This window comes from Roseovarius salincola, assembly GCF_026891095.1.
Lineage (GTDB): Bacteria > Pseudomonadota > Alphaproteobacteria > Rhodobacterales > Rhodobacteraceae > Roseovarius > Roseovarius salincola.
In genome coordinates this window covers 55058-108901 of record NZ_JAPTNL010000012.1, presented here as the reverse complement: position 1 = coordinate 108901, position 53844 = coordinate 55058, and the positions used below count along the sequence as shown (strand labels likewise).

General features: G+C 65.8%; 62 protein-coding genes (2 of these 62 only partly in view). 23 read left to right on the top strand and 39 right to left on the bottom strand.

Features of this window, described 5'->3' with window-relative positions; translation table 11 throughout:
• On the bottom strand, positions 1-949 hold the 5' portion of the coding sequence (locus N5A93_RS13650) for a GTP-binding protein (RefSeq protein ID WP_268955656.1). It extends 269 nt beyond the left edge of the window; only the first 949 of its 1218 coding nucleotides appear in the window; the start codon lies at positions 947-949; its stop codon lies beyond the left edge, outside the window.
• 98 nt (positions 950-1047) lie between these two features.
• A complete protein-coding gene (gene folK / locus N5A93_RS13645; RefSeq protein ID WP_268955655.1) occupies positions 1048-1614 on the bottom strand; it encodes a 2-amino-4-hydroxy-6-hydroxymethyldihydropteridine diphosphokinase in 567 nt (188 codons plus the stop codon).
• Positions 1615-1757: 143 nt separating this feature from the next.
• On the opposite strand from folK, the gene N5A93_RS13640 reads away from it, so the two are divergent.
• The 5 genes from N5A93_RS13640 to rnhA all read left to right on the top strand — a co-directional run bounded on the left by N5A93_RS13640 (position 1758) and on the right by rnhA (position 5186).
• Complete coding sequence (locus N5A93_RS13640) at positions 1758-2330, top strand: LabA-like NYN domain-containing protein (protein ID WP_268955654.1); 573 nt, start codon at positions 1758-1760, stop codon at positions 2328-2330.
• A 145-nt stretch (positions 2331-2475) separates the two neighbouring features.
• Positions 2476-3429: a 4-hydroxy-3-methylbut-2-enyl diphosphate reductase gene (gene ispH / locus N5A93_RS13635; RefSeq protein ID WP_268955653.1), complete on the top strand. Its 954-nt coding sequence runs from the start codon at positions 2476-2478 to the stop codon at positions 3427-3429.
• A 62-nt stretch (positions 3430-3491) separates the two neighbouring features.
• A complete protein-coding gene (locus N5A93_RS13630; protein WP_268955652.1) occupies positions 3492-4106 on the top strand; it encodes a LysE family translocator in 615 nt (204 codons plus the stop codon).
• A complete protein-coding gene (locus tag N5A93_RS13625; protein WP_268955651.1) occupies positions 4103-4555 on the top strand; it encodes a DUF3429 domain-containing protein in 453 nt (150 codons plus the stop codon). The genes N5A93_RS13630 and N5A93_RS13625 overlap by 4 nt, the downstream gene beginning before the upstream one ends.
• A gap of 175 nt (positions 4556-4730) precedes the next feature.
• Positions 4731-5186, top strand: coding sequence for a ribonuclease HI (gene rnhA / locus N5A93_RS13620; RefSeq protein ID WP_268955650.1), 456 nt, complete (start codon positions 4731-4733; stop codon positions 5184-5186).
• Positions 5187-5202: 16 nt separating this feature from the next.
• On the opposite strand, the gene N5A93_RS13615 is transcribed toward rnhA, so the two are convergent.
• The 6 genes from N5A93_RS13615 to N5A93_RS13590 form a co-directional block, all read right to left on the bottom strand.
• The gene (locus N5A93_RS13615; RefSeq protein WP_268955649.1) at positions 5203-5976 is read right to left on the bottom strand and encodes a LamB/YcsF family protein; all 774 of its coding nucleotides are present in this window, start codon (positions 5974-5976) and stop codon (positions 5203-5205) included.
• A 9-nt stretch (positions 5977-5985) separates the two neighbouring features.
• On the bottom strand, positions 5986-7002 hold the full coding sequence (locus N5A93_RS13610) for a 5-oxoprolinase subunit C family protein (RefSeq protein ID WP_268955648.1): 1017 nt from the start codon (positions 7000-7002) through the stop codon (positions 5986-5988).
• Positions 6999-7739 (bottom strand): 5-oxoprolinase subunit B family protein, encoded by a 741-nt coding sequence (locus N5A93_RS13605; RefSeq protein ID WP_268955647.1) that lies wholly within the window; start codon positions 7737-7739, stop codon positions 6999-7001. Before N5A93_RS13605 ends, N5A93_RS13610 begins: the two co-directional genes overlap by 4 nt.
• An 8-nt stretch (positions 7740-7747) precedes the next feature.
• On the bottom strand, positions 7748-9043 hold the full coding sequence (locus N5A93_RS13600) for a TRAP transporter large permease (protein ID WP_268955646.1): 1296 nt from the start codon (positions 9041-9043) through the stop codon (positions 7748-7750).
• A gap of 9 nt (positions 9044-9052) precedes the next feature.
• The gene (locus N5A93_RS13595; RefSeq protein WP_268955645.1) at positions 9053-9601 is read right to left on the bottom strand and encodes a TRAP transporter small permease; all 549 of its coding nucleotides are present in this window, start codon (positions 9599-9601) and stop codon (positions 9053-9055) included.
• A gap of 64 nt (positions 9602-9665) precedes the next feature.
• Positions 9666-10631, bottom strand: a complete 966-nt coding sequence (locus N5A93_RS13590) for a TRAP transporter substrate-binding protein (protein WP_268955673.1) — start codon at positions 10629-10631, stop codon at positions 9666-9668.
• Positions 10632-10830: 199 nt separating this feature from the next.
• On the opposite strand from N5A93_RS13590, the gene N5A93_RS13585 reads away from it, so the two are divergent.
• The gene (locus N5A93_RS13585) at positions 10831-11352 is read left to right on the top strand and encodes a winged helix DNA-binding protein (RefSeq protein ID WP_268955644.1); all 522 of its coding nucleotides are present in this window, start codon (positions 10831-10833) and stop codon (positions 11350-11352) included.
• Between the two features lies 1 nt (position 11353).
• Here the strand turns inward: N5A93_RS13585 and N5A93_RS13580 are convergent, their stop codons facing one another.
• From N5A93_RS13580 to def (N5A93_RS13560), 5 genes are read right to left on the bottom strand one after another with little or no spacing between them, the layout of a single operon-like run.
• On the bottom strand, positions 11354-11596 hold the full coding sequence (locus N5A93_RS13580) for a GlsB/YeaQ/YmgE family stress response membrane protein (RefSeq protein WP_268955643.1): 243 nt from the start codon (positions 11594-11596) through the stop codon (positions 11354-11356).
• 12 nt (positions 11597-11608) lie between these two features.
• On the bottom strand, positions 11609-11851 hold the full coding sequence (locus tag N5A93_RS13575; RefSeq protein ID WP_268955642.1) for a hypothetical protein: 243 nt from the start codon (positions 11849-11851) through the stop codon (positions 11609-11611).
• Positions 11852-11866: 15 nt separating this feature from the next.
• Entirely contained in the window at positions 11867-12772 is a 906-nt protein-coding gene (gene fmt, locus N5A93_RS13570; RefSeq protein ID WP_268955641.1) for a methionyl-tRNA formyltransferase, read from the bottom strand.
• Positions 12773-12785: 13 nt separating this feature from the next.
• A complete protein-coding gene (def, locus tag N5A93_RS13565) occupies positions 12786-13283 on the bottom strand; it encodes a peptide deformylase (RefSeq protein WP_268955640.1) in 498 nt (165 codons plus the stop codon).
• Positions 13284-13286: 3 nt separating this feature from the next.
• Positions 13287-13811 (bottom strand): peptide deformylase, encoded by a 525-nt coding sequence (gene def, locus N5A93_RS13560; protein ID WP_268955639.1) that lies wholly within the window; start codon positions 13809-13811, stop codon positions 13287-13289.
• A gap of 256 nt (positions 13812-14067) precedes the next feature.
• Here def (N5A93_RS13560) and N5A93_RS13555 point away from each other — a divergent pair, with 256 nt between their 5' ends.
• Together N5A93_RS13555 and N5A93_RS13550 are read left to right on the top strand one after the other, a co-directional pair.
• A complete protein-coding gene (locus N5A93_RS13555) occupies positions 14068-15240 on the top strand; it encodes a MalY/PatB family protein (RefSeq protein ID WP_268955638.1) in 1173 nt (390 codons plus the stop codon).
• A 79-nt stretch (positions 15241-15319) separates the two neighbouring features.
• The gene (locus N5A93_RS13550; protein WP_268955637.1) at positions 15320-15859 is read left to right on the top strand and encodes a DUF3833 domain-containing protein; all 540 of its coding nucleotides are present in this window, start codon (positions 15320-15322) and stop codon (positions 15857-15859) included.
• A 51-nt stretch (positions 15860-15910) separates the two neighbouring features.
• Here N5A93_RS13550 and N5A93_RS13545 read toward each other — a convergent pair whose 3' ends face one another.
• The 9 genes from N5A93_RS13545 to N5A93_RS13505 form a co-directional block, all read right to left on the bottom strand.
• Positions 15911-16525, bottom strand: a complete 615-nt coding sequence (locus N5A93_RS13545; RefSeq protein WP_268955636.1) for an AAA family ATPase — start codon at positions 16523-16525, stop codon at positions 15911-15913.
• Between the two features lie 39 nt (positions 16526-16564).
• Complete coding sequence (locus tag N5A93_RS13540) at positions 16565-16915, bottom strand: hypothetical protein (protein WP_268955635.1); 351 nt, start codon at positions 16913-16915, stop codon at positions 16565-16567.
• Positions 16916-16998: 83 nt separating this feature from the next.
• The gene (cobM, locus tag N5A93_RS13535) at positions 16999-17772 is read right to left on the bottom strand and encodes a precorrin-4 C(11)-methyltransferase (RefSeq protein ID WP_268955634.1); all 774 of its coding nucleotides are present in this window, start codon (positions 17770-17772) and stop codon (positions 16999-17001) included.
• A gap of 34 nt (positions 17773-17806) precedes the next feature.
• Positions 17807-19615 carry a precorrin-3B C(17)-methyltransferase gene (gene cobJ, locus N5A93_RS13530; protein ID WP_268955633.1) on the bottom strand — a complete coding sequence of 603 codons (1809 nt, stop codon included), beginning with the start codon at positions 19613-19615 and terminating at the stop codon, positions 17807-17809.
• Positions 19606-20307, bottom strand: a complete 702-nt coding sequence (gene cobI, locus N5A93_RS13525; RefSeq protein WP_268955672.1) for a precorrin-2 C(20)-methyltransferase — start codon at positions 20305-20307, stop codon at positions 19606-19608. Before cobI ends, cobJ begins: the two co-directional genes overlap by 10 nt.
• A 79-nt stretch (positions 20308-20386) precedes the next feature.
• Positions 20387-21589 (bottom strand): precorrin-6y C5,15-methyltransferase (decarboxylating) subunit CbiE, encoded by a 1203-nt coding sequence (gene cbiE / locus N5A93_RS13520; protein WP_268955632.1) that lies wholly within the window; start codon positions 21587-21589, stop codon positions 20387-20389.
• Between the two features lie 69 nt (positions 21590-21658).
• Complete coding sequence (locus N5A93_RS13515) at positions 21659-22297, bottom strand: precorrin-8X methylmutase (protein WP_268955631.1); 639 nt, start codon at positions 22295-22297, stop codon at positions 21659-21661.
• Between the two features lie 72 nt (positions 22298-22369).
• Positions 22370-23626 carry a sirohydrochlorin chelatase gene (locus N5A93_RS13510; RefSeq protein WP_268955630.1) on the bottom strand — a complete coding sequence of 419 codons (1257 nt, stop codon included), beginning with the start codon at positions 23624-23626 and terminating at the stop codon, positions 22370-22372.
• A gap of 2 nt (positions 23627-23628) precedes the next feature.
• Positions 23629-23859 carry a DUF6732 family protein gene (locus N5A93_RS13505; RefSeq protein ID WP_268955629.1) on the bottom strand — a complete coding sequence of 77 codons (231 nt, stop codon included), beginning with the start codon at positions 23857-23859 and terminating at the stop codon, positions 23629-23631.
• Between the two features lie 300 nt (positions 23860-24159).
• Here N5A93_RS13505 and N5A93_RS13500 point away from each other — a divergent pair, with 300 nt between their 5' ends.
• Positions 24160-25134, top strand: a complete 975-nt coding sequence (locus tag N5A93_RS13500) for a glutathione S-transferase family protein (protein WP_268955628.1) — start codon at positions 24160-24162, stop codon at positions 25132-25134.
• Between the two features lie 51 nt (positions 25135-25185).
• On the opposite strand, the gene N5A93_RS13495 is transcribed toward N5A93_RS13500, so the two are convergent.
• The 4 genes from N5A93_RS13495 to N5A93_RS13480 all read right to left on the bottom strand — a co-directional run bounded on the left by N5A93_RS13495 (position 25186) and on the right by N5A93_RS13480 (position 28226).
• On the bottom strand, positions 25186-26151 hold the full coding sequence (locus N5A93_RS13495; RefSeq protein WP_268955627.1) for a homocysteine S-methyltransferase family protein: 966 nt from the start codon (positions 26149-26151) through the stop codon (positions 25186-25188).
• Between the two features lie 248 nt (positions 26152-26399).
• On the bottom strand, positions 26400-27290 hold the full coding sequence (locus tag N5A93_RS13490) for a dihydrodipicolinate synthase family protein (protein WP_268955626.1): 891 nt from the start codon (positions 27288-27290) through the stop codon (positions 26400-26402).
• A 54-nt stretch (positions 27291-27344) separates the two neighbouring features.
• Complete coding sequence (locus N5A93_RS13485; protein WP_268955625.1) at positions 27345-27659, bottom strand: HPF/RaiA family ribosome-associated protein; 315 nt, start codon at positions 27657-27659, stop codon at positions 27345-27347.
• 159 nt (positions 27660-27818) lie between these two features.
• Positions 27819-28226, bottom strand: a complete 408-nt coding sequence (locus N5A93_RS13480) for a (R)-mandelonitrile lyase (protein ID WP_268955624.1) — start codon at positions 28224-28226, stop codon at positions 27819-27821.
• Positions 28227-28542: 316 nt separating this feature from the next.
• On the opposite strand from N5A93_RS13480, the gene rpmB reads away from it, so the two are divergent.
• The 3 genes from rpmB (at position 28543) to N5A93_RS13465 (ending at position 29775) form a co-directional block, all read left to right on the top strand.
• Positions 28543-28833, top strand: coding sequence for a 50S ribosomal protein L28 (gene rpmB, locus N5A93_RS13475; RefSeq protein ID WP_085817784.1), 291 nt, complete (start codon positions 28543-28545; stop codon positions 28831-28833).
• A 106-nt stretch (positions 28834-28939) separates the two neighbouring features.
• Entirely contained in the window at positions 28940-29290 is a 351-nt protein-coding gene (locus N5A93_RS13470) for a hypothetical protein (protein ID WP_268955623.1), read from the top strand.
• A gap of 47 nt (positions 29291-29337) precedes the next feature.
• The gene (locus N5A93_RS13465) at positions 29338-29775 is read left to right on the top strand and encodes a copper chaperone PCu(A)C (RefSeq protein WP_268955622.1); all 438 of its coding nucleotides are present in this window, start codon (positions 29338-29340) and stop codon (positions 29773-29775) included.
• Between the two features lie 53 nt (positions 29776-29828).
• Here N5A93_RS13465 and N5A93_RS13460 read toward each other — a convergent pair whose 3' ends face one another.
• On the bottom strand, positions 29829-30521 hold the full coding sequence (locus N5A93_RS13460) for an NAD-dependent deacylase (RefSeq protein ID WP_268955621.1): 693 nt from the start codon (positions 30519-30521) through the stop codon (positions 29829-29831).
• Positions 30522-30564: 43 nt separating this feature from the next.
• On the opposite strand from N5A93_RS13460, the gene N5A93_RS13455 reads away from it, so the two are divergent.
• The 3 genes from N5A93_RS13455 (at position 30565) to cuyB (ending at position 33177) form a co-directional block, all read left to right on the top strand.
• A complete protein-coding gene (locus N5A93_RS13455; protein ID WP_268955620.1) occupies positions 30565-31008 on the top strand; it encodes a low molecular weight protein-tyrosine-phosphatase in 444 nt (147 codons plus the stop codon).
• A 142-nt stretch (positions 31009-31150) separates the two neighbouring features.
• A complete protein-coding gene (gene hisD, locus N5A93_RS13450; protein WP_268955619.1) occupies positions 31151-32458 on the top strand; it encodes a histidinol dehydrogenase in 1308 nt (435 codons plus the stop codon).
• A gap of 38 nt (positions 32459-32496) precedes the next feature.
• Positions 32497-33177, top strand: a complete 681-nt coding sequence (gene cuyB, locus N5A93_RS13445; RefSeq protein WP_268955618.1) for a cysteate racemase — start codon at positions 32497-32499, stop codon at positions 33175-33177.
• Between the two features lie 3 nt (positions 33178-33180).
• Here the strand turns inward: cuyB and meaB are convergent, their stop codons facing one another.
• The gene (meaB, locus tag N5A93_RS13440; protein ID WP_268955617.1) at positions 33181-34155 is read right to left on the bottom strand and encodes a methylmalonyl Co-A mutase-associated GTPase MeaB; all 975 of its coding nucleotides are present in this window, start codon (positions 34153-34155) and stop codon (positions 33181-33183) included.
• Positions 34156-34263: 108 nt separating this feature from the next.
• Here meaB and hrpB point away from each other — a divergent pair, with 108 nt between their 5' ends.
• The 3 genes from hrpB to N5A93_RS13425 all read left to right on the top strand — a co-directional run bounded on the left by hrpB (position 34264) and on the right by N5A93_RS13425 (position 38844).
• Positions 34264-36738 (top strand): ATP-dependent helicase HrpB, encoded by a 2475-nt coding sequence (gene hrpB, locus N5A93_RS13435; RefSeq protein WP_268955616.1) that lies wholly within the window; start codon positions 34264-34266, stop codon positions 36736-36738.
• A gap of 107 nt (positions 36739-36845) precedes the next feature.
• Positions 36846-37271: an NUDIX hydrolase gene (locus tag N5A93_RS13430; protein ID WP_268955615.1), complete on the top strand. Its 426-nt coding sequence runs from the start codon at positions 36846-36848 to the stop codon at positions 37269-37271.
• Between the two features lie 91 nt (positions 37272-37362).
• Positions 37363-38844 carry an inorganic phosphate transporter gene (locus tag N5A93_RS13425; RefSeq protein ID WP_268955614.1) on the top strand — a complete coding sequence of 494 codons (1482 nt, stop codon included), beginning with the start codon at positions 37363-37365 and terminating at the stop codon, positions 38842-38844.
• Positions 38845-38856: 12 nt separating this feature from the next.
• Here the strand turns inward: N5A93_RS13425 and gnd are convergent, their stop codons facing one another.
• The 3 genes from gnd to N5A93_RS13410 form a co-directional block, all read right to left on the bottom strand.
• The gene (gene gnd / locus N5A93_RS13420) at positions 38857-40266 is read right to left on the bottom strand and encodes an NADP-dependent phosphogluconate dehydrogenase (protein WP_268955613.1); all 1410 of its coding nucleotides are present in this window, start codon (positions 40264-40266) and stop codon (positions 38857-38859) included.
• Positions 40267-40308: 42 nt separating this feature from the next.
• Positions 40309-41235 carry an ornithine carbamoyltransferase gene (gene argF / locus N5A93_RS13415; protein WP_268955612.1) on the bottom strand — a complete coding sequence of 309 codons (927 nt, stop codon included), beginning with the start codon at positions 41233-41235 and terminating at the stop codon, positions 40309-40311.
• A 93-nt stretch (positions 41236-41328) separates the two neighbouring features.
• Complete coding sequence (locus N5A93_RS13410; protein WP_268955611.1) at positions 41329-42513, bottom strand: aspartate aminotransferase family protein; 1185 nt, start codon at positions 42511-42513, stop codon at positions 41329-41331.
• 263 nt (positions 42514-42776) lie between these two features.
• Here N5A93_RS13410 and N5A93_RS13405 point away from each other — a divergent pair, with 263 nt between their 5' ends.
• The gene (locus N5A93_RS13405; protein ID WP_268955610.1) at positions 42777-43679 is read left to right on the top strand and encodes a DMT family transporter; all 903 of its coding nucleotides are present in this window, start codon (positions 42777-42779) and stop codon (positions 43677-43679) included.
• A 58-nt stretch (positions 43680-43737) separates the two neighbouring features.
• On the opposite strand, the gene N5A93_RS13400 is transcribed toward N5A93_RS13405, so the two are convergent.
• From N5A93_RS13400 to ubiA, 3 genes are all read right to left on the bottom strand, one after another.
• Positions 43738-44064 carry a hypothetical protein gene (locus tag N5A93_RS13400; RefSeq protein ID WP_268955609.1) on the bottom strand — a complete coding sequence of 109 codons (327 nt, stop codon included), beginning with the start codon at positions 44062-44064 and terminating at the stop codon, positions 43738-43740.
• Positions 44051-45967, bottom strand: a complete 1917-nt coding sequence (locus N5A93_RS13395; protein WP_268955608.1) for an OmpA family protein — start codon at positions 45965-45967, stop codon at positions 44051-44053. Before N5A93_RS13395 ends, N5A93_RS13400 begins: the two co-directional genes overlap by 14 nt.
• Before the next feature lie 63 nt (positions 45968-46030).
• On the bottom strand, positions 46031-46996 hold the full coding sequence (ubiA, locus tag N5A93_RS13390) for a 4-hydroxybenzoate octaprenyltransferase (protein ID WP_268955607.1): 966 nt from the start codon (positions 46994-46996) through the stop codon (positions 46031-46033).
• 11 nt (positions 46997-47007) lie between these two features.
• Between ubiA and N5A93_RS13385 the strand changes: the two genes are divergently transcribed.
• The 3 genes from N5A93_RS13385 to N5A93_RS13375 are packed head-to-tail and all read left to right on the top strand — an operon-like array spanning position 47008 to position 49676.
• Complete coding sequence (locus N5A93_RS13385; RefSeq protein WP_268955606.1) at positions 47008-47733, top strand: 16S rRNA (uracil(1498)-N(3))-methyltransferase; 726 nt, start codon at positions 47008-47010, stop codon at positions 47731-47733.
• Positions 47730-48254, top strand: coding sequence for a hypothetical protein (locus tag N5A93_RS13380; RefSeq protein WP_268955605.1), 525 nt, complete (start codon positions 47730-47732; stop codon positions 48252-48254). Before N5A93_RS13385 ends, N5A93_RS13380 begins: the two co-directional genes overlap by 4 nt.
• A 51-nt stretch (positions 48255-48305) precedes the next feature.
• Positions 48306-49676, top strand: a complete 1371-nt coding sequence (locus N5A93_RS13375) for a glutamate--cysteine ligase (protein WP_268955604.1) — start codon at positions 48306-48308, stop codon at positions 49674-49676.
• 94 nt (positions 49677-49770) lie between these two features.
• Here the strand turns inward: N5A93_RS13375 and plsY are convergent, their stop codons facing one another.
• Genes plsY through N5A93_RS13350 form a run of 5 tightly spaced genes read right to left on the bottom strand, consistent with a single transcriptional unit; the run spans position 49771 to position 53585 of the window.
• Entirely contained in the window at positions 49771-50376 is a 606-nt protein-coding gene (gene plsY, locus N5A93_RS13370; RefSeq protein ID WP_268955603.1) for a glycerol-3-phosphate 1-O-acyltransferase PlsY, read from the bottom strand.
• Positions 50376-51656, bottom strand: a complete 1281-nt coding sequence (gene pyrC, locus N5A93_RS13365) for a dihydroorotase (protein WP_268955602.1) — start codon at positions 51654-51656, stop codon at positions 50376-50378. Before pyrC ends, plsY begins: the two co-directional genes overlap by 1 nt.
• Positions 51653-52081, bottom strand: coding sequence for a hypothetical protein (locus tag N5A93_RS13360; RefSeq protein WP_268955601.1), 429 nt, complete (start codon positions 52079-52081; stop codon positions 51653-51655). The genes pyrC and N5A93_RS13360 overlap by 4 nt, the downstream gene beginning before the upstream one ends.
• A 20-nt stretch (positions 52082-52101) precedes the next feature.
• On the bottom strand, positions 52102-52638 hold the full coding sequence (locus N5A93_RS13355; protein WP_268955600.1) for a hypothetical protein: 537 nt from the start codon (positions 52636-52638) through the stop codon (positions 52102-52104).
• On the bottom strand, positions 52635-53585 hold the full coding sequence (locus N5A93_RS13350) for an aspartate carbamoyltransferase catalytic subunit (protein WP_268955599.1): 951 nt from the start codon (positions 53583-53585) through the stop codon (positions 52635-52637). The genes N5A93_RS13355 and N5A93_RS13350 overlap by 4 nt, the downstream gene beginning before the upstream one ends.
• Before the next feature lie 116 nt (positions 53586-53701).
• Here N5A93_RS13350 and N5A93_RS13345 point away from each other — a divergent pair, with 116 nt between their 5' ends.
• A protein-coding gene (locus N5A93_RS13345) for a uracil-DNA glycosylase (protein ID WP_268955598.1) crosses the window boundary here: on the top strand, positions 53702-53844 show its 5' end (the start). It continues 667 nt past the right edge of the window; 143 of the gene's 810 nt are visible here — the first part of the coding sequence; it begins with the start codon at positions 53702-53704; the stop codon falls past the right edge of the window.

Below are 53844 nucleotides of genomic sequence, written 5' to 3'. Positions count from 1 at the left end.
CCCGCGACAGCGCCCCCGCAAGGCTGAACTCGGCGACCCAGTCAGGCCGCGTCGCCAGCCAGAAATGCCCTTTGGCGCGGATCACACCGGGCAGCGGCCCGTTCAGCACCTTGTGCAGGCGTTCAGGGTCGAACGGACGCCGCGCGCGATAGACAAAGGAGGCGACACCGTATTCCTCGGTTTCCGGCACATGATCGGCAAAACCGTAAAGCTCCTTGGCCCAGAGCGGATGCTCATGCGCCTTGTCGAAATCGAACAGGCCGGTATCGAGTATCTCAGCGGCCACGACCTCGGCGAAGTCGGTCTCGATGATGCGCGCATCGGCATTCAGGCTGCGCACCACCTTGCGCGCAGCATCCAGCCGCTCTTGCCCGGCATCTGTCACCTTGTTGAGGACAACGACATCGGCGAACTCGATCTGATCGACCAGCAGATCGACAAGCGTGCGGTCGTCCTCTTCGCCCGCCACCTCGCCACGGTCGCTCAGGAAATCGTGGCTGGCGTAGTTTTCCAGCAGGTTCACCGCATCGACCACCGTCACCATCGTATCCAGCCGCGCCACATCCGACAGGCTCTCGCCCGCCTCGTCGCGAAACTCGAAGGTCGCCGCCACCGGCAGCGGCTCGGCAATGCCGGTTGATTCGATCAGCAGGTAGTCGAAACGCCCCTCGTCCGAGAGGCGGCGCACCTCCTGCAAAAGATCGTCGCGCAAGGTGCAGCAGATGCAGCCATTGGTCATTTCGACCAGCGTTTCCTCGGTCTGGCTCAGATCGGCACCGCCTTCGCGCACGAGGTCGGCGTCGATATTCACCTCGGACATGTCATTCACGATCACCGCCACGCGGCGCCCCTCGCGGTTGTTGAGGACATTGTTGAGCAGCGTGGTCTTGCCCGCGCCCAGAAAACCCGAAAGCACGGTGACTGGCAGGCGGCGGTCCGGTTGCGACATTGGGAACTCCTGTGGTCCGGTGAATAAAGATGTTATGTTATACTATTACATCGCTCACCTGACCGAATGCAACCCGTCCCGTCGCGCCCCTTCACCCGCTAGATCGCCACCACCTCCGCCAGCGCCTCGGCGGGCAAGGCATCGCGCATTTCCGTGACCGTCCGGCCCAGCACCGGGTGGCGCCACTCCGGCGCCACGTCCGCCAGCGGCACCAGCACGAAGGCGCGCTCGTGCATCCGCGGATGCGGCAGGATCAGACGATCCGGGGCCTGGCTTTGCTGCGCCTCCGGCGCAAGATCGCGCCAGGCCTGATAGGTGGCAAGATCCGGCAAGACCGCGTCGCCCGACGCGATCAGGTCAAGATCCAGCGTCCTCTGCCCCCAGCGCTTCGCCCTTTCGCGCCCGAAACCGGCCTCGATCCGGTGCAACAGACCCAACAACGCCTCGGGCGCACCGTCATAGGCGAGCACCGCCGCCGCATTGACGTAATCGGGGCCGGCACCTGGCGGGAAACAGGGCGTGCGATAGAACCGGCTGACCGACGCGACAGAACAACCCGAAGATGTAATGCGACTCAGCGCCGCACGTAGTGTTTCATGCGATTCACCTTGCGCAGAGGGCATGTTTCCGCCCAATGCGATGAGGTGAAATTTGTCAAAAAACATTCCCGACCTATCCTTATGGATGTGCAAACACTATTGCCTATTTCGTGATAACGCCTAGGTTTGCCAGCTATCTTTGGCCCGTTTCTACCGAGTTTTGTTGTTAATTGCAGGGTCAGAGGGGATAAACCGGAAGGATTTTGTATATGTTCTACAAAGACGAACGGCTTGCGCTGTTCATCGATGGCTCCAACCTCTACGCGGCTGCCAAGGCGCTCGGGTTCGACATCGATTATAAACTGCTGCGCGCAGAATTCATGCGTCGCGGCAAACTGTTGCGTGCCTTCTACTATACCGCGATGCTGGAGAATGACGAGTATTCACCGATCCGCCCGCTGGTCGATTGGCTGAATTACAACGGCTTTTCCATGGTGACCAAACCCGCCAAGGAATACACTGACAGTCAGGGTCGGCGAAAGGTCAAGGGAAACATGGATATCGAACTGACCGTGGACGCGATGGAACTCGCACCGCGGATCGACCATATCGTCCTGTTCTCGGGCGATGGCGATTTCCGCCCGCTGGTCGAAAGTCTGCAACGTCAGGGCGTGCGCGTGTCGGTGGTCTCGACCATCCGCAGCCAGCCGCCGATGATCGCGGACGACCTGCGCCGCCAAGCCGACAATTTCATCGAACTCGAAGATCTCAAGGACGTGATCGGCCGCCCCCCGCGCGAACCGATGACCAGCCGCGAGAACATCTACGAAGAAGAAAGCTGAGCGCGGCCAAGAGCCACAGCCACCGCCCAGGCCCTGCGATGCCCCGCATCGCGGGGTTTCCAGCGTTGTGACCCCGGCTTTCTCCCGATCGCCTCTGGACGTGCTGCGGCCATGACCTTAGGTCTGGACCAGACAGGAGACCGCCATGACCATCAAACCCCCGCTTACGCTATACCTTGCAGCGCCGCGCGGCTTTTGCGCGGGCGTGGATCGCGCCATCAAGATCGTCGAGCTGGCGATCGAGAAATGGGGCGCGCCGGTCTATGTGCGCCACGAGATCGTCCATAACAAGTTCGTCGTCGATGACCTGCGCGCCAAAGGCGCAGTCTTCGTCGAGGAGCTCGATGAATGCCCCGATGATCGTCCGGTCATATTTTCCGCCCATGGCGTGCCCAAGTCGGTTCCCGCCCAGGCCGCGAAACGGCAGATGCTTTATGTCGACGCCACCTGCCCGCTGGTTTCCAAGGTCCATATCGAGGCCGAGCGCCACCATCAGAACGGCCTTCAGATCGTGATGATCGGCCATGCCGGCCATCCCGAGACCATCGGCACGATGGGCCAGTTGCCCGAAGGCGAGGTCCTGCTGGTGGAAACCCCGTCAGATGTGCCCGCGCTCGATGTGCGCAACCCCGAGCGGCTGGCCTTCGTCACCCAGACCACCCTGTCGATCGACGACACCGCCGATATCGTCACCGCGCTGCGGGCGCGTTTCCCCTCCATCAAAGGCCCTCACAAGGAAGATATCTGCTACGCCACCACCAACCGTCAGGAGGCCGTCAAGGCGATGGCCCCCCGGGCCGATGCGATGCTGGTGGTGGGCGCGCCCAACTCGTCGAATTCCCGCCGCCTGGTCGAAGTCGGCGCCAAGGCGGGTTGCAGCTATTCGCAGCTCGTGCAGCGCGCAGGCGACATTGACTGGCGCGCACTGGACGGTATCGCCTCGATCGGCATTACCGCCGGGGCCAGCGCCCCCGAAGTCCTGGTGAACGAAGTGATCGACGCCTTTCGCGACCGCTATGACGTGACCGTCGAACAGGTGGAAACCGCGCAGGAGAACGTCGAATTCAAGGTGCCCCGCGTGATGCGCGAAACCGCCTGAGGCGACTTGACAGCCCCGCGCGGCTGTGGCCCCTCTTGAACGGTCTCACGAAAGGGGGGCGCATGAGCCTTCAGTTTCTCATCACCGCCCTCGTGGTGGTCATCGCGCCGGGAACCGGCGTGATCTACACGCTGGCCATCGGGCTCGGGCAGGGGCGGCGCGCCGCGCTCATGGCGGCGCTTGGCTGCACGCTCGGGATCGTTCCGGCGCTGCTGGCGGCCGTGCTGGGGCTGGCAACGCTGCTGCACATGTCGGCGCTGCTCTTCCAGGTCGTGAAATTCGCCGGCGTGGCCTATCTGCTCTGGCTGGCGTGGCAGGCGCTCGGATCCGACGGCGCGCTCAATCTGCGCCCCGACGCGCGCGCCGAGCCGGGCCTTGCCATCGCCCGGCGCGGTGCGCTGATCAACATCCTCAACCCCAAGCTCTCGATCTTCTTCCTGGCCCTGCTGCCGCCGTTCCTTTCCGGCAATCCCGCCACCGCCACCGCCGAAATGATGGGCCTTGGCGCAGTCTTCATGGGGCTGACATTCGCAGTCTTCGCGGTCTATGGCAGCTTCGCCGCCGCCATGCGCGACAGGGTGCTGTCGTCGGCGCGCGCGATGCGCTGGATCAATCGCGGGTTTGCGGCGATATTCGGCGCGCTGGCGGCACGCCTCGCATTGGAGAAAACCGCATGACGACCATTCCCCGCGCCCCTTTGCTGCTTGGCCTCGCCGGGCTTATCCCCTTTGTCTGGGGGGCGCTGACGGTGCTTGTTCCCGATCTCGGCATCTGGACCAGCCAGACCCTCGGCGGGCGTTTCGCGGGGCCTTATGTCATGCTGTTCTACGGCGCGGTGATCCTCAGCTTCATGTCGGGGGCGCTCTGGGGCTTTGCGACGCTGCTCAAGGGCGCGCAGGCGGCGACCGGTTACGGGCTGGCGGTCCTGCCCGCGCTCTGGGCGTTCTTCATGACGGGGGGCGGCCCGACCGGATCGGGGATCTCGCTGATGGTGGGGTTCATCGGCATTCTCGGGCTCGACTGGCTGTTCTGGTATCATGGCGCCGCACCCGAATGGTGGATGGCGCTGCGCCTGCCGCTGACGGCCGTGGTGGTGACATGCCTCGGGATCGGCGTGTTCCTCTGACACCGCCCCGCGCGTGATCCCGCGCATCGATTGACAGCCCCCCCTCCAGCCTGCATCAGGACAGCCATGACCGATCTCACGCTCTATTCCATGCCCGCCTCGGGCAACAGCTACAAGGTGCGGCTGCTGCTGGCGCTGCTGGCCGCCCTGCCGGGCCATGTGGAGCTTTTGCAGGATGGCTGAGCTTTTCGCCTATACTGACGGGGCCTGTTCGGGCAATCCGGGGCCGGGGGGCTGGGGCGCGCTGTTGCAGGCGGTCGAGGGCGACACCGTCCTGCGCGAACGCGAGCTGCAAGGCGGCGAGGCCGAGACCACCAACAACCGGATGGAACTGCTGGCCGCCATCGCCGCGCTCGAGGCCCTCTCGAAGCCCAGCAAGATCACCATCGTCACCGACAGCGCCTATGTGAAGAACGGCGTCACCGGCTGGATTCACGGCTGGAAACGCAACGGCTGGAAGACGGCGGCGAAAAAACCGGTCAAGAATGTCGAACTCTGGCAGCGCCTCGATGCGGCCCGCGCCCGCCACGAGGTGACATGGGAATGGGTCAAGGGCCATGCCGGCCACCCCGAAAACGAACGCGCCGACGCATTGGCGCGCGCCGGCATGGCGCCTTTCAAACCCGGCTGAAACCGGGGGCAGCCCCTCAGACCGGCACGCCCTCGAACCGCTTGAGGCGCACGCCGCTCTCCTTCAGGGCGCGGCGCACCTCAGTCGCGATGGAGACCGCCGTCGCCGTGTCACTATGCAGGCAGATCGTGTCGATCCGCGTCGGAATGCGCTTGCCGCTTTCGGTGATGATCGCGCCCTCGCGCACCATCTCGGCCATGCGCGCCCCGGCCCTGGCGGCATCGTGGATCACCGCGCCCGGCTGGCTGCGATCGACCAGCGTCGCATCGTCGTTATAGGCCCGGTCGGCAAAGATCTCGCAGGCCACCCGGCAGCCCAGATCGCGTACCGCATCCTGCTGCTTTGTCCCCGCCAGAACCATGATGATCACATCCGGCGCGACCGACAGCGCCGCCTCGTAACACGCCCGCGCCATGGCTTCGTCCTGCGATGTCATATTGGACAGCGCGCCATGCAGCTTCACATGCCGCACCTCGCCCCCGGCGGCGCGCGCCATCGCCTGCGCCGCGCCCACCTGGTAGCGCACAAGATTGCCAAGGCTCTCATGCGGCAGCATCATCCGGCGGCGGCCAAAGCCCTGAATGTCGGGAAAGCCGGGATGCGCCCCGATTCCCACATCGCCCGCCACCGCCATGCGCATGATCTGCGCCATCACGTCCCAATCGCCCGCATGCAGCCCGCAGGCGATATTGGCCGATGTCACGATATCCAGCAACGCCGCATCATCGCCCATCACCCAATGGCCAAAGCTCTCGCCCATATCGGCGTTCAGATCGACGGTCGGTTCCATGGTTTCTCCTCAATGCTTGTGTGTGTCTCCGGCGCTCACGCCGCTGATAAGGTCATATGATAACAGGTCCCCCATCCGCTGGGGATCGCGCAGAAGCGGGCTCAGCCGCTTGCCCATAGTCTCGACATGGCGCGCCGCCTCACGCTCCAGTTCCACCGCTTCATCCAGCGTGACAAAGGCGAACCGCAAGGGCGCGCCCGGCCCCGCCTGCACCAGCCGGGGCATGTCGCAAGGCAACACCGTGCCGATCCGCGGATAACCGCCCGTGGTCTGGCACTCGGCCAGCAGCACATAGGGCGTGCCGTCACCGGTCATCTGGATGTCGCCCGGCACCACCACATCCGAAAGCACGTTGCGCCCGCCTTCAAGGGTGAACCCCGCGCCCTCCTGTTCCAATGGCACGCCCATCCGGTTGCCGCGCGCGCCGCGCCGGAACTCGGTTGCGGTGAACCGCTCGACCTGGTCTTGCGGGAACAGCGCCGTCTGAAAGCTCTCGACCATGCGGATCGTGCCACCCCCGAACCGTTCGCCCGGATCGAGCGTCAGGCCTGTCTGATCGCCCGTCTCCGCGCCGGTATCAAGCCGTGCGCCCTGTTCCAGGGGTGCGCCCAGCCCCGCCGCCAGATGCGCGCCGCGCGCGCCCAGCCGCTTGGGCGCATCGAAACCGCCGCCCACATGCAGGTAGCCATAGCTGCCCATGCGCGCTCCGCCGATCGACAGCACCGCACCCTTCGGCATCGCGTGGCTGGCATTCCATGCCAGCGCCGCGCCATCCAGTGTCGCCTGCATCGGCGCACCGGTCAGGGCGATCCGCAGATCCGCCCCGGCGGTGAAGTCGCCACCCATCCCGGCCATCTCCAGCACCGCCAGATCGCGCCCCTGCCCCAAAAGCGCCGCGCCCTCGGCCAGTGCCAGCCGGTCCGCCGCCCCGCCGCGCGACAACCCGAACCCCAGATAGCCCGCGCGCCCCTCGTCCTGAAGGGTCACGCCCGGCCCGATCCGGCCAATGGTCAGCGCGCGGCTCATCGGATCGGCTCGCTCTCGGCCCCGCCATGCGGGTCGCGGCGCATGGATTCAAGCGTCTCCGCATCCACGGGCGTGAATTGCGCCTCGTCGCCGGGGCGCAGCAGAAAGGGCTGCTCGGCCTCAGGCTGAAACAACCGGATCGCGGTCTGGCCGACATGCTGCCAGCCGGTCGGCGTGCTCACCGAGAACAACACCATCTGGCGGATCGCCACCGCCAGCGCGCCCTCGGGAATACGCTTGGTCAGGTTGCTCTGGCGCGGGATGTCCCAAGGCGCGGGCAGCTCGCCCAGATAGGGCTGGCCGGGCGCGAAGCCGATCGCCTGCACCCTGACCCTTGCGCCCGAAAGCGACGCGATCGCCTCGGCCTCGCTCATGCCCGCGGCTTCGGCCGCCTGGCCCAGCTGCGGCGCAAGCTCGGTGCCGAACACCGTCGGAATATGCCACAGCCGCCGCCCACCGGGCAGCGCCGCAGCCCGCCAGTCGCGGCTTTCGACCAGTAATTCCAGTTTTTCGCGCAAGCCCGCGTGGCTCAGATACAGCGGATCGAACCGCACAAAGCTCGACACCAGCGACGATGACACCTCCTCGACGCCGTCCCACGCCTCGCGCTCCAGCGCCGCGCTCAAGGCCAGCGCCGCGCGGTTGGCGGGTTCGCTCAGCCTGTCGGCAAAGGACACCAGCATCCCATCCACGCCGACGCTGCGAATAATCGGGGGTTCGGCCGTTTCCTGTTCCATTGCCCCGGTCACATCCGGCCCGGAAGATAGGTCACGACACCGGGGAACATCACGATGATCACCAGCGCCAGCGCCATCAGCAGGAAGAACGGCAGCGCCGCGACCGCCACGCTCAGGATGTCGCGCCCGGTCAGCGATTGCAGCACGAACAGGTTGAACCCCACCGGCGGCGTGATCTGCGACATCTCGACCACGACCACCAGGAAGATGCCGAACCACAGCGGGTCGATCCCCGCCGCCTGCACCATCGGCATCACCACCGAGGCCGTCAGCACCACCACCGAAATCCCGTCAAGGAAACAGCCCATCACCACGAAGAACACGGTCAGCGCCGCCAGCAGCGTATAGGTCGAAAGCTCCATTCCCCCGATCCATTCGGCCAGGACGCGCGGGATGCCGGTAAAGCCCATCGCCACCGTCAGGAACGACGCGCCAGCCAGGATGAAGGCGATCATGCAGGAGGTCACCGTCGCGCCCATCAGCCCCTCGACAAAGCTCTTGCGGTTCAGCGTCCCCGTGCTCCAGGACAGGACCAGCGCCAGCACCACGCCCACGGCCGCCGCATCCGTGGGCGAGGCGAGCCCCGTGTAGATCGAGCCGATCACCCCGGCAATGAGCGCGATCACCGGCAACAGACGGCGCGAGCGGCGCAACTTTTCGCCAAACGGCACATGCAGCGCCTCGTCGGGCAGGCTCTTGCGGTTCACCAGCGCCCAAAGCGCGACATAACCCACGAAGAGCGACACCAGCAACACGCCCGGCAACACACCCGCCACGAACAGCCGCGCGATGGATTGCTCGGTCGCGACGCCATAGACGATCAGGATGATCGAGGGCGGAATGAGCAGGCCCAGCGTCGCCGATCCCGCCAGCGTGCCGATCACCATCTTCTCGGGATAACCCCGCTGCGTCAGCTCCGGGATCGACAGCTTGCCGATGGTCGCCGCCGTCGCCGCCGACGAGCCCGACACCGCCGCGAAGATCCCGCAGGCAAAGACATTCACATGCAGCAACTGCCCCGGCAGCCGGTTCATCCAGGGCGACAGCCCCGCGAACATGTCCTCCGAAAGGCGCGAGCGAAACAGGATCTCGCCCATCCAGATGAACAGCGGCAGCGCCGCCAGCGCCCATGAATTGCCGTGCCCCCAAAGCGTGGTCGCCATGACAAGGCCCAGCGGCGCCTCGGTGAACAGCGCCATCGCCGCGATCCCCACCCCCAGAAGCGAGAACGCGACCCAAAGCCCCGACCCCAGAAAGGCGAAGAGCAGCACCAGCAGAATGACGGAAAGCAGGGCGATGGACATATCCGTTTCCTATTCGTTGAGAAGGTTTTCGCCCTTCCCCGCCCAGGAGGGCCGGGAACCGCGCAAGAGGCCGTAAATCTCGTCCGCCAGCGCCAGCGTCAGGATCGCAAGACCCAGCGCCACCGGCGACTGCACCAGCCACAGCGGGACCGACACCATCCCGGAGCTGCGATCGCCGAATTCATACGATTCCCACACCAGCAGGACCATGAAGAGCGTCGCGAATGCGCTCATTGCCAGCGCGATGGACGTGACCAGGATCTCGGCCATGTGGCGCGCCCGTTCCGGCAGGCGCATCACGACCAGCGTGACCCGGATATGGCCTCCCTCGCGCAGCGTATGGGCCAGCGCCAGAAAGGCCGACGCGGCCAGGAAGAAACCCGTGAAATCCGCATAGGACGGGATCGTCAGGCCAATCCCCTTGCCGGTCAGCGCGGCGGCGATCTTGTCGGCAAGGTTCAGGCAGACCTGCGCGAAGACCAGCACCACGATGGCCACGATGAAACAGGCCGCAAGCCCGCCCGCAAACCGATAGATCGACGTCAGAACAGGCCGCATGGCATCCTTCCTCCCCTGGATCGGCCCGGACACGTCGCCGCGTCCGGGCCGGTTTTGTCATGGCTTACTGCTGATAAGCGTCCAGAAGTGCTGCGCCCGCATCGCCGGCTTCGGCTTTCCAGTTCTCCAGCATCTGCGCACCGATATCGCGCAAGCCGTCCATCAACTCGTCGCTGGGCTCGATCACGGTGATGCCGTTCTCTTCGAGGATCGCGACCTTCTCATCGGTCTCGGCCTGGCTCATCTCCCAGCCGCGGGTCTCGGCCTGCGCGGCAGCCGCCAGCACGGCGTCCTGAACGCCCTCGTCAAGCCGCTGGAACGCGCGCTTGTTCACGACGATGATGTTTTTCGGAATCCACGCCTGGATGTCAGTGTAGTGCGACAGGAAATCCCAGGCCTTGGAATTCGCGCCCGTCGAGGGCGAGGTGATCATCGCCTCGACCCGCCCGGTGCTGAACGCCTGGGGAATATCCGGCACCTCGACCTGCGTCGGTGCCGCGCCCGCAAGGTTCGCGAACTCTTCCAGCGTGGCATTGTATGTGCGGAACTTCAGCCCCGACAGATCATCGACCGAAGTGATCTCCTTGGTCGTGTAAAGCCCCTGCGGCGGCCACGGCACGGCATAAAGAACCATCATGCCCTGTTCATCCAGCAGATCCGAGATCACATCTTTCTGCGCCGCCCAGAGACGCGCGGCCTGGTCATAGCTGGTCGCCAGGAACGGCAGCGAATCCGCGCCGAAAACCGGGTTGTCATTGGCCAGCAGCGAAAGGAAGAACTCGCCCGCAGGCACCTGCCCGCTGCGCACGGCCTTGCTGATCTCGGGGTGCTTGAACAGCGACCCGGCGGAATGCACCTTGATTTCCAGCGCGCCGTCGGTGGCCTCGCTGACATCCTTGGCGAATTCATGGACATTCACCGTGTGAAAGGTGGCGTCCGGGTAGGGCGTCGGCATGTCCCAGGTGTCGGCCTGAACCTGCATGGCCAGCCCAGCAAGCGCCGCAACGGCGCCGGTGAAGTAGCGTGTCATATGCATCTCGAAACTCCCTGTCAGAGATTATCATTGCCTCATGAAGGCATAACGTTGATAATTTGTCAACGTTATGTCATTTTACCACTATCAACGCATATGACCGGGCTCTGGACATTCTCCAAAGGTTCAAGGCATCCGGGGGACTTAGCGGGAAGACGCGGGCGTTTTCCCTCACCGGCCAAGGAAAGGGCAGCGCATGAGCGAACAGACACCCGACAGGCGGCGAATCGTCTCCTCACGCCACCTTGCCGATGGCGAGGGCTGGGAATTGTCGGAACTCGAATTCGGCCTGATCATCGCCTTCAACGCCTTTTCGCGCTGGATGACGCGCTGCATGGCGGCGTCCGGCCATTCCGATCTCAGCCCGCTGGAAATCCTGATCCTGCACAACACCAACCACCGCAACCGCGACAAGCGGCTTTCGGATATCTGCTTCCTGCTCAATATCGAGGACACCCACACCGTCAATTATGCGCTGCGCAAACTGGTCAAGGCCGGGCTGATCGAAACCGAGAAACGCGGCAAGGAAGTGTTCTATCGCACCTCGCCCGATGGCGCCGCGCTGTGCCAGGCCTATCGCGACGTGCGCCGCCAATGCCTGCTCGAAGGGATGTCGGGCGGCGACCTTTCGGGCGAAGACCTGCGCCAGCTCGCCCGCGTGCTGCGCGGGCTGTCGGGGCAATACGATCAGGCCAGCCGCGCTGCGGCCTCGCTGTGATCTATTTCCTGCGCGCGATATAGGTCCGGTAGGCCCAGATCAGCAGCAAGGCACCCAGCACCGCGCCGATCAGCCCGCCCAGCAGCCCGGCGACCGTCAGGATCACCTGCAACACCAGCCCGCCGATCAACGCCCCGGCGATGCCGATTGCGATGGTGGTGACGATATCGGTTTCCATCCGCATCAGCCGCGTCGCCAGAAACCCTGCCGCCGCGCCGATGATGATCAGGTAAATCGCGCTCATCACCGTCTTTCCTTACCGTCTGCGCCGCCAATGGGTCGGCACGATGATCAACGCCCCGATCGACGAGAGCACCGCATCCACCCCCGGCGCGCCGAACCTGATCCCGAACATGATACGCAGGAAATAGAACAGGAACGCGCCGCCCACGCAGATGATGATGGATTGCACATAGCCGTTGCGCGTAAAGCCGGTCTTTTCCGACAGGTAGCCCACGATGCCCGCAATCACCACCGTGCCGATCAGCGTGGGAAACATAGACCTACCCTTCCATTACAGGTGCGTGCCCACCGGCAACGCATGCCCCAGCAGGAAACTTTCGGCATCCTGCGCCGCGCGTCCGGCCCGTTGCAAGCGCGAAATCCTGACCGCGCCGCTGCCGCAGGCCACGGTCAGCCGGTCATCCAGAACCTCGCCCGGCGCGCCCTGCGCCTCGGCGATGGAGGAACCCAGCAGCTTGATCCGCTCGCCCCCATGTTCGATCCAGGCACCGGGAAAGGGCGACAGGCCCCTGATCTGCGCGTCCACCTCGGCGGCGGGCCGGGTCCAGTCGATCCGCGCCTCGGATTTGTCGATCTTCTCGGCATAGGTGACGCCCGCCTCGGGCTGCGGCTCGGGCGTCAGGTGATCCAGCTGCGCCAATGCCGCGACAATCGCCTCGGCACCCATCCTTGACAGCCGGTCATGCAATTCGCCGGTGGTCTCCCTGGCGCCGATCTTCGTGGCGCGGCGCAACAGCACCGGGCCGGTATCCAGCCCCGCCTCCATCTGCATGATGCAGATGCCGGTTTCGCGGTCCCCCGCCATGATCGCGCGATGAATCGGCGCCGCCCCGCGCCAGCGCGGCAACAGGCTGGCATGGATATTGAGGCAGCCCCGGCGCGGCGCATCCAGAATCGCCTGCGGCAGGATCAGACCATAGGCCACCACCACCGCCACATCCGCGCCCAGCGCGGCGAAATCGGCCTGCGCGTCCGCGTCCCTGAGGCTCTCGGGATGGCGCACCTCAAGGCCCAGCTCCAGCGCCCGCGCCTGAACCGGAGTCGGGCGCGCCCGTTTGCCACGTCCCGCCCGGCGCGGCGGCTGGCAATAGACGGCTGCCACCTCGTGCCCGGCCTCCACCAGCGCGTCCAGCACCGGCACCGAGAAGTCCGGCGTTCCCATGAAAATCACGCGCATCGCTTCGCCCATCCTATCCCGCCAGTTTCTTCGCCTTGCGCAACAGCATGTCGCGCCTGACCTTGCTCAGCCGGTCGAAATACATCCTTCCCTCCAGATGGTCGATCTGGTGCTGCACGCTGGTCGCCCAGAGCCCGATGAAATCGCGCTCCTCGATCTCGCCCTTGTCGTTCATGAACCGCACCGTCACCGCGCGCGGGCGCTCCACCTGCGCCGAGACCCCCGGCAGATTCGGGCTGGCCTCTTCATGGGTGCGCAACTCGATACTGGCATGCAGGATCTCGGGATTGGCCATGCGCACCGCCTGCCCGCGCTTGTCGCTGGCATCGACCACCGCAAGGCGCTGCATCACGCCGATCTGCGGCGCCGCCAGACCCACGCCCGGCATCGCCTCCATCGTGTCGATCATGTCGTCCCAGATGGCGCGGATCTCGTCGCTGATCGCCGCCACCGGCGCGGCGCGGGCGCGCAACCGCCGGTCCGGCCATGCAAGACAGCGGCGCACGCTCATGGCTCAGGCCCTCGCCTTTGCCTGCTCGCGCTTCAGCTTCTGCATTCGCCTTGTGATCAACTGGCGCTTCATCGGCCCCAGATAATCAATGAACAGCTTGCCGTTCAGGTGGTCGATCTCGTGCTGCACACAGGTCGCCCAAAGCCCGTCGAACGTCTCCTGCCGCTCATTGCCGTCCCGGTCGATCCAGCGCACGTCCACGGCGCTCGGTCGCGTGACCTCGGCATATTGCTCGGGGATCGAAAGGCACCCTTCCTCATAGACACTGGTCTCGTCCGATGCGGCCAGAATCTCGGGGTTGAACATCACCAGCGGGCGCGGAGTTTCGCCCTCTTCCTTGACGCAATCCATGACGATCAGCCGGTCCGTCACCCCGACCTGCGGCGCCGCCAGCCCGATACCGGGCGCATCATACATGGTCTCGAGCATGTCATCTGCCAAGGCCCGCAACCCGTCCGACAGATCGTCGACAGGCGTGCAGATCCGTTTGAGGCGCGGATCGGGGTGGATCAGAATGGGCCGTATCATGCGGAGGGATTTAGGTCATGCCCGCTGGCCGCGCAATGGGCCAATCTTTCGACAGGCGGGGGCCAGAGCGATTGTTGGCATGATAATATTCCAATATATTACTCAAAAATGGTATATATTCCTATTTTTTAAGATAATAACAGAACACACTTCCAATATAGTGAAAGATATCAGAATATCCGTCGCCGTAGCATCCGCCCTACAACCCCGCGCCCGCAGCGTATAGCCTGCCCTCAGAACCAGCAAGGAGACCCGCATGGATTTCGACCGCATCATCGACCGCCACGGCACCCATTCCCAGAAATGGGACATGATGGAGAAAATCTACGGTGTGCCCGCCAGCGACGGCATCCCGATGTGGGTCGCCGACATGGATTTCCAGCCGCCGCAATGCATCTCGGACGCGCTGCAAGGCATGGTCGATCACGGGATCTACGGCTATTACGGCGATGACCGCAGCTACCTCTCCGCCATCCGCTGGTGGATGCAGGAACGCCACGGCTGGCGCGTCGAGCCCGAATGGGTCTTTACCACCCACGGCCTTGTCAACGGCACCGGCCTGTGCGTCGACGCCTTCAGCGAACCGGGCGACGGGGTGGTGCTCTTCACCCCCGTCTACCATGCCTTCGCACGCGTCATCAAAGCCGCCGGCCGGCGCGTGGTGGAATGCCCGCTCGCGCAGGACGGCAACCGCTACGTCATGGATTTCGACGCCTATGACGCGATGATGGACGGCTCGGAAAAAATGCTCGTGCTCTGCTCGCCGCACAATCCCGGCGGCCGCGTCTGGACCCGCGAGGAACTGCAGGGCGTCGCCGATTTCGCCCGCCGCCATGACCTGATCCTGGTCTCGGACGAAATTCACCACGACCTGGTGATGCCCGGCCAGTCCCATATCGCCATGCCGCTTGTGGATGACCGCATCGCCGACCGTCTGGTGATGATGACCGCCACCACCAAGACCTTCAACATCGCCGGGGCGCATACCGGCAATGTCATCATCGCCGACGAGGCCCTGCGCGCCCGTTTCGCCACCTGCATGGGCGCGCTCGGCATGTCGCCCAATTCCTTCGGCCTGGTCATGGCCGAGGCCGCCTATTCCCCCGAGGGCGCCCAATGGGTCGACGCCCTGGTGCGCTATGTCGATGGCAACCGGCGGCTCTTCGATGCGGGAATCGAGACCATCCCCGGCCTCGCCTCCATGCCGCTCGAGGCCACCTATCTCGCTTGGGTCGATTTCGCGGGCACCGGCATGGATGCCGGCGACTTCACCGCCCGCGTCGAAAAGGACGCCCGCATCGCCGTCAATCACGGCCCCAGCTTCGGCACCGGCGGCGAAAGCTTCCTGCGCTTCAACCTCGCGACACCCCGCACCCGCGTGCAGGAGGCCGTTGCCCGCCTGCAAGAGGCCTTCGCCGACCTGCAATGACACGGCTTGGCGCGCATGGCACTTGCCCCGTGCGCGCCACGGTCTAACTCTGGTCAGCAACATACGACCGGAGCCTCAGATGATCCGCGCCCTCGCCGCCGCTTTCGGCCTTGCCGCCCTCGCCCTCTTGGCCGCCTGTTCGGGGCGCCCCTCGCTCGATGATCCCGTGCTCAGCAGCCGCGATTTCGAACTGCAGGAGTTCTTTGCGGGCACGACCGTGGCGCATGGTCAGTTTCAGGATCGCTTCGGCAAAGTGCGTCGCCGCTTCGAGGTGGCGATCGAGGGCACATGGGACGGCGAGACCCTCACCCTGACCGAGGATTTCACCTATGCCGACGGCGGCACCGAACAGCGCATCTGGACCCTGCGCCAGACCGGCCCGGAAAGCTGGGAAGGCAGCGCGCCCGGCGTGATCGGCACCGCGCGCGGCACCGAAAAGGGCGATACGTTCAACTGGACCTACCTGATCGACCTGCCCACGCGCGACGGCACCACGCGGGTGCATTTCGATGACTGGATGTGGCAGCTTTCCGATACCCGCGTGCTGAACCGCGCCTATATGCGCAAGGCGGGCGTGACGCTGGGATCGGTCATCATCATCTTCGAAAAGCAGCCCTGACAGCACCGGAACAGGCCCGCGCCGCGATCGCGGGTCGGAACCACCGGACGCTCAGCAAAGACATTCGAGAATGAATTTCACGCGGGCCGCCGACCCGGTCTTCGGCAGGATGATGGTCTCGTAACCGAGCCGAGCAAAGCCATCGAGCAGCCGATGATATTCCGCGATGCTCTCCGTCATGGCGTGCTGTCGTTCCCTGTCCGTCCGGTAGATTTCGGGCCAGGGCGGCGTCATAAAGACTCTCCTGTGAAAGGGGCTTCGCCCCGCAAGGGTTTCGGTCGCCGCGAGCGCTGTTGCGTGTTCCAGCGTCAACGCTGCGTCCACCAGCCCGCGGTCGCAAAAGACCCATTCGTCTGATTGCTTCAAACGCTTCCGGTCATCCTCTGCCATCTCGATGGCGCGCCGCGCAAAGGCGGCAAGGTCGACCCATGGCAGCGCCTTGCCCTCACCGCAGAGTTCCTCTGCAACGATCCGCCTGCCGGGTTCCTCGACGGTGCCGAAACCGCGCCGCCCCAACTCGGTCAGCAAGGTCGACTTCCCTCCCCCCGAACATCCCGACAGGATGACGTGCCGACTCTCGGCGTCACCGCGCATCTCGCGTTCCTTCCATGTCGCTCTTGCAAGATACGTATCGGCCAGCAGCAGCCTGCTTCCCCGTGGCCGCATCGCCCGGTGTCCGGCGCCGGCCTGCGCGGATGGCCGGCCTCAATCCTTGGCGATCAGCGCGACGGGCGCCTCCGGGTCGCGCACGAAATCCACCGGCTGACGGTCGCTCGCCTCGGTCACGCGCTTGAGCTCGAACCGCATCTCGCCGCCCTCTTCCTCCGAGGCCACGATCAGGCATTGCGACAGGTGCTTGGGGCCGTCGTAAAGATCGACCAGCCCGCGCAGATGCGGCGCGCCCTGCGCCTCAAGCGCGAAACCGCCCTCCCAGGCGCGCAGCACGCGGTAAACGTCCTCGCCCGCGCGCACGCGCAACCGGTGGCTCGCCTTCCAGCCTTTCTTGCGTGCCTCATCAAGGCCCGCCTGAACATCGGGGGGTAAATATGTCGTCATGATCGCGCTTCTTTCCAATACGACCCCAGTCTGTCGCAGCAAAACGTAACCGTCACGTAAAAATTCAGCTCAGGGTTGGAAAATCAGCGCCGCTCCGTGGTTTTCGGGCGCAGCACATGCGGATGCGCGGGGTCGTAAAGCGCGCTCTCCTTGAAATCCGCGACCTCCCCAAGCACCGGCCCCACCAGGATCAGCGCGGTGCGCGTGATCTTCTCGGCGCGCACCTTCTCGCGGATGTCGCTGAGCGTGCCGCGAATGAACAGCTCGTCCGGCCAGCCCACCCGGCAGGCCACCACCACCGGGCAATCCGTGCCGTAATGGGGGATCAGCACACGCTCGATCTCGCGCAGCGCCCGCACGCCCAGATGAATCGCCAGCGTCGCGCCGGTCCGTGCGAAATTCTCCAATGTCTCGCGCGCGGGCATCGAGGTCGATTTCATCGACACCCGCGTCAGCACGATGGACTGCGCCAGCTCCGGCACCGTCAACTCCTGTCCCAGCGCCGCCGCCGCCGCCGCATAGGCGGGAACACCGGGAATGATCCGGTAATCGATCCCTTCGGCGCGCAACCGCCGGATCTGCTCGGCGATGGCGCCATAAAGCGAAGGATCGCCCGAATGCACCCGCGCCACGTCCTGACCCTTTTCATGGGCCGCACGGATCGCCGCATGGGTCTCGTCCAGAGTCATCGCCGCGCTGTCCATCACCAGCGCACCCTCCGGCGCACAGCCCACCACCTCCCCGGGCACAAGGCTCCCGGCATAAATGCAGACCGGGCATTCCCCGATCACCCGCTCCGCCTTGCGCGTCAGCAATTCCGGGTCGCCCGGCCCCGCCCCGATGAAATAGACGGTCATTGCCGCACCCCTCGCTTCATCTTGCCCAAAATACTCATGTCATGTCGCCCGCCGCCAGATCGCCGTCGATCTTGCGCGCATAGCCGCGCGGCGTGAACATCCGCCCACCCTCGCCCAGTTCGGCCAGCCGCGACTGGCTCGATCCCACCAGGACCACGGTCAGCATGTCCACCTCGTCCACCTCCAGCGCATCCAGACGCCGATAGCGCAGATGCTCCTCGGGCCGCCCCAATGAGGTCGCCAGCATCACCGGCGTGTCACCCGGACGATGCGCCAGCAGGATGTCGCGCGCCTCGGCCAAGAGGGTGCGTCTTGTCCTCGACACCGGATTGTAGAAGGCGATCACGAAATCGCCCTCGGCGGCGGCGCGCAGACGGCGCAGGATATCCTCGCGCGGGGTCAACAGGTCGCTCAGGCTGATGGTGCAGAAATCATGGCCCAGCGGCGCCCCCGCCCGCGCCGCCGCACCCTGCAAGGCCGACACGCCGGGCGAACAGACCACCTCGACGCGCCGCGCCGCATCGCTTACGCCCTGCGCCTCTGCGCCCCGGTCCAGCAGCTCGAAGACCAGCGCGCCCATCGCATAGATGCCCGCATCCCCCGAACAGATCAGCGCGACGTTGCGCCCCTCGGCGGCGCGCTCCAGCGCATGGCGGCAGCGCGCCTCCTCGCCGCCCAGCGGGAAATCGCTGCGCGCCTTGCCCGCCGCCAGCGGCCCCAGCAGGTCGATATACAAGCCATAGCCCACCAGCTCGTCGGCCTCGGCAATCAGGCGCGAGGCCTCGGGCGTGCGCCAGGACGCCTGGCCGGGGCCGATGCCGACCACGCTCAGCCGCCCGCGCGCGCGCCCCGGCATCTCCGTGATGGGCGCCTCCGCGCGCCCCAGCGCACAGGTCGCATTGGCGCTCTTGCGCTTTTCCACCGCCAGCTGCGTGCCCGCGGCCAGCACAGCGCCCTCGGCCACCCCGTGGCAGCCCACCTCGGCGAAAACCACCTCCGAGGGGTTCGCCAGCCGCCCCGCCTCGGCCTCGAGCGCATTGGCATCAAACAGCCGCAACGGCACGCCCAGACGTGCCGCCACCGCGTTGATCGCGGGCTCGTCGGCCTTGAGGTCGATCGAGGCGACACAGGCCACCGCCCCCGGCGCGATCCCGGCCTCGGCCAGCGTGGCCTCGACCAGCGCCCACATCTCGGCCGGATCGCAGTTGCGCGCGCATCCCAGACCCAGCACGAACCGCTGCGGGTGATAGACCAGCCGCTTCGCACCACCCGCCTCGGGCGCCTCGCTCACCACCAGCTCGACCTGGCCGGCCCCATCGTCCCCGATGCCAAAGATGTCCTCGCCCAGCAGGCGCACACCCTCGCCCGCCAGCATCGACGCCATTGCCGGTTTCGCATCCCCGGGATTGGCCAGCCGATAGCCCTCGGGCGGCGCATCAAGCGCGACGCCCATTGCCACATCGCCCGCCGTCGTCACCGCCGCCTTCGCGCCAAGGCCATCGGCGATCCGCGCCGCCAGCCGGTTGGCGCCGCGATGCCCGCCCAGCAGGGGCACCACGACCGACCCGTCATCGCTCACCGACAGCACCGGCGGCTCGACGCGCTTCTCGCACAAAAGCGGCGCCACCGCCCGGATCAGGATACCGCTGGCGCAAACCCCCACCACCGGCACGCCGGCGGCGAAAAGATCGCGCACATGCGCCAGCGCATCGGGAAACCAGGCGTCCGCCTTCTCCACCCGCCCCTCGCGCCCATGCAACGCGGCGCCCAGATCACGGGCCACGCGATGCGCCACCGCCTCTCCCGACCGGCTCAAGGCCAGAACCACAGGTTTCACAGCCATGGGTCGCCCCCCTTCACCAAAAGGATCATCGAAAAATACGGCGCATCAGGCGGCGCCTCGGCCAGCGGGCAGACCACCTCCTGGGGCAGGCTCGCGCGCTCCACATAGACCGCCCGCGCCGTCAGGCCCAAGGCCTCGATCACGCCGCGGATCTTGGCCATGTGACGCCCCACCTTCATGATCGCCACGCTCTCCGCACCCTCGATGCGGGCGCGCAGCTCGTCCTCGGGCAATGGTCCCGGCAGGACCGTCAGCCGCTCGTTGCGCGCCACCAGCGGCATCGCGGCGCGCGCCGCGCAGGCAGTCAGGGACGTCACCCCCGGCACGACCTCCACCCGGTAGCGCGCCGCAAGGCGCGCGAACACATACATGAAGGAGCCATAAAAGAACGGGTCGCCCTCGCAAAGGCAGACCACGTCACGCCCGGAGTCGAGCACCCCGGCAATCCGCGCCGCGCCCGCGTCATAGGCAGCCTGCGCCGGGGCGCGCGCGGTGCTCATCGGCACCTCCATCACGATCTCCTCGGCGCCCGGCGCGATCGCCGAGGCCGCGATGGCGCGGGCGAAACTCTCGCCCCCCGCAAGGCTCGGATAGGCCACCACCTCGGCCCCCGCGATCAGGCGATGGGCGCGCAAGGTCATGAGCTCAGGGTCCCCCGGCCCCAACCCGACGCCATAAAGCACACCGCTCATGCCCTTTTCCCAGGCTTCATCTTGCATGAAATACTCCCGCCGGAGGCATCCGCCACCGGCCCCTTGCGCTGCCACCCGCTCATCGCTTCACCAGGCTCCACTGGGTGACCGGCATCAGCGGCCGCCAGCCCGTCAATGTGCCCACCGGCTCGGCGCGGTTGACCATGAGCTTCACCAGCTGCCCGCCCTTTTCCTTGTAAAGCGCCAGAAGCAAGGCCTCGCTTTCCAGCGTGACCGCATTGCAGACCAAGCGCCCCAGCGGGCGCAGCGCGCCCCAGGCGGCCTCGAATGTCTCGCGGCTGAGCCCGCCGCCGATAAAGACGGCATCGGGCGGCGCCAGTCCCGCCAGCGCCCCGGGCACCCGCCCGTCGATCAGCTCAAGCTTGGGCACGCCCAGCGCCAGCGCATTGGCGGCGGCCATGGCGCGCCGCTCGGCGCGCGGCTCGATGCCAATCGCACGCGCATAGCGCGCGCCGCGCATCCACTCCACCGCCACCGAACCGCAGCCGGTGCCGATATCCCACAAGAGCGCCCCGCGCATCGGCATGAGCTTGGCCAGCGTGGCGGCGCGCACCTCCTGCTTGGTCATGGTGCCGTCATGCTGGAACAGCGTATCCGGCAAGCCCGGCACACGCGGCAGCAAGGCCGCATCCGGCGCCGCCACGCATTCCACCGCCAGCGTATTGAAATCCGGCACCGCGTGGTCCCAGCTTTCGGCCAGCCCGTCGAACCGCGCCTCGCCCGCGCCGCCCATATTGGCCAGCACGGTCATCTTCGCGCGCCCGAAACCGCGCGCGGTCAGGAACTCAGCGATCCGCCCCGGCGTGTCGGCCCCCGTGGTCAGGATCAACAGCCGCGCATCGGGCTGGATGAAGGCGATCATCTGCTCGACCGGGCGGCCATGCACGGTCAGCGTCTCGACATCGGCCAATGACCAGCCCATCCGCGCCGCCGCCAGCTGAAAGGCCGACAATTGCGGGTGATAGATGATCTCGGCGGGGTCGATCGCCCGGCCGATCCTGGCGCCCACCGAAAACCACAGCGGATCGCCCGTCGCCAGCACGACGACGCGCCGCCCGCGCAACGACCTGAGCTGGTCGATCAGCGCATCGAAAGGCGACGGCCAGGCGATGCGCTCGGCATTCACGCTGCCCGCAAGGGCGTGATGGCGCTCGCCGCCGATGATGATCTCGGCCGCCTCGACGACCGCGCGGGTGGCGGGCAAAAGCCCCTCCATGCCGTCCTCGCCGATTCCGACCACATGCAACCACGGCTCAGCCATCGCTCGCCCCTCCCTTGCGCGAGGGTCTCGCAGAGGGCGCGCCGCCCTTTGCGACCGCTTGCGCCGCGCTCATGATATGTCCTCCGCAAGACCCGCCGCCAGCGCATTGAGCGCGGCGCTGGCCATGGCCGACCCCCCGCGCCGCCCGCGCAGGGTCACGAAATCGCAGCCCCGCGGATTGGCCGCCAGTTCCGCCTTGCTTTCGGCCGCACCCACGAACCCCACCGGGAACCCCAGGATCAGCGCCGGTTTCGGCGCGCCCTGATCCAGGAGTTCCAGAAGGTGGAAAAGTGCCGTCGGTGCGTTGCCGATCACCACCACCGCGCCCTCAAGGTGATCCGCCCAGAGCTCCACCGCCGCCGCCGAACGGGTATTGCCGATCCCGGCGGCGATCCCCTTCACGCGCGGATCGTTGAGCGTGACGATCACCTCGTTGTCTCGCGGCAGGTGACGGCGAATGATGCCCGCGCCCACCATTTCGCAGTCGCACAGCACCTTCGCCCCCGCCGCCAGCGCCTCGCGCCCCGCCGCATCGGCCAGGGGCGAGAAATCAAGCCGGTCGGCCACCTCGATCATGCCGCAGGCATGGATCACGCGGATCGCCAGCGCCTCCATACCGGGAGAAAAGCGGTCCAGCCGCGCTTCGCGGCGCACGGTGGCGAAGCTCTGGGCATAGATCGCCGAAGGGGTCTTTTCATAGGGACGCAATGATCGGCCTTTGCTCTGATTGGCGCCGCCGGAAGCCTCCGGCGGGAGTATTTTGGGCAAGATGAAGCCCGGTCAGTCCCGCGCCTTGCGCGCACTTTGCGGCCCCAAAGGGTGATCCGCATGGGGATACTGCGCATGGTGGTGGTGATCGTGATCGTGGTGGTGGTCGTCGTGATCGCCCTCGTGGTGGTGGTGGTGATGGTGGTGATCCTGCATCTCGAGCCGGCAGAGACCCGTGCAGAAATGATCGCACAGCGCGCAATCCGCCACGTTCGAGCCCGGCGCGCTGGCGCCCTGGCCCTCGACATGGTGGTGATGGCTTTCCTGCACCGCGCCCACCTCGGCCTCGAAGCCCGGCACGGCAGTGCGATATTTGCACATCACGCAGGTGGGCGGGGGCACGTCGCTGAAGGCGGGATGGCCCGCGCCGCGCGCGGCGGCGAAGGCGGCGCGCTGTTCGGGCGTGATCTTGCGCGGGGGCTCGCCGCCGACCGCCAGGATCTGGGTGCGGTACTGGCAGGTGGCGCAATTTGGCGGCGGGTTGGCGCCGGCCTGTTCGCGCACCCGTTCGGCGAAGGTTTCCAGGACCTTGGGGTGATCCCCGAGATACCCCGCCTTGACGAAGGTGATATCGGGATGGGCCGCGGCCACCTGATCGGTGAAGCCGTAGATGCGGTCGATCAGGATTCCCGAGAAGAGGAAATAGGGAAACACCACCACCCGGCGATAGCCGAGCTTCGCCACATGCTGAAGGCAGGGCTCGACCAGCGGGAAGGTGACGCCCGAATAGCCGGTCTCGCACCAGCCAAAGCCGATTCCTTCCTGCAGGAGGCGGGCGATCTTGGCGACATTGCTGTTGGCGTCCGGGTCCGAGGCACCGCGCCCGATCACCACAAGGCAGGTGTCATGCAGCGCCACCTCGCCCGATTCGGCATTGGCCCGCGCCACGGCCTCGCGGATCCGCGCGGATGCGGCGGCGACCATCTTGGGATCGACCCCCAGCTCGCGCCCATAGCGGATGTCGATCCCGTGCTGGGCGCCGTAGCTGTTGAGCACCGTCGGGATGTCGTTCTTTGAATGCATCGCCGCGAACAGCATCCCCGGCACGGCCAGGATCCGGCTGCATCCCGCGTCGCGCAGGCGGTCGAGACCGTCGCGGATCACCGGGTTCGCGAATTCGAGATAGCCGTATTCGACCTCCCATTCGGGAGGCAGATGGGCGGGCAGCTTGTCGGCGAGCGTGGCGAATTCATCCACCGCCGACTGGCTGCGCGAGCCATGCCCGCAGATCATTACCCCGGTCTTTTCCGCGCCCGCGTCCTTGTCCATGCTCATGCCTCCAGCGGTTCGTCTTCGCCGGCGCCGTCCTGCGCCTCGCCCGCGTCGCTTGCGGCGGCATCCTTGCGCCCGCGCAGACCGGCCCAGAGCCCGATGGCGATGGCCGCGCCGATCGCCGCCGCCCCCAGCCAGTGACCATGGCCCGCCACTTCGCTCAGATGGCCGGGATGGGCCAGCGCGGGCGTGCCCGCCATGAGGGCCGCAGCCCGGATCAGGTTTCGCATGGGTCTCTCCCCTTTTCCTTCGCATTCGCCCGTCGCGCACCGGAAAAAGGGGATGGCGGCGCGACAAGAGCGCCGATTTCCCGACGATCGCGACCGCGCGAATGCCCCCGGGTTGGGTCGGCCGCGCCCGCACATCTTTCCGGCCCGCCTGACGGGCATCGTCCCTTCCGTCTATAAGACGCCGCGCTCCGGCACGCAAACAGGGAAATGCGTTGTGCGGCGATGCACGGGAGATGCGCGGCCATATGGCTTCACGCCCGCCTGCCCGCCGCCTATCTCGACCGGGAAAGGAGGGCCTTCATGGGACAACTGGTCAAGGGCGAATGGCACGACGAATGGTATGACACCGACTCGACAGGTGGCAAATTCGTGCGCGACACGTCGAAATTCCGCAACTGGATCACCGCCGACGGCAGCCCCGGCCCCTCGGGCGCGGGCGGATTTGCGGCGCAATCCGGGCGCTATCACCTCTATGTCTCGCTGGCCTGCCCCTGGGCGCATCGCACGCTGATCATGCGCCGGTTGAAGGGCCTTGCGGATCACATCGGCGTTTCCGTCGTGCACCCCGACATGCTGAGCGAAGGCTGGGAATTGCGCAGTGATTTCCCCGGCGCGACGGGCGACGATCTTTACGGCCTGCCATTCCTGCGCGACCTCTACACCAAGGCCGATCCAAAGGTCTCGGGGCGCGTTACCGTGCCGGTGCTTTGGGACAAGCAGCGCGAAACCATCGTGTCGAACGAATCGGCCGAGATCATCCGCATGTTCAATTCGGCCTTCGACGCGATCACCGGCAACACGGATGACCATTACCCCGAGGACCGGCGCGACGAGATCGACGCGATCAATGCCGAGGTCTATTCAAACGTCAACAACGGCGTCTACAAGGCTGGTTTCGCCACCAGCCAAGAGGCCTATGACGACGCGGTCACCCCTCTGTTCGAGACGCTCGGCAAGATCGAACAGCGCCTCGCGTCCAGCCGCTACCTCGCGGGCGCTCAGGTGAGCGAGGCCGACTGGCGGCTCTTCACCACGCTGATCCGCTTTGACAAGGTCTATCACACCCATTTCAAATGCAACCGCGCGCGGATCGTGGATTATCCCAATGTCTGGGGCTACCTGCGCGAACTCTACCAATGGCCCGGCGTGGCCGAAACGGTGGATTTCGACCATATCACCCGGCATTATTACTACAGCCACGACATGATCAATCCGCATCGGATCGTGCCCGTCGGCCCGGTGCTGGACCTGGACGCGCCGCATGGGCGCGGCTGATCCGTCGCGCAGGGGGGCAAGGGCTCGCCTTTAGCGGCGGGTCCGGCGGCCTCAGGCCATTCGGGCCTCGCCCCGCGCCTCGCGCACATGGCGGGCAATGGGCTCGAAATGCTTGTCCCACGTGCCGCAGCAGCCGCCCCAGATGTCCACATCCGGCAGGCGCGCCGCCAGGTCGCCCAACATCTCGCCCAGCTCTTCGGGATCGCCTTCCTCGATGTGACCGAGCTTGCACAGAGACACCTTGTCCATCTTCGCCGCGTTCGGCCTCAGCGCGCGCAGGCGCGTGCTCCAGGCCCCGTCCTCCAGCGCCGGCTCGAACTCAACCGGATGCGAGCAGTTGATGCCGTAGGAATCGGGCCTCGCCGCGCCGGCCCCCCGGTCGGTCGCCTCGACCGCCTCGCGCAGGCTCGGCCCGGATTTCAGACGATGGGTGCTGTCCAGCGTGAAACACATGTTCACCGGCAGCCCCTGCCTGGCGGCGGCGCGGCTGATACCCACCGCTTCGGGAATGTTGTTGATCGTCGCCGCCCAGACCAGATCGACGCCGCATTCCTTCAGCGTCTCCAACTGGGTCATGTGATAGGCCTCGGCCTCTTGAGCGCTGATGTCACGGTTCAGCGAATACGCATCGCCGCGCGGGCCGACGCAGCCCGCGATCGCGATCTTCGGCAACTGGCCGTCATAGGGCGTCGCCACATCGCGCAGAAAATCGATACATTTATACTGCATCTCGCGCAGCCCTTCGCGCGAATAACCCAGCTTCTCGCCCCAGTCAGGGCTGGCGCGGTAATCAAAACCCGCGATCAGCGCGGCAAAGCCCTGCTCGGCCGCCACATCCAGATACCGGCGATACATATCCCTCAGGTCCGCCACCGCCGCCGGTTTGTCCATCAGCTCGAACATCGCGAATTCTCTCAGATCATGGCCGTGACGATACATGATCTCGGTCTCGGTGCCCCCTTCGGTCAGGTAAAGCACCCCTTCCTCGCGGGGAAAAGCAACGGCTTCATGTTCCATGTCTCCCTCTCTTGGTTGTCGGAATGATATCTGCCCCCAAAGCGTCACCCCTGCATCCGGTACAGGCGGGACTCATAGCCCAAGGCGGCGGCTCTGCCCTGATACAATCCATCCGCGATGCCCGCCCTCCCGGTGCGGCACCCATCGCGAACACGCTTAAACAGCATCATCATACCATTTTCAGCCACTCGCGCGCCATGATTGCAACTGGGCGGCGATCACGCCGACCCCGGACACATCCGCCGCGGCTAAAGCGCGCCCACGCGCTTCAGCACATCGCGCAGCGTGTCCACCGCCTCTGACGTCAGCGCGGCCTGCGGCGGGGCGGGATCGCCGCAATCAAAGCCCTGCAATTTCAGCCCCGCCTTGATCGCCCCGGCAAGGTTGAAGCGCGCGAAAACCTGGTTCACCGCCCAAAGCTCGCGTTGCAGCGCCATCGCGCCGGTCCAGTCGCCCGCCTCGCACAGATCGAACAGGCGCACGCTCTGGCGCGGAATCAGGCAGGACGGCCCCGCCAGCCAGCCGCGCCCGCCGATCAGCATGACAGCGGCGGTGATATGCGACGAGGCCGCAAAGATGCCAAGCCGCCCCTGCGTCATGTTCATGATCGTCATCAGCCGCCCGGTATTGGTGGACGCATCCTTGAGGAAAACGATACGCGGGTGATGCGACAGCCGCTCAATCACCTGAAGCGACAGGTCCACGCGCTGGAAATTCGGATTGGTATAAAGCGTCACCGGCACATCGGTCGCATCGGCGATCGCGGTGAAATAATCGACGACGCTCTGATCGCTCAGCGGGAAATAGGCCTCCAGAACGGCCAGAATGCCATCCGCGCCCAACTCGGCCCAGCGTTTCGCCTGGCGGACCGCCTCGAGCGTCGTGGTGGCGGCGACGCCCGCGATCACCGGCACCCGGCCCTTCGCGGCCTCGACCGTGGCGGCGACAACGCGCTCCTTGGCCGCGAAATCCAGATAGGCGAATTCACCGGTCGATCCCAGCGGCGTCAGCCCGTGGACCCCTTCGGCGATCAGGTGATGGACCAGCCGTTTCAACGCCGCCTCATCGACTGCGCCCGCGCGCGTCAGCGGGGTCGGCAGATAGGGCACGACGCCCCGCAGATCGCTTACTTGCGTCATTCGCCCGCCCTTCCCCTCTGCCGCACCCTTTTCCAGGCGCGCGGCGGTGTCGTTTCAGCGCCGCGACAGCTTGCCGAACTCGCTTTCCAGCAGGGCGCGGATCTTCTTGCCGCCGCCGCGCAGGGCGGCGGGGATATCGGCATCGGCATGGGACACGGTCTGCGGCTGCAACCCTTCGGGGCGCGCCTCGATGGTGCAATGGATATCATCCGCGCCGCCTTTCGCGCCATTGGCATCGACCAGATGCACCTCGACCCGCGACAGGCGGTCGCTCAGATGGCCCAGCGCCGAAGTGACAATCTCCTCCGCCGAGGCCGCCAGTTCCTCGTTGCCCTCAATGCTGGAATCCGTGTTGAACTGAAATTGCATGATCTTGATCCTTGTCTTTCATTCGCCTGTCCGGGGTGAATGCCCCCCTCGCAATATATCTGCGCATCCCTTGCCGTCGGTTCAAGCGCGCCCGCTCTTCTGACGCGCCCGCCGTTCTCTGTTCTTGCCCAAAAGACAGCACGCGGGCTTGCCAGCCGGTTAATCGGGCGCGCGCCGGTAGTCGGCATCGCTCACCTGCTCCAGCCAGTCCGCCACCTGACCATCGGCGTCCGCCTCCTGAATGGCAAGGTGGCACATCATCGTGTCGGGGGTGGCGCCGTGCCAATGCTCCTCGCCGGGCGGGATCCAGACGGTGTCTCCCGGCCGGATCACTTGCGGGGCCGCATCGCGCAGCCCCACCAGCCCGATGCCCGAAAGGACATGCAGCGTCTGACCCAGCGGATGGGTATGCCACGCGGTGCGTGCGCCCGGCTCGAAGCTGACGCGCAGCGCGCGCACCCGCGCCGGGGCGGGGGCCTCCACGACGGGCGTCTGCCAGACGCGCCCCGTGAACCAGTCGGGCTTCGCCAGCCTGTCGGGTGTCGTCCCGGCTGTGATGATCTCCATGTCGCTCTCTCCACCTGTCGCCTGACCGGCAGCCTAGCCCCCTCCCGCGGCGCCCACAACCGCCCCGATCAGCGCGCGGTTCGCCGGTTTTGTACAGACCCCGCGGCGGGCCGCGTGATTCCGGTACAAAACCGATGTACAAAACGGACGTTTCGTACCAACCTGCACGGGCGCGAATTCGCCCCGCGAATCCCTTGACGCCCCGCGACTTTGGACGTAAAGACCCAGCGATGAATTCGGGGCGCTGCCACTGGCGGTGCCCATTTGCATTGAGCAGGGGCGCGTTGCCCCCTTGACCCAAGACGAGGATGAACCCATGTCGCGCCGCTGCGAACTGACCGGAAAAGGCCCCATGTCTGGCAACCACTCCAGCCACGCCAACAACAAAACCAAGCGCCGCTACCTGCCCAACCTGCAGGACGTGTCGCTTCAGTCCGAAACCCTGGGCCGCCCGATCAAGATGCGGATCAGCGCAGCGGCTCTGCGCAGCGTCGATCACCGTGGCGGGCTGGATCTCTTCCTGGCCAAGGCGAAGGATGATGAACTTTCCGCCAACGCATTGAAAGTCAAAAAGGAAATCGCTAAGGCACAGGCCGCCAGCGCCTGAGTCCAGCGATCTTCCGAACCGGATTGACAGCCCTGCCCTTGTGGCGGGGCTGTTTCGTTTTGTCGCTTCCCCTTCCGTGCGCAGAGCGCGTATATGATGGCTGAAAATGACGGGACTTCGCGCATATCTGGGCATCGCCCTCGCCTTGGTCATGGTCCTCGCGGGCCAGGCCCTCGCCGTGGCGCGCACCGCCCCCGACGCGGCCGGTCAGATCGAGATCTGCACAGGCTCGGGGCCTGTCATGGTGATGGTCGACGCCAACGGCGAGCCCACCGGCGCGACCCATATCTGCCCCGAATGCGCGCTTGCGCTGTTTCAGGCGATCATCTCCTCCGATGGCCCTGTCCTGCCACGCAGGGTCAGCTGGTTTTTAGCGCAAGCTACTGAATTTGAACAACATATATTGACCGTGTCGGCATTGGCGCCCCGTGCGCGCGCACCCCCCGTTGCGACCTGATCAACCGTTTCAAACCAACCTCACCCATTCTCATCAGGACGAAACCCATGTCTTTCAAAACCACCATCGCGGCCGCTTTCGCTGCCACCGCCCTCGCCTTTCCCGCCTTTGCGCAGGACATCACCGTCAATGATCCCTATGCCCGCAGTTCGGCCATGATGGCCACCTCGGGCGCAGCTTTCATGACGATCACCAACAACAGCGGCACCGATGACCGCCTGATCGCCGCCGCCTCGCCGGTATCGGCAAAGGTGGAACTGCATACCCACAAAGAGGACGAGAACGGCGTGATGCGCATGATTCATGTCGAAGAAGGCATGCCGATCGCCGCCGGTGAAACCCTCATGCTGGAGCGCGGCGGCAATCACGTCATGTTCATGGGGATTGAAACGCCCTTCGAGCAAGGCGCGGCCATTCCCCTCACCCTGACCTTCGAAAGCGCGGGCGAGATCGCGGTCGAGGTCCCGGTCGATCTTGAACGCTGACCCTACACAGCAACAGACAGGCCGGGCATTACGCCCGGCCTCTTTTTTTTATATCAACGGCTTAGAAGCTCATCCACCCATTCGGGCACCAGTTCCGAGGCGGGTCCGCGGCGGCTCTCGGCAAAGTCGCGCGCATTGACCGAATCCGCAAGATTCAACTCCAGAGTGTGCACGCCCGCGCGCCCGGCATGCTGCGCGAAAGCCGCCGCCGGATAGACCTGCCCCGACGTGCCGATGGCGACAAAAAGATCCGCGGTCTCGACCAGCTCCCAGATCCGTTCCATGTGATAAGGGATCTCACCGAACCAGACGATATCAGGCCGCGCAGCAGGCGCGCCGCAGTCCGGGCATTGATCGCCCGGCGCCATCTCATGCGGCGCGGGCCAGCGATGATCGCAAGCCCCGCAAAGTGCACCGTCCAGGCTGCCATGCATATGCAAGACATTGGAACTGCCTGCTTTTTCGTGAAGGCCATCGACATTCTGCGTGACGATCCACAGCGCGCCGCCAAACACTGCCTGAAGCCTTGTCAGCGCCTCATGCGCGGGGTTGGGCGTGGCCTGCGCAGCCTGCACGCGCCGGGCATTGTAGAAGCGATGCACAAGACCCGGATCGCGCGCGAAACCCTCCGGCGTCGCCACATCCTCGATGGCGTGCTGCGCCCATAGCCCGCCCTCGTCGCGGAATGTCCCAAGACCGCTTTCGGCAGAGATGCCCGCACCGGTCAGAACTACGATCTTTTCCATGTCACCTCCTTACCCTAACACTTCTTGCCCAAAGGAGCCCCGCATGACCACCCGTATCCTGTTCGTTTGCCTTGGAAATATCTGCCGCTCGCCCGCGGCCGAAGGAGTCCTGCGCTCCCTCACGCCCGACCTTGCGCTCACAATCGACAGCGCGGGCACCGGCGGCTGGCATCTGGGCGAACCACCCTACGGGCCAATGCAGGAAGCCGCGCGGCGACGCGGGCATGACCTCTCGTCGCTGCGCGCCCGACAGTTCCACGCGGGCGATTTCGACGACTTCGACCTGATCGTCGCGATGGATCGGGACAATCTGCAACTCATCGAGTCTCTGCGCCCTGCCGGAGTCGGGACACCCGTGCGGCTGTTGACCGATTTTGCCCCCGAAAGCGGCATGAGTCATGTGCCCGACCCCTACTATACCCGCGATTTCGACGGTGTTCTGGAACTGATCGAACAGGCGGCGCGCGGACTCAGGGCGACACTCTGAAGATCACGCCGGGGGGAAGGCGGGCTTTTCGGGTTTGCCGAAACCCTGTTTCGGCGCGCGCAAAAAGCGGCGCGGCCCTGCGGGAAACGCCTTGCCCGCAAACGGGATTCACCTGCATTCATGCGACCAAGGAGATTTCGCCATGTCCCTCGAATTCATCAAATCCGCACCCGGCCAACCGCCCGAAGCCATCGCCGATGTCGCCGATACGGTTCAGATCATGCTGGCGCGGCTCAGGGCCGGCGGGGCGCAGGTGGCGCTGGAATATGCGCGCAGCCTCGATGGCTGGAGCGGCGATATCACCGTAACACCCGAACGGATCGCACAGGCCGTCGCAGAGGTCCCCCAGGACCTGAAGGACGACATCAACTGGGCGCACGAGAACATCAGCCGCTTTGCCGCCGCGCAGCGCGCGACCGCGCAGGACATGGAGGTCGAACTGCGCCCCGGCCTGATCGCCGGTCAGCGGCAGATCCCGCTTTCGGCAGCGGGCTGCTATGTGCCGGGCGGACGCTATACGCATATCGCATCGGCGCTCATGTCCGTCGCCACCGCGCGCGAAGCGGGCGTGCCCGACATCACCGCCTGTTCACCGCCCAACGGCGCAGCGGGCATTCCCGCAGCGATGCTCTATGCGATGCAGGTGGCGGGGGCCTCGCGCATCCTGTGCATTGGTGGGGTGCAGGGCGTGGCGGCGATGGCATTCGGCCTGTTCGGCGCACCGCCCGCGGATATCCTGGTGGGACCCGGCAACGCCTATGTCGCCGAGGCCAAGCGGCAGCTTTTCGGTCCCATCGGCATCGACATGTTCGCCGGCCCCACCGACAGCCTGATCCTGGCCGACGAAACCGCCGACCCCGCGACCGTGGCCATCGACCTTGTCGGGCAGGCCGAGCATGGCGCAACCAGCCCTGTCTGGCTGGCCACCACGCACAGGCCGCTGGCCGAGGCGGTGATTGCGCGGATACCTTCGGTCATCGCGGCCCTTCCCGAACCCAACCGCAGCGTGGCCGAGACCGCATGGCATGATCTGGGCGAAGTGGTTCTTTGCCCCGACCGCGAGGCGATGGCCGAATACGCCGATCGGAAGGCGCCTGAGCACCTGCATGTGCAGGCCGGCGATCTGCCCTGGTGGCGCGCGCGCCTCCGGGCCTATGGCTCGCTTTTCCTTGGCGAGGAAACCACCGTGGCATTCGGCGACAAGGCGGCCGGCCCGAATCACGTGCTGCCAACCTCGGGCGCGGCGCGCTATACTGGGGGACTGAGCGTGCACAAGTTCCTCAAGACCGTAACCTGGCAGCAGGTGGATCCCCGCGCCCTGCCCGATCTTGCACGCATCAGCGCCCGCATCAGCCGCGAAGAGCGCATGGAAGGCCATGCGCGTTCGGCCGACATTCGGCTGGACAAGCTGGCGGCAGGCGCCAATATGCCCGCGCGCGCCGGGGGCTGAACCCGCGCCGCGATGGGCAAAAGGGGAGAGCGCGAACCATGCGAACTGTTGGAATCCTGGGTGGCATGGGGCCCGAGGCCACCATTCTTCTGATGCAGAAGGTGCTTGATGCCGTACCCGCACGCGATGATGGCGATCACATCCCGCTCATCGTGCATCAGAACCCGCAGGTTCCAAGCCGCATCAAGGCCCTGATCGACGGTACCGGCGAAGACCCGGCGCCAGTTCTGGCGCGCATGGCGGACGATCTTGCGCGCGCCGGAGCCGAGGCGCTGGCGATGCCCTGCAACACCGCCCATCACTATGCGGATGCGCTTCAGGGCGCGACCAGCCTGCCATTCCTGAACATGCTCGACCTCACCGCCTCGACGCTGGCGGGTGCGGGGGCGCAAAAGGTGGGGCTTCTGGCCTCGCCCGCGACGCGGCTGACCGGGGTTTTCGTGCGGCCCTTCAATGCGTGCGGGCTAGAGCCCGTTTCCTTGCCCGAAGACAGCGAGCTTCTGGCAATCATCCGCGCCGTCAAGGCCGGAGATGACCCCGACAAGCTGGCGCCGCGTCTCACGCGACAGGCAGAGCGACTGGCCGATGCGGGCGCAGATCACCTGCTGGTCGCCTGCACCGAGCTGTCCTTTCTGACCGGCGCGCTGCCTGATGGTGTCGGCTGGACCGACAGCCTCGATTGCCTCGTGGACGGGATCGTCGGCTTCGCGCGGGGTTGAGGCTCAGCCCTTGAGCCCGTCCAGCACTTCCTGCGCGGCGACGGTCGGGGTAATCGCCCCTTCGGCGACGCGCGCGGCGTAGTCCTGCATCGCCTCGCGGGCCTGCGGCGTTTCAAGACGCGCCAGAAGCCCGTTGCGCACTTCCTGCTCGAACCAGTAGCGCGCCTGCTCCTTGCGGCGCGCATCGAAATGCCCGTTCTCGCGGCGCCATTCCACCAGCGCAGTCATTTCCTCCCAGGCCTTTTCCAGCCCCTCTTGATGCATGGCCGAGACCATCATCGCCTTGGGAAACCCGGCGGGGTCCTGGGGCCGTTTGCGCAACAGGCGCAGCGCCCCGGCGTAATCGGTGCAAGTGCGCGTCGCCGCTGGCTTCAGATCGCCATCGGCCTTGTTGACGAGGATGATGTCGGCGATCTCCATGATGCCGCGCTTGACGCCCTGCAGCTCATCGCCCCCCGCCGGAGCCAGCAGCAGGATGAACAGGTCCGACATCTCGGCGACGACGGTTTCGGACTGCCCGACGCCAACGGTCTCGATCAGCACGACATCAAAGCCCGCCGCCTCGCAGACCGCCACGGCCTCGCGGCTGCGACGCGCCACGCCGCCAAGATGCGATTGCGCGGGCGAGGGCCGGATGAAGGCATTGGGATCGCGCGACAGTTGCTCCATCCGGGTCTTGTCGCCCAGGATCGAGCCGCCCGAGCGCGCGCTCGACGGGTCCACCGCCAGAACCGCCACCCGAAGGCCCCGCGCCGTCAGCATGGTACCGAAGCTTTCGATGAAGGTGGATTTGCCGACACCCGGCGTCCCAGACATACCGATCCGGATGGCCTGCCGGTCCGCGCCCTTAAGCTGCTCCATCAACAGTGCCGCCTGTTCGCGGTGATCCTTGCGTGAGCTTTCGATCAGGGTGATCGCCCGCGACAGCGCCCTGCGGTCACCGGCGACGATCTGTTCGCTGATTGTGTCGATATCCATGGCGGCAGCAGACCCGTTGTTGATGTGTCCCGGGCGCCTACATGACGCGCCACGCCCCCGAATGTCCAGACCACCGGCCACCGGCAGGCTATGGAAATATGCCGGCGCATGGCCGATAAGGCGGGCATGACCACGCAACTGCCCATCCTTGATGCGATTTCACCGCTGCTCGACGCGCTACGCACCCGCGGTCGCGCGGTGCTTCAGGCACCGCCCGGCGCGGGCAAGACCACCGTGGTTCCGCTTGAAATGCTCAAGGCCGGGCTGACGGATGGGCGCATCCTGATGCTGGAGCCGCGCCGGCTTGCGGCGCGCGCCGCCGCCGAACGCATGGCGCAGACTCTGGGCGAGGCACCCGGCCAGACCGTCGGCTATCGCGTGCGCGGCGAGGCGAAGGTATCCGGCACCACACGTATCGAAGTGGTGACCGAAGGCATCCTGACGCGGATGCTGCAATCCGACCCGGCTCTCAGCGGCATCGGCGCGGTGATCTTCGACGAGTTCCACGAACGCTCGCTCAATGCCGATCTGGGGCTGGCGCTCTGCCTCGAGGTTGCCGGTGCACTTCGTGAGGACCTGATCCTGCTGGCGATGTCGGCGACACTTGATGCCGCACCGGTGGCGGCGCTGATGGATGACGCGCCGGTCATCACCTCGGAGGGGCGCAGCTATCCGGTGGATATCCGCTGGCTCGATCGCCCCGTTCCCGCCACGCGCCGGTTCGAGCAGGCGCTGGCCGATCTGGTCCTGCACGCCGCATCCGGCACCTGCGGCGGGATCCTCGTGTTTCTTCCCGGCGAGGGCGAAATCCGCCGCGTCGAGGCGCTGCTACGTGATCACTTGCCGGAAGATTGCCAGTTGCGCCCGCTTTTCGGCGCGATGGAGTTCAGCAAGCAGCGCGCCGCAATCGCCCCGACCCAAAGCGGTCGCAAGGTGGTTCTGTCCACGGCCATTGCGGAAACGTCCCTCACCATCGCCGATATCCGGGTGGTGGTCGATGGCGGGCGGGCGCGGCGGTCGCGCTTTGATCCGGGCAGCGGCATGTCGCGGCTGGTCACCGAACCCGTCACCCGCGCCGAGGCGACACAGCGCGCGGGCCGCGCGGGCCGCGTGGCGGAGGGTATCTGCTATCGCCTCTGGACCAAGGGCGAGGACGGCGCGCTCCCGGCCTTTCCCCCTGCCGAAATCGAGGCCGCGGATCTTTCCGGGCTGGCGCTCGAGCTGGCGCTCTGGGGCGCCGCGCCCGGTGATCTGGCCTTCGTGACGCCGCCCAATCCCGGCGTCTATGCCGAGGCGCAGGCACTGCTGCGCATGTTGGGGGCGCTTGACGGCAACGACCGGATCACGCCGCATGGCAAGGCGCTGGCGGCCTTGCCGTTGCACCCGAGGCTTGCGCATATGATGGCGCTGGCCGGGTCCGGCGCCGCGTTGCCTGCCGCCCTTCTGTCGGACCGCGATCCGCTCGCGCGGGGCGCGCCGGTTGATCTGTCGCTGCGTCTCTCGGCGCTGCGCGACCTGCGTGATTTCCAGGCGCACCATTCCCACAGCGTCAATCGCGGCGCGGTTGAACGCATCCGCAGCGAGGCCAAGCGGCTGGCACGTCAAGTGAAGCCTGCGCAACAGGCCAAGCTGGACGATGCCGAGATGGCGGCCCTCGCCTATCCCGACCGCATCGGCCTGCGCCGCAAAGGGGATGCGCCGCGTTATGTGCTTTCGGGTGGCAAGGGCGCGGTGATGCCGGATAGCGACGACATGTCCGGCGCACGGCTGATCGTGGCCACCGATCTTGACGGCAACCCGCGCGAGGCGCGCATTCGCCAGGCGATCCGCATCGACGAGGCCGCGCTGCGCGGACTTTTCGCCGATCAGATCGGCTGGCATGATGTCTGCCTCTGGGACAGGCGCGAACGCCGCGTGACCGCGCGGCGGCAGGAACGGTTCGGTGCGCTCGTGCTGGATGACCGCATCTGGAAAGACGCCCCCGACGCGAGCGTGGCCCGCGCCATGCTGGACGGGGTGCGCGAACTGGGTCTGAACTGGTCGGATGCCGCGCGCCGTTTCGCCGCGCGCGTGGAACTTCTGCGCGCCGCTGGCGAAGATCTGCCCGATATGACCGAGGCGGCGCTTCTGGAGCAGCTTGAGGACTGGCTTTTGCCCTTTCTTTCCAAGGTCCGCACCGCGCAGGACTGGAAGCGGTTCGACATGCTCGAAGCTTTGCGCGCGCGGCTGATCCATAACCAGATGCAGCGGCTCGACAGGCAGGCCCCGGCACAGTTTATCACACCGCTCGGGCGCAGGATCCCGATAGATTACAGCGGCGAGGCACCGGAAATCAGCCTGCGCCTTCAAGAGATGTTCGGCCAGACCACCCACCCCTTGGTGGGGAAGATCCCGCTGCGGGTCACGCTTCTGTCGCCCGCGGGTCGCCCGGTGCAGACCACCACCGACATTCCCGGTTTCTGGGCCACCAGCTACGCGGATGTGCGCAAAGACATGCGGGGGCGCTACCCAAAGCATCCCTGGCCCGAGGACCCCACCGAGGCCGACCCGACGCTGCGCACCAGTCGCCGCCGCAAGCCGTGATTTGAATTTCGGCGCAAGTGTCGCTATATTGGAGCGATAACAAGAAATTAACATGAGCAGGCTAACAGAACCCCATGACTGAGGGATTAAAAAAAGCGTGGACCGAAATGGTCCAACCATTACTGCGCCGCCCCCCCGAGGTACAGGTCGCGGCCCTTTGCGGCCGTCAGGGTGAAACCGGGCTCGAGGTATTGCTGATCACCAGCCGCGACAGCGGCCGCTGGATCGTGCCCAAGGGTTGGCTGATGGATGACAAATCCGCCGCCGAAGCCGCGCGCGAGGAAGCCTGGGAAGAAGCGGGCGTCAAGACGGCGATGCTGACACCTGTGCCGGTGGGCACTTTCTCATATGAAAAACGGCTCGACACGGGCTATGATGCGCCAGTCGAGGTGCAGGTGTTCTACCTCGATGTCAGCGAATTGTCCGATATCTACCCCGAGGCGCGCGAGCGCCAGCGCAAATGGGTCAGCCCCGCCCAGGCCGCCGAGATGGTAAACGAACCGGGTCTGAAGGCGATTTTTCAGGAAATGTAACAGTTTTGTAACGGTTTCATGACCTTCAGCCATTGATCTGACCAGACACTACCTCTAGCGCTGTCAGCGACCTTATCGCCCGGGAGGGGCCGTGCCCGACACACCCGACAGCAACCAGTGGAAGACACTGGACAAGGATCTGAGGCGCATTTCCCAGATCGAGTATGCGACATCCTATGTTGCACGCCCCCTTGTCGCGCCGGGGATTGCGCTGGTGTTCATGGTCATCGCCGGTCTGGGCGCGGCGCTTTTCTTTGGAACCTACCCCAACAACACCGTCGTCGTGGTCGCCGCCGTGTTCGGCGCCTACATGGCGCTCAATATCGGCGCCAACGACGTGGCCAACAACATGGGCCCGGCTGTGGGCGCGAACGCGCTGACCATGAGCGGTGCGATCGTGATCGCCGCGATCTGCGAAAGCGCCGGCGCGCTGCTGGCCGGGGGCGACGTGGTCTCGACCATCTCGAAGGGGATCATCGACCCGGCAGGTTTCACCGAGGCGCAAACCTTCACCTGGGCGATGATGGCGGCTCTGATTTCCGCCGCGCTCTGGGTGAACCTGGCGACCCGCATAGGCGCCCCGGTCTCGACCACGCATTCCGTGGTCGGGGGCGTTATGGGCGCAGGGATTGCCGCGGCAGGCTTGATGGCGGTGAGCTGGCCCACGATGGGCGCGATTGCCGCCAGCTGGGTCATTTCTCCGGTGCTGGGCGGGGCCATCGCGGCGGGGTTCCTGGCATTCATCAAGAACCGGATCATCTATCGTGATGACAAGATCGCGGCGGCGCGGCGATGGGTGCCGGTGCTGGTGGGGATCATGGCGGGCACCTTTGCGACTTACCTCGCGCTCAAGGGATTGTCTCGCGTCTTGTCGGTCGATCTTGGCACCGCGCTGTTGATCGGGCTCGGGCTCGGCGCGATGTCCTATGGTTTTGCGCGCCCGCTGATCCGCCGACAGGCGGCGGGGATGGAAAACCGCAACCGCTCGCTCAAATCTCTGTTCGCCCTGCCGCTGGTCCTGTCCGCGGCGCTGCTGTCCTTCGCACATGGCGCGAATGACGTGGCCAATGCCGTCGGACCACTGGCAGCCATCGTTCACGCCAATGAATTCGGCGCCGTTTCAGGGCTGGTCGCGATCCCGATGTGGGTCATGGTGATCGGCGCGTTCGGGATTTCCTTCGGGCTGTTCCTGTTCGGCCCCAAGCTGATCCGCATGGTCGGCAGCCAGATCACCAAGCTGAACCCGATGCGCGCCTATTGCGTCGCGCTGAGCGCCGCGATCACGGTGATCATTGCCAGCTGGCTGGGCCTTCCGGTCAGTTCGACGCATATCGCAGTGGGCGGCGTGTTCGGCGTCGGGTTCTTTCGCGAATGGTATATGGAAAAGCGCCTGCGCAACAATTCAGGCAATGGTGAAACCGCCAAGCGCATTCCGTTCGAGGAACGCCGACGCCGCAAACTGGTGCGGCGCAGCCATTTCATGACGGTGGTCGCGGCATGGGTCGTCACGGTGCCCGCCGCTGGGGCGATGTCTGCCGTGATCTTCCTGTTCCTCAACACGGTGATCCGCTGAAGCGCCCTGCCCTCATGCCCACCATGGCCCGTGAAAGCGCCCCTTCTGCCCCAGCCTCTCGAAGCCGTGGCGCCCGAAGACATCGCGCTGCGCCTGAATCAGATTGGCCGTGCCGAAACCCTGTCGCATGCTGTCATACCATGCCAGCGCCGCTGAAAGCGACGGCAGCGCGTGTCCGGCGTGAACCGCCGCCGCCACCACCTCGCGCAGGGCCGGAACCGATGCCGCAAGTTCCTGCGCGATCGCAGGCGCCAGGATCAGATGCCCTTGAGCCTCCCCTTCGCTTTTTGCGCGCAGCGCGGCGGCCAGATCATCCAGCAGCGCCGAGCGGATGATGCAGCCGGCGCGCCAGATTTCGGCGATCCGGGCCAGATCCAGTGACCAGTCATATTCAAGTGCCGCCGCCGACAGAAGACGGAACCCCTGCGCATGGGCCAGGATGCGCGCCGCCTTGAGCGCATCCGCCAGAACCTCGGGCGACAGATCCAGTGCCAAGCGGGCACCGCCCAGGATCGCTTCGGCCGCCTGACGCGTGTCCTTTTCCGATGACCAGCTACGCGCACCGACCGCCGCCTCGATGGCGCTGGCCGATTGCCCCAGGCGCAGCGCCTCGATCACAGTCCAGCGGCCCGTGCCCTTCTGCCCGGCACTGTCCTTGATCACATCCACCACCGGATGGCCCGTGGCCGGGTCGCTGCGTTGCAGGATATAGGAGGTGATTTCCAGCAGGTAGGATTGCAGCGCGCCGCCGTTCCATTCACCGAAAAGCGCGCCGATGTCGGTCGGATTGCGGCCAGTGCCGAAGCGCAGAAGACCATAGATTTCGGCAATCATCTGCATATCGGCATATTCGATACCGTTATGCACGGTCTTGACGAAATGCCCCGCCCCATCGGGACCAAGATGCGCGACGCAGGGATCGCCCTGATAGCGCGCCGCGATACGTTCGAGGATCGGTTGCAGCCGCGCCCAGCTTTGCGCGCTGGCCCCGACCATCATCGACGGGCCATGGCGCGCGCCCGCCTCGCCACCCGAAACGCCCATGCCGACGAAATCGATCCCCTCCGCCGCCAGCGTCCGGCTGCGCCGCCTTGTGTCGTGGAAATCGGCATTGCCCGCGTCGATGATCATGTCGCCCGGTGCCAGCAAGGGCGCGATCCGGGCGATCATCTGGTCCATGGGCGGCCCCGAGGGGATCATGAACAGCACGATGCGCGGGACGGCGAGGTCCCCGATGAAGGACTCAAGACTCGGATGCGCATGAAGCCGTTTGCGCAGCGCGCCCGCCTCGTCGAGGAAGGGGTCGAACCTTTCGGCCTCGCGATTGGCCAGTGCCAGGTCGATGCCCTGTTCGGCCAGATTCAACGCCAAGGCGCTGCCCATGGTGCCAAGCCCGTAAAGACCGATCTGCGCGCGTGCCATGCATCCCCCAACCTTCGCCGGTGTCGGGCGGATGCTAAAGGCTCAGACTCCGAGACACCAGCGCATGATCGCCTTCTGGGCATGCAGGCGATTTTCGGCTTCGTCCCAGATCACCGAATGCGGCCCGTCCATGACGGCGCTGGTCGCCTCGTCCTCGCGGTGGGCGGGCAGGCAATGCATAAAGAGCGCATCGGGGCGCGCATGCGACATCAGCGCCTCGTTCACCTGGTAGGGGCGCAGCATGTTGTGGCGACGTTCTTTGGTGGACTGGCTGTCATGCATGCTGACCCAGGTATCCGTGACCACCAGATCGGCATCCGTGACCGCCTTGACGGGATCGCGCTCGATCTGGATGGTGCTGCCGCTCTTGCGCGCCAGCCCGACGAATTCGTCCTCGGGGTCAAGCTGCGGCGGGCCGGTGAAGGTCAGGTCGAAGCCGAACTGCCCGGCGGCATGCAGGAAGGAGGCGCAGACATTGTTGCCATCCCCCGACCAGACCACCTTCTTGCCCGTGATCGGGCCGCGATGTTCCTCGTAGGTCAGGACATCGGCCATGATCTGGCAGGGATGGGTGCGGTCGGTCAGCCCGTTGATCACCGGCACATCGGCATATTCGGCCATTTCCAGGAGGACGGATTCATCGAATGTGCGGATCATGATCAGGTCGACATAGCGGCTCAGCACGCGGGCGGTGTCGGCGATGGTCTCGCCGTGGCCAAGCTGCATGTCGGCACCCGACAGCACCATGGTCTGCCCGCCCATCTGGCGCACACCCACGTCAAAGCTGACCCGCGTGCGGGTCGAGGGCTTCTCGAAGATCAGCGCGACCATGCGCCCCGCCAGCGGTGTGCCTTCATCCGCGGTGCCGCGCGGGCGATCCTTGCGGGCCTCCTTCATGGCGCGGGCATTGTCGATCATCGACCGCAATTCGGCCGGGTCTGTCTTGTGGATATCGAGAAAGTGCTTCATGGCGTGGTGACCTTGGCTGAAGGGGAAAGGGGGCGCTGCCCCCGCCGCGCGTGCCGCGCGACTCCCCCGGAGTATTTCCGGAAAGGTGAAGGATCAGGACCCCGCACTGGTTTCCACCCGGGTCGCGGTGGCGTCAAGACGGGCAAGCGCCTCGGAAAGATCCTCGTCCGACAGGTTGAGCGGCGGCAGAAGGCGGATGACGTTATCAGCCGCCGGGACGGTGATGAGAAGTTCGGCGTAGGCGGCGGCGACGACATCCGCATTGGGCGCCTTGCATTTGAGCCCAAGCATGAGCCCGCTGCCGCGGACCTCCTCGAATACCTCGGGATGGGAGGCGACAAGCCCTTCGAGGCCCTGGCGCAGGCGCCCGGCCTTTTCGTTGACCGCCTCCAGAAAGGCAGGGTCGGCGATGATGTCCATGACGCGCGCACCTACGGCACAGGCCAGCGGGTTGCCGCCATAGGTCGAGCCATGCGTGCCCGCGGTCATGCCGCTGGCGGCGCTTTCGCTCGCCAGCACCGCGCCAAGCGGGAAGCCCCCGCCGATCCCCTTGGCGACCATCATGATATCAGGCTCGACGCCCGCCCACTCATGCGCGAAGAGACGCCCCGTGCGCCCCATGCCGCATTGCACCTCGTCGAGGATCAGAAGGATGCCCTTTTCGTCACAGAGATCGCGGAGCCCCTTGAGGCACTGGTCGGGCAGCGGGCGGATGCCGCCTTCTCCCTGCACAGGTTCAATCAGGATGGCGGCGGTGGTGTCGTCGATGGCGGCGTAAAGCCCGTCATGATCGCCCCAGGCGACATGGCTGAAGCCGGGCAGGCGCGGGCCAAAGCCGCTGGTCATCTTTTCGGAGCCCGCGGCAGCGATGGCGGCATGCGAGCGGCCATGGAAGGATCCCTCGAAGGCGATGATGCCGATACGCTCGGGCTGGCCCTTGGCGTGGAAATGCTTGCGCGCCATCTTGATCGCCAGTTCGCAGGATTCCGTGCCCGAATTGGTGAAGAAGACCGTGTCGGCGAAGGTAGCATCGACCAGCTTGTCCGCCAGCGCCTGCTGTTGCGGGATCTGGTATAGGTTCGACGTGTGCCACAACCGACCTGCCTGTTCGCTCAGCGCCGCGATCAGATCCGGATTGGCATGGCCAAGCGCGTTCACCGCGATCCCGGCGCCCATATCCAGAAATCGGCGCCCATCCGCCTCGATCAACCAGCTGCCTTCGCCCTTCACGAAGGTCAGGGGTGCCCGGTTATAGGTCGGAAGAACGGACGGGATCATCTGCGTAACCTTTGTTTCAGAAGCCCTTTGAGTGCCTTAGAGGCGCGGGCAAGTCAATGTTTTCGGGAGGATGCGGCGCGCTGGCGCGCCAGGGATCAAGCGAACGGGACGTCAGGCGTGGCTGCGTCGGCGTCGGGCCATGGGATATGCGAGGCGTTTGATCATGGCGTGGCTTTAGCCCGTTCATGACGCCACGTGAAGCGGAATCTTCCACGTCGGCCAAACATCTTGTCGGCGTGGTGTTTTGCGCCTACCGCTTTCACATGTTTACCCCGCGCGCCCCGAACCCCGCGCTTGCCGCGCTGCTGACGCTGGCGGCCTCGGCCTTTGCGGCGGGGACGACCCTGTTGGCCAAGGCCCTTGGCACCGGGGTTCTGGGACCGGCGATGCATCCGCTGCAAATCAGTCAAGGGCGATTCCTGTTCGCTCTGCTGGCGATCGGCGCGGTCACGGCGGCGATGCGCCCACGCGTGACTCGCCCGCATCTGGGGCTGCATGCGGGGCGGTCGGCCTTCGGCTGGGGCGGCGTCACCCTGATGTTCGCCGCCGCGGCCTACATCCCGCTCTCGGACGCGACCGCGATCAGCTTTCTCAACCCGGTCTTCGGAATGTTGCTGGCAGTGCCCTTTCTGGGCGAAAAGGTCGGGCCGGTGCGTTGGGGCGCGGCGGCCATCGCGCTGGTCGGGGCGGCGGTGCTGACCAGACCGGGCGGTGGGGCGCTGGCGGTCGGGGCGGTGCTGGCGCTTGGCTCGGCACTGTGTCTGGGAGCGGAGCTGATTTTCATCAAACGCCTCTCGGGGCGCGAAGGGCCGCTGCAGATCCTGCTGATCAACAACCTGATCGGGCTCGTGATCGCGACGCTGGCGGCGCTGTTTGTCTGGCGCGTGCCGAATGCGGGGCAATGGCTGGCGCTGGCCGGGATCGGCGTGCTGATGGCAGCGGCGCAGGCCTGTTTCGTGAACGCGATGGCACGTGCCGATGCCAGTTTCGTCGCACCTTTCTTCTATGCCGCGCTGGTCTTTGCCGCGATCTACGACGCGGCGGTGTTCTCGGTGCTGCCCGATGCGGTCTCGGTGCTGGGTGCCGTGATCATCCTGACTGGTGCGGGGCTGCTGGCATGGCGCGAGGGGCGGCGCAGGCCGCACGAGCCTCCGATGGCCGAATGACGGCATGCCACCTTCGACAAGGGCGCGCCGGGCTTCACGACATCGCAATTGCCGGCGCTCAGCCGGCGTTGCTGCGCTCCAGATATGCGCGAAGTTCCTCGGTCTCGTGGCGGGCCTCGCGCAGACCGTCCATGGTGGCGGCCAGTTCGGCTTCGGTCTGCGAAAGCTGGTTGGTCAGCTCGGCCTCGCGCTGCTGAAGATAGGTGATCGCCTGATCACGCGTCTCCTCGGCCTCATGCAGCTCCTGCGCCATCTTCTCAAGCTCGCCGACATCCGACTGATTGACCCGGATGAAGCGATGCACCAGCCAGTTGGCGAACCACCCGAGACAAAACGCCACGAAAAGAATGATTGCCGTGGCGATGATAAACTCAGTTCTGTTCATCGGGCTTGTCTTCCTGCGATGGTTCCTCGGCGTGGTTGTCTTCATCGCCCGGTTCTTCGGAGCTTTCAAGGCTTGTCGGGTCTTCTTCCGCAGGCTCGGGGCGGATCAGCCGGAATTCGATCCGGCGGTTCGCTTCGCGGCCCGCTTCGGTGTCGTTGTCGGCGATCGGTTCGCTTTCGCCGTAACCCTTGGCGGTGAAGGCCGAGGTCAGGATGCGCCGTTCGCGCAATGCGTCGAGAACCGCCTCGGCGCGGTCCTGGCTAAGGCGTTCGTTCATGACCTCGCGGCCCTGGCTGTCGGTATGGCCACCGATTTCCATGCGTACGTCACCGCACTCGCTCAGCACTTCGGCGATATCGTCGAGGATCGCGGCGCCGCTGCCTTCGATGGTCGACGACCCCGGCTCGAAGTTGATCTTGCGCTCGGATTGAATCGTGGCGATCCGGGCCTCGCATTCTTCTGGTGTCGGGATGTTGGCGAGGGGGTCGAGCGCCTCGCTATAGGTCACCTTGATCGAGAACTTGGCCCCCTCGCCCAGCTTCTCTGAAAGGAATCGTGACACCCGCGCGGACGCATCCTGCTGGCCGGTATTGCCGATCAGCGTCAGGGTGTCGGGGGTGACGGTCACCACCCCGTTCGAGACATGACTCAGCGCCTCGAGCCCGGTCAGCGTGCGCAGCGACCAGTCCTTCGGCAACCCATCCGAGACCCGCGCCGTGGTGCGGACCGACTCGGACGAGAACCGCGCCTTGGCGAAACTGTCCACAGTCTCACGCGCCAGCTTGCTGCTGACGCGACCGCGGATCTGCACCTGCCCCTCGGGCGAAAGCGTCGCCACGAATTCCGGCGCGACGGGGGCGCTGGCATCCTCGGGCCGGGGCAGTACCGCGTGCAGCGCGAAGACATCGGGCAGCGACGTTTCAAGCCGCCCGATCACATCGTCAAAGGTGCTCTCCGATGTGCCTTCGAGGGCAACCATCGAAATATCCGCATCCGAAAAGGTGAGGCTCCCGCCGCCCAGTTCGGCCAGCGCGTCGATTGCCATCTCGGCCGCTGCGCCCCATCTGGGAGAGGGCACGCCAAGGGCAAGCGTGCAATCGGCCTTGCGGCTGAGGCCCGCGCGGCCGGCGGCGCTCAGGATTCGTTCGCGCGCCGCTTCGGTATCGGCTGAACAGGCATCGAACCGGGCTTCGCCATCCTCGATCAGGAAGCGCAGCGTGAAGGGCGTGACCACCGGTCGCGGCGCCGATATATCCAGCGTCAGGCGCAAATCCTCGGGCGCGTTGCGCGCCAGTTCGACCTCAAGCCGCCGTTTCGCCTCGGGGCTGTCCACCATCGCCTTGATCAGGACGCTCTCCGCATCGACCGAGATCTTGGCCCGCGGAAGCAATTCAAGCGACTTCACCGCAAAATCCAGTGCCGCATCCCAGCTCTCGGAATGGGGGTAATCCGCTGATTCCAGAAGATCCGTCGCCTCGCCGTCGCCGGTGGCGTCGGCGATATCCTCTATCAGCGCGTCACGGTCGCTCGAGGCCGGCACCAGCCCGATCAGCGACGTGCCGCTGTCATTGCGCAGGATCTCGATCGAGAATCGTGGCGGGGCGATGCCCTTGGTGTCCTCGACCAGCATCTGGTCCATGACCCGCGCCGCGTCCACCATTCGCCCGGCCAGCGACAGCGCCTTGAAGCGCATCGCCTCGGTGGGGGCGGTGCCGCCCAGGAAAATCTGCAGCCCGTCGGCATCGACCTGGGTCCAGGTCATGCCGTTCATATCCAGTTCCTGGCGCACCGAGGCGCGCGAACTGTCCTCGATCACGGTCACGGCGAGACGCGCAATCAGTAGGCAGAACACGGCTGCGGCCAGGAATGTCGCGGCGATGGTGAAGATCGAAGACAGGCGCATGCTGTTCGGAGCCCGCAAGTTGTTGTCTCGCCCGTGTTTAGGCCCTGCCGGCAACGAGTGCAATCACAGCACCAGCGCGACGGCGAAAAACGGCAAGGGCAGAAGACCCGCATCGCGGTTCGAGCGAAACAGCATCAGCAACCGGTCGTTGTCGTCCAGGTCCAGCCTGCGCATCTGCCACTGCATGTGCCAGCCCATGGCCCAGGGACCGAGCAACGCCATCAGGAGCGCCGGGGAGCTGTCCCCCACCGCCGCCATGATCACCGCAAGCGATTGCAGGGCGACGCTCAGGATCAGGAACACCAACAGCCATTTCGGGGTGCGTGCGCCAAACAGCCGCGCGGTGGATTTCACCCCGATCAGCGCGTCGTCCTCCTTGTCCTGATGGGCATAGATCGTGTCGTAGAAGAGCGTCCATGCGATCCCCCCGAGGTACAGAATCACCGCCGGCCATTCCAGCCGCCCGGTATGCGCCGTCCAGGCCAGAAGCGCGCCCCAGTTGAATGCCAGACCAAGGAAGACCTGCGGCCACCAGGTGAACCGCTTGGCAAAGGGATAGATCGCCACCGGCACCAGCGCCAGCACCCCTAGCGCGATCGCCGCCACGTTGAAGGTCAACAGGATGCACAGCGCCACCAGCGCCTGCGCCACCAGCCAGGCCAGCGCCTGTTTCACGCTCACCTGCCCCGACGGAATCGGCCTTTGCGCGGTGCGCGCCACACTGCCGTCGATATGGCGGTCGGTGATGTCGTTCCAGGTACACCCGGCCCCGCGCATCAGCCACGCGCCGATGCCGCAGCCCGCGAATATCCACAGATCGTGCCAGCCGGCGCGCCCGTCATGCAGCATCCCCAGCAAAAGCCCCCACCAGCAGGGCAGCAACAGCAGCCATGTGCCGATCGGCCGGTCGGCCCGCGCCAGCCGCAGATAGGGCCTTGAGCGCGGCGGCGCCAGACGGTCCACCCAATTGCCGGTGACCGCGTCGGCCACCGGAGCCGAGGCCTCTGGCGTCTGGTTCTTGCCGGTCATATGGTGCCCTCATGACGGATGTGAAGATCAGGCTTTTTGTAGATCACCCCTTGGGGGAAGGGCAAACGGTTCCTCTGGATCGCGACCAGGCGCATTATCTCTTCGGGGTGATGCGGCGCGGTGCAGGCGATGCGGTGCTGCTGTTCAACGGGCGCGATGGCGAATGGCTTGCCACCGTAGCCGAGGCGGGCAAACGCGCAGGTTCGCTGGCGTGCGTTTCGCAATCGGGGCCGCAGCGGATGCCGCCGGATCTCTGGCTGCTGTTCTCGCCAATCAAGAAGGCCCGCACCGATTTCATCGTCGAAAAGGCCGCCGAGATGGGCGCGGCGCGGATCCTGCCCGTTCAGGCGGATTTCACCAATTCCGAACGTATCCGGCGGGATCGCCTTCAGGCCCATGCCGTCGAAGCCGCCGAACAATGCGGCGGCACCTATGTGCCCGAGGTCTGCAACCTGCAAAAGTTGGATCGCCTGTTGTCGGACTGGCCCGATGACAGGCAGCTGATGTTCTGCGATGAGGCGCTGGCCGGGACAGCCGCATCGCTCAGCGATACGACAGGTGACAAATGGGCGATCCTGATCGGGCCGGAGGGCGGCTTTTCACCCTCTGAGCGCGACCGGCTCAATGCCCTGCCCTTCGCCCATCCCGTCAGCCTCGGCCCGCGTATCCTGCGCGCCGATACCGCCGCCGTCGCCGCGATGACACTTTGGCAGTTGGCGCTTGGAGACTGGACATGAGTTTCGTTCGCCCCGAGGCCATCGCCGCGATCCGGCGCTGGCGCGAGGTCATCACCGGGATCGGCGTACTCTGCCTTGGCCTCTGGTGGATGCTGGGCACGACGGGGCTGTTGCATTGGCTGGGCTATGCCGTCTGCGCGATCGCCGCCGTGCTGATCGTCAGTGGCATTCAACGCGGGCGTTTTCGCGGTGATCGCGACGGGCCGGGCGTGGTCAGCGTGGATGAAGGTCGGATCGTCTATTTCGGGCCGTTGACCGGCGGCGCGGTGGCGCTTGGCGAAATCACCCGGATCTGCCTCGACCCGACCGGCAGGCCGCCGCACTGGACGATCAGCCAGCCCGGGCAGGCCGATCTGGCGATCCCGCTCAGCGCACGGGGCGCGGACGATCTGTTCGACGCCTTCGCGACGCTGCCCGGAATCCGCACCGAACGGATGCTGGCGCTGATGCGCCGCCCAGGCGATGACCCTGTCGTGATCTGGCACAAAACGGACAGCCGGCCCGCATTGACACCCCGGTGAAATAGGGCCACTTGTGGCAGCCATTGACGCGCGCAAGGCAGGAGAACGTTCATGTCCATACCCCAATCAGGCGGCGGGCCCATCGAGCGGCATGAACAGCTCGCGGAATACCTCGAAAGCGGCTGCAAACCGCCCGAGGACTGGCGCATCGGCACCGAGCACGAGAAATTCGGCTATTGCAAGGACACGCTCAAACCCATCCCCTACGAGGGCGAGCGCAGCGTTCTTGCTGTACTGGAGGGCCTGCGCGACCGGCATGGCTGGGCGCCGCTGGAAGAGGCGGGCAAGCTGATCGGCCTCACCAAGGAGGGTGCCAATGTCAGCCTTGAACCGGGCGGGCAACTGGAACTGAGCGGCGCGCCTCTCGAGTCGATCCACGAGACCTGCGACGAGGTGAACGCCCATCTGCGCGACGTGAAGGATATTGCCGACAAGGTCGGCGTCGGCTTTATCGGGCTGGGTGCGGCGCCGGTCTGGGAACACGAGGCGATGCCCCGCATGCCCAAGGGCCGCTACAAGCTGATGACCGATTACATGGATCGCGTCGGCACCATGGGCAAATCCATGATGTATCGCACCTGCACTGTGCAGGTGAACCTGGATTTCGGCTCGGAAGCGGACATGGTTCAGAAAATGCGCGTGGCACTGGCGTTGCAGCCGGTGGCCACCGCGCTGTTCGCCAATTCACCCTTTTTCGAGGGCAAGCCGACCGGCTTCAAGTCATGGCGCGCGCGGGTCTGGCGCGATCTGGACCCCGACCGCACCGGCATGTTGCCCTTCGTCTTCGACGAGGGCTTCGGATTCGAGGCCTGGGTCGAATACGCGCTCGATGTGCCGATGTATTTCGTCTATCGCGACGGGGTCTATATCGACGCGCTCGGACAATCCTTCCGCGACTTCCTGAAGGGCAAGCTGCCCGCGTTGCCGGGGGAAAAACCGACCCTGTCGGACTGGGCCGACCACCTGACCACCATCTTCCCGGAAGCTCGGATCAAGAAATTCATCGAGATGCGTGGCGCCGATGGCGGGCCATGGCGGCGGCTCTGCGCGCTGCCCGCGTTCTGGGTGGGGCTGATGTATGACCAGTCCGCGCTCGATGCGGCCTGGGACCTGGTCAAGCACTGGGATGCCGAAACCCGCGATGCGCTGCGGGTGGCGGCGGGCAAGGATGCCTTGCAGGCCAGGGTCAACGGCATCGACATGCATGAGCTGGCGCGCGAGGTGCTGGCGCTGTCGGAGGCCGGGCTGAAGGCGCGGGGGTGCAGCGGGGCGGACGGGATGATCCCGGACGAGACCCATTTCCTCAATACGCTGAAGGAAAGCGTCGAAAGCGGGCAGGCACCCGCCGACGAGCTGTTGGCGCATTACCATGGCGATTGGCAGGGCGATCTAAGCCGGATTTATTCCGAATATTCCTACTGATTTGAAAACACTGTAAAAACCGCTTCGGCATCGCGGCGGCTTTACGTCGGTATCGCGTCGGTATGGTTTCGGTATCCTGCCCGGCGCACAGGAGTCACTTCTGGCCGATCTTCGGCTCGGTGCCCGCGCGGATGCGGGCGATGTTGCTGCGGTGGCGCCAATAGACGAGCAACGTCAGGATCACCCCCAGCAGGAAAATCTGCGTCTGCCCCAGCAGCACGATCCAGATCGTCGACATCGCCGCGGCGGTGATCGCGGCGAAGGACGACATCCGCTTCCAGAGCGCGGCGGCAAGCCAGGTCAGGCAGCACGCCACCCCGACCGGCCAGGACAGCGCCAGCAGCAGCCCGAGGAAGGTCGCGACGCCCTTGCCACCCCTGAAGCCCAGCCAGACCGGATAGCAATGGCCCAGGAATGCCATGAGCCCGGCGATCTGCGCGGCGTCCTCGCCGGTGATCTGGCGCGCCAGCAGCGCCACCGCCGCGCCCTTGCCGCCATCCAGCAGCAGCGTCGCCGCCGCGGCCTTCTTGCTGCCGGTGCGCAGCACGTTGGTCGCACCGATATTGCCCGAGCCGATCTCGCGCAGGTTGCCCAGATTCATCACCCGCGCCAGCACCATCCCGAACGGCACCGACCCCAGCAGGTAGCCAAGAACGGCCCAGAGGATCAAAAGCGTCGCGGTGGTCTCGATGGGGGGCATCAGGGGGCCTCGAAAACAGGTCGTCCGGCAACATAGGTCGCGCGCACCTTACCCTGAAGGCGCTGACCGTCAAACGGGGTGTTCTTGGATTTCGACCGGAGCGTGGTGCGATCCATCACGAAAGGCTTGTCGGGGTCGAACAGCACCAGATCGGCGGGCGCGCCCGCCGCGATCCGCCCCGAAGCAAGCCCCAGCCGCTTCGCCGGGTTGAGCGCCATCGCCCGGAACAGCGCCGGCAGGTCCAGATCGCCCGAATGATAGAGCCGCAGCGCGGCGGGCAGCAGCGTTTCCAGCGCCACCGCGCCGCTGGCGGCTTCTTCGAAGGGCAGGCGCTTGGATTCCTCGTCCTGCGGCGTGTGCATCGAGGAAATCACATCGATCAGCCCGCTGCGAACCGCCTCGATCACCGCCTGCCGGTCGGATTCGGAACGCAGCGGCGGCTTGACCTTGAAGAAGGTGCGATAGTCGGCCACGTCCATTTCATTTAGCGTCAGGTGATGGATCGAGGTGCCCGCGGTGATGTCGAGCCCGTTGCGCCTGGCGCGTTCGAGCGCGGGCAAGGCGCGGGCGGTGGTGATCTGGTCGGCGTGATAGCGCGCGCCGGTCATTTCCAGAAGCGCGATGTCGCGATCAAGCCCCATGCGCTCGGCCATCGGCGAAACGGCGGGCAAGCCGCGCAGCGACGCGAACTTGCCACTGGTGGCCGACGCCCCCGCGCTCAGCCCCGGTTCCTGCGGATGGGCGATGATCAACGCGCCAAGCGCACGCGCATAGGTCATCGCGCGCGACAGGACCTTGGTGTTGGTGACAACATGGTCGCAATCGGTGAAGGCCACGGCCCCGGCATCCATCAGGAAGCCGATCTCGGTCATCTCGCGCCCCTCGCGGCCCTTGGTCAGCGCCGCCATCGGCAGCACATGAACCGGCCCGGCGGCATTGGCGCGCCGCGCGACGAATTCCAGCGCCTCGGGGCTGTCGATGGAAGGCTGGGTGTCGGGCCGTGTGACCATCGTGGTCACGCCCCCGGCCGCCGCCGCCAGCCCGGCGGAGCGATAGGATTCCTTGTGCCGCTCGCCCGGTTCGCAGACCTTGACGCCGATATCGACGATCCCCGGCGCCAGGCAGTGCCCGGCGCAATCCACCACCTCGTCCGCCGTTGGCGCATCGCGCCCGGACCCGACGGCCTTGATCGCGCCCTGCTCGATCAGCAGCCAGCCGGGCGCATCGGTGCCCTGTTCCGGGTCGATCAGGCGGGCATTGGTGAAAAGCGTGCTTGTCATGCGTTGGCTCCGGTCATCGCGGTCTCGATCCGGGCACGGGTGGCGTTGCGGTCGGCCTGGTATTTCAGAAGGTGCTTGTCGCCGCCCCGCGTAACCAGCTGCACCGCGCTGCCAAGGGTGCGGATCGTGGCGATCTCGCTCAGCGGCACGGCGCGGCCCTGCGGCCCCAGAAGGCGGCGGTCGGTGAGGTCCCAACGGGCCTGCATCTCGTCGGAGGCCACATAGAAGCCGCGCACCGCCACAGCCGCCAACCCGCCGATGGCCCCGGTCCAGACATGCGGGTTGCCGATGGCCCAGAGAATCACCATGCCCCCCGCCATCGCCACGGCAGCGATCCAGGCATGGTCGCGCCAATAGGCGCCCTTGTCAGGGTGAAAGGCATGGATCACCTGTTCGCCCGGCGCCAGCCGGGTCGTGGGGGTCATGGAATGAATCAGCCCGTCGCTCATGCCGCTATCCAGATCATGATGGCCACCAGCAGGAACAGCACCAGAAGCGCGATGCCGGCGATGCGCCCTGACATGGCGGCATTGCTCGGGGCGGGTTTGCCCCCGGTGTTGCCCTTTGCTCCCTCGGATGGCAACGGCGCGAAGCTGACGGGTTCGGCGCGCTCGTCAAGCGTTGCGACAAGGCGCAAGGGATGCCGCGGCGTCAGAGTCTGGCCCTGCCCTCCAAAGGCGCGCGACGGAATGACCAGGACATGCCCCGTCAGCGCATCGAGCCGCCCGCGCAGATCGCTGAGCGTTTCCTTGGCCACGCCGTGGCCCTCTTCGAGGTAATGCACAAGGCCCAGTTCCTCCAGGTCCGACACCGCAAAGAGTTCGACCTGGGCGCTGTCCAGCGTCTCGGCCCCAAGCGCGCGCTTCAGGGGCCAGCTGCCATTGTGGCGATTGAAGGCCGCGATCTCATCCTCGGGCAGATCGACGACGAAGACCCGCACGACGCCATGTTCTGTCGGCTTGATCTCGATCTTGTCGGTCATGCGAGCACCTCGCGCGGGCGGGCGCGCAGGTTTCGTGCCAGCAGGTCCATCGCGGCCATGCGCACGGCGACGCCCATTTCCACCTGTTCCTGGATCACGCTGCGATTGATGTCGTCGGCGATCTCGCCGTCGATCTCGACCCCGCGATTCATCGGCCCCGGATGCATGACGATGGCGTCAGGTTTTGCATATGAGAGCTTTTCGGCGTCGAGCCCGTAGCGGAAGTAATATTCGCGCTCGGAAGGGATGAAGCCGCCATCCATGCGCTCGCGCTGAAGGCGCAGCATCATCACCACGTCGACATCGCGCAGGCCTTCCTTCATGTCGTCGAAAACCTCGACCCCGAAATCGGCGATCCCTGCGGGCATCAGGGTCGGCGGGCCGATCAGGCGCACGCGGTTTTCCATCTTGCCCAGCAGAAGGATATTCGAGCGCGCCACCCGGCTGTGGGCGATATCGCCGCAGATCGCGATATTGAGCCGATGCAGCCGCCCCTTGGCGCGCCGGATCGTCAGCGCGTCCAGCAGCGCCTGGGTAGGGTGTTCGTGGCGCCCGTCCCCGGCATTGAGAACCGCGCATTTCACCTTTTGCGACAAGAGGTCGACCGCGCCGGAATGCGGGTGGCGCACGACCAGAAGGTCGGGGTGCATGGCGTTGAGCGTCATCGCCGTGTCGATCAGGGTTTCGCCCTTCCTGATCGAACTGGCCTGCATCGCCATGTTCATCACATCGGCGCCAAGCCGCTTGCCCGCCAGTTCGAAACTGGCCTGGGTGCGGGTCGAATTCTCGAAGAACATGTTGATCTGGGTAAGGCCCGCCAGGGCGTCGGCATGTTTCATTTCGCGCCGGTTAAGGGCGACATATTGCTCGGCGAGGTCCAGAATCGTCGTGATCTCGGTGGGGGCAAGGGGTTCGATTCCCAGCAGGTGCGAGTGTGAGAAGGTCATCCGCCGCTCCGTTCCGTGATCCTGACCGCTTATAGAAAGCGCCGGGGCAAGGGGCAAGGTGTGGCTGTGCTTTGCGTGCTTCCAAGTCGTGCATGGGGGCGGTAGCCTGTGGCGCAATGGAATCGGCTTATCAACATCACGCCGCGCGGGCGCTTCTGGACTGGCAGATCGAGCTTGGCGCGACCGAGGCGATCTGCGATGCGCCGGTCGATCGCTATGGGCTGCCCGCCTCGCTGCCCAAACCGGCTGCTGCCGGTGC

What these genes read in the sequence shown, in the direction of transcription:
- folK (WP_268955655.1), bottom strand. Translation starts at nt 1,614, where the DNA reads ATGTTTTTTGACAAATTTCACCTCATCGCATTGGGCGGAAACATGCCC.
- N5A93_RS13640 (WP_268955654.1), top strand. Translation starts at nt 1,758, where the DNA reads ATGTTCTACAAAGACGAACGGCTTGCGCTGTTCATCGATGGCTCCAAC.
- ispH (WP_268955653.1), top strand. Translation starts at nt 2,476, where the DNA reads ATGACCATCAAACCCCCGCTTACGCTATACCTTGCAGCGCCGCGCGGC.
- N5A93_RS13630 (WP_268955652.1), top strand. Translation starts at nt 3,492, where the DNA reads ATGAGCCTTCAGTTTCTCATCACCGCCCTCGTGGTGGTCATCGCGCCG.
- N5A93_RS13625 (WP_268955651.1), top strand. Translation starts at nt 4,103, where the DNA reads ATGACGACCATTCCCCGCGCCCCTTTGCTGCTTGGCCTCGCCGGGCTT.
- rnhA (WP_268955650.1), top strand. Translation starts at nt 4,731, where the DNA reads ATGGCTGAGCTTTTCGCCTATACTGACGGGGCCTGTTCGGGCAATCCG.
- N5A93_RS13615 (WP_268955649.1), bottom strand. Translation starts at nt 5,976, where the DNA reads ATGGAACCGACCGTCGATCTGAACGCCGATATGGGCGAGAGCTTTGGC.
- N5A93_RS13610 (WP_268955648.1), bottom strand. Translation starts at nt 7,002, where the DNA reads ATGAGCCGCGCGCTGACCATTGGCCGGATCGGGCCGGGCGTGACCCTT.
- N5A93_RS13605 (WP_268955647.1), bottom strand. Translation starts at nt 7,739, where the DNA reads ATGGAACAGGAAACGGCCGAACCCCCGATTATTCGCAGCGTCGGCGTG.
- N5A93_RS13600 (WP_268955646.1), bottom strand. Translation starts at nt 9,043, where the DNA reads ATGTCCATCGCCCTGCTTTCCGTCATTCTGCTGGTGCTGCTCTTCGCC.
- N5A93_RS13595 (WP_268955645.1), bottom strand. Translation starts at nt 9,601, where the DNA reads ATGCGGCCTGTTCTGACGTCGATCTATCGGTTTGCGGGCGGGCTTGCG.
- N5A93_RS13590 (WP_268955673.1), bottom strand. Translation starts at nt 10,631, where the DNA reads ATGACACGCTACTTCACCGGCGCCGTTGCGGCGCTTGCTGGGCTGGCC.
- N5A93_RS13585 (WP_268955644.1), top strand. Translation starts at nt 10,831, where the DNA reads ATGAGCGAACAGACACCCGACAGGCGGCGAATCGTCTCCTCACGCCAC.
- N5A93_RS13580 (WP_268955643.1), bottom strand. Translation starts at nt 11,596, where the DNA reads ATGAGCGCGATTTACCTGATCATCATCGGCGCGGCGGCAGGGTTTCTG.
- N5A93_RS13575 (WP_268955642.1), bottom strand. Translation starts at nt 11,851, where the DNA reads ATGTTTCCCACGCTGATCGGCACGGTGGTGATTGCGGGCATCGTGGGC.
- fmt (WP_268955641.1), bottom strand. Translation starts at nt 12,772, where the DNA reads ATGCGCGTGATTTTCATGGGAACGCCGGACTTCTCGGTGCCGGTGCTG.
- def (WP_268955640.1), bottom strand. Translation starts at nt 13,283, where the DNA reads ATGAGCGTGCGCCGCTGTCTTGCATGGCCGGACCGGCGGTTGCGCGCC.
- def (WP_268955639.1), bottom strand. Translation starts at nt 13,811, where the DNA reads ATGATACGGCCCATTCTGATCCACCCCGATCCGCGCCTCAAACGGATC.
- N5A93_RS13555 (WP_268955638.1), top strand. Translation starts at nt 14,068, where the DNA reads ATGGATTTCGACCGCATCATCGACCGCCACGGCACCCATTCCCAGAAA.
- N5A93_RS13550 (WP_268955637.1), top strand. Translation starts at nt 15,320, where the DNA reads ATGATCCGCGCCCTCGCCGCCGCTTTCGGCCTTGCCGCCCTCGCCCTC.
- N5A93_RS13545 (WP_268955636.1), bottom strand. Translation starts at nt 16,525, where the DNA reads ATGCGGCCACGGGGAAGCAGGCTGCTGCTGGCCGATACGTATCTTGCA.
- N5A93_RS13540 (WP_268955635.1), bottom strand. Translation starts at nt 16,915, where the DNA reads ATGACGACATATTTACCCCCCGATGTTCAGGCGGGCCTTGATGAGGCA.
- cobM (WP_268955634.1), bottom strand. Translation starts at nt 17,772, where the DNA reads ATGACCGTCTATTTCATCGGGGCGGGGCCGGGCGACCCGGAATTGCTG.
- cobJ (WP_268955633.1), bottom strand. Translation starts at nt 19,615, where the DNA reads ATGGCTGTGAAACCTGTGGTTCTGGCCTTGAGCCGGTCGGGAGAGGCG.
- cobI (WP_268955672.1), bottom strand. Translation starts at nt 20,307, where the DNA reads ATGAGCGGTGTGCTTTATGGCGTCGGGTTGGGGCCGGGGGACCCTGAG.
- cbiE (WP_268955632.1), bottom strand. Translation starts at nt 21,589, where the DNA reads ATGGCTGAGCCGTGGTTGCATGTGGTCGGAATCGGCGAGGACGGCATG.
- N5A93_RS13510 (WP_268955630.1), bottom strand. Translation starts at nt 23,626, where the DNA reads ATGGACAAGGACGCGGGCGCGGAAAAGACCGGGGTAATGATCTGCGGG.
- N5A93_RS13505 (WP_268955629.1), bottom strand. Translation starts at nt 23,859, where the DNA reads ATGCGAAACCTGATCCGGGCTGCGGCCCTCATGGCGGGCACGCCCGCG.
- N5A93_RS13500 (WP_268955628.1), top strand. Translation starts at nt 24,160, where the DNA reads ATGGGACAACTGGTCAAGGGCGAATGGCACGACGAATGGTATGACACC.
- N5A93_RS13495 (WP_268955627.1), bottom strand. Translation starts at nt 26,151, where the DNA reads ATGGAACATGAAGCCGTTGCTTTTCCCCGCGAGGAAGGGGTGCTTTAC.
- N5A93_RS13490 (WP_268955626.1), bottom strand. Translation starts at nt 27,290, where the DNA reads ATGACGCAAGTAAGCGATCTGCGGGGCGTCGTGCCCTATCTGCCGACC.
- N5A93_RS13485 (WP_268955625.1), bottom strand. Translation starts at nt 27,659, where the DNA reads ATGCAATTTCAGTTCAACACGGATTCCAGCATTGAGGGCAACGAGGAA.
- N5A93_RS13480 (WP_268955624.1), bottom strand. Translation starts at nt 28,226, where the DNA reads ATGGAGATCATCACAGCCGGGACGACACCCGACAGGCTGGCGAAGCCC.
- rpmB (WP_085817784.1), top strand. Translation starts at nt 28,543, where the DNA reads ATGTCGCGCCGCTGCGAACTGACCGGAAAAGGCCCCATGTCTGGCAAC.
- N5A93_RS13470 (WP_268955623.1), top strand. Translation starts at nt 28,940, where the DNA reads ATGACGGGACTTCGCGCATATCTGGGCATCGCCCTCGCCTTGGTCATG.
- N5A93_RS13465 (WP_268955622.1), top strand. Translation starts at nt 29,338, where the DNA reads ATGTCTTTCAAAACCACCATCGCGGCCGCTTTCGCTGCCACCGCCCTC.
- N5A93_RS13460 (WP_268955621.1), bottom strand. Translation starts at nt 30,521, where the DNA reads ATGGAAAAGATCGTAGTTCTGACCGGTGCGGGCATCTCTGCCGAAAGC.
- N5A93_RS13455 (WP_268955620.1), top strand. Translation starts at nt 30,565, where the DNA reads ATGACCACCCGTATCCTGTTCGTTTGCCTTGGAAATATCTGCCGCTCG.
- hisD (WP_268955619.1), top strand. Translation starts at nt 31,151, where the DNA reads ATGTCCCTCGAATTCATCAAATCCGCACCCGGCCAACCGCCCGAAGCC.
- cuyB (WP_268955618.1), top strand. Translation starts at nt 32,497, where the DNA reads ATGCGAACTGTTGGAATCCTGGGTGGCATGGGGCCCGAGGCCACCATT.
- meaB (WP_268955617.1), bottom strand. Translation starts at nt 34,155, where the DNA reads ATGGATATCGACACAATCAGCGAACAGATCGTCGCCGGTGACCGCAGG.
- hrpB (WP_268955616.1), top strand. Translation starts at nt 34,264, where the DNA reads ATGGCCGATAAGGCGGGCATGACCACGCAACTGCCCATCCTTGATGCG.
- N5A93_RS13430 (WP_268955615.1), top strand. Translation starts at nt 36,846, where the DNA reads ATGGTCCAACCATTACTGCGCCGCCCCCCCGAGGTACAGGTCGCGGCC.
- gnd (WP_268955613.1), bottom strand. Translation starts at nt 40,266, where the DNA reads ATGGCACGCGCGCAGATCGGTCTTTACGGGCTTGGCACCATGGGCAGC.
- argF (WP_268955612.1), bottom strand. Translation starts at nt 41,235, where the DNA reads ATGAAGCACTTTCTCGATATCCACAAGACAGACCCGGCCGAATTGCGG.
- N5A93_RS13410 (WP_268955611.1), bottom strand. Translation starts at nt 42,513, where the DNA reads ATGATCCCGTCCGTTCTTCCGACCTATAACCGGGCACCCCTGACCTTC.
- N5A93_RS13405 (WP_268955610.1), top strand. Translation starts at nt 42,777, where the DNA reads ATGTTTACCCCGCGCGCCCCGAACCCCGCGCTTGCCGCGCTGCTGACG.
- N5A93_RS13400 (WP_268955609.1), bottom strand. Translation starts at nt 44,064, where the DNA reads ATGAACAGAACTGAGTTTATCATCGCCACGGCAATCATTCTTTTCGTG.
- N5A93_RS13395 (WP_268955608.1), bottom strand. Translation starts at nt 45,967, where the DNA reads ATGCGCCTGTCTTCGATCTTCACCATCGCCGCGACATTCCTGGCCGCA.
- ubiA (WP_268955607.1), bottom strand. Translation starts at nt 46,996, where the DNA reads ATGACCGGCAAGAACCAGACGCCAGAGGCCTCGGCTCCGGTGGCCGAC.
- N5A93_RS13385 (WP_268955606.1), top strand. Translation starts at nt 47,008, where the DNA reads ATGACGGATGTGAAGATCAGGCTTTTTGTAGATCACCCCTTGGGGGAA.
- N5A93_RS13380 (WP_268955605.1), top strand. Translation starts at nt 47,730, where the DNA reads ATGAGTTTCGTTCGCCCCGAGGCCATCGCCGCGATCCGGCGCTGGCGC.
- N5A93_RS13375 (WP_268955604.1), top strand. Translation starts at nt 48,306, where the DNA reads ATGTCCATACCCCAATCAGGCGGCGGGCCCATCGAGCGGCATGAACAG.
- plsY (WP_268955603.1), bottom strand. Translation starts at nt 50,376, where the DNA reads ATGCCCCCCATCGAGACCACCGCGACGCTTTTGATCCTCTGGGCCGTT.
- pyrC (WP_268955602.1), bottom strand. Translation starts at nt 51,656, where the DNA reads ATGACAAGCACGCTTTTCACCAATGCCCGCCTGATCGACCCGGAACAG.
- N5A93_RS13360 (WP_268955601.1), bottom strand. Translation starts at nt 52,081, where the DNA reads ATGACCCCCACGACCCGGCTGGCGCCGGGCGAACAGGTGATCCATGCC.
- N5A93_RS13355 (WP_268955600.1), bottom strand. Translation starts at nt 52,638, where the DNA reads ATGACCGACAAGATCGAGATCAAGCCGACAGAACATGGCGTCGTGCGG.
- N5A93_RS13350 (WP_268955599.1), bottom strand. Translation starts at nt 53,585, where the DNA reads ATGACCTTCTCACACTCGCACCTGCTGGGAATCGAACCCCTTGCCCCC.